This is a genomic window from Clostridium sp. CF012, assembly GCF_018861755.1.
Classification (GTDB): Bacteria; Bacillota; Clostridia; order Clostridiales; family Clostridiaceae; genus Clostridium_AD.
Genome location: NZ_JAHLEF010000031.1, coordinates 1 through 56,947 on the forward strand (window position 1 = coordinate 1; position 56,947 = coordinate 56,947).

47 protein-coding genes, 9 tRNA genes, 1 pseudogene and 1 other annotated feature are annotated in these 56,947 nt (G+C 32.3%); of the genes and pseudogenes, 7 read left to right on the forward strand and 50 right to left on the reverse strand.

Annotated features, from left to right (window positions below):
* Positions 1-582: 582 nt before the first annotated feature.
* The 44 genes from murD to purR all read right to left on the reverse strand — a co-directional run bounded on the left by murD (position 583) and on the right by purR (position 43,019).
* On the reverse strand, positions 583-1,959 hold the full coding sequence (gene murD, locus KPL50_RS20310) for a UDP-N-acetylmuramoyl-L-alanine--D-glutamate ligase (RefSeq protein WP_216300372.1): 1,377 nt from the start codon (positions 1,957-1,959) through the stop codon (positions 583-585).
* 253 nt (positions 1,960-2,212) lie between these two features.
* Positions 2,213-3,613, reverse strand: a complete 1,401-nt coding sequence (locus KPL50_RS20315) for a glycine--tRNA ligase (RefSeq protein ID WP_216300373.1) — start codon at positions 3,611-3,613, stop codon at positions 2,213-2,215.
* A gap of 83 nt (positions 3,614-3,696) precedes the next feature.
* Positions 3,697-3,862, reverse strand: a binding site (T-box leader).
* 132 nt (positions 3,863-3,994) lie between these two features.
* Positions 3,995-4,069 (reverse strand) — tRNA-Asn (locus KPL50_RS20320).
* 145 nt (positions 4,070-4,214) lie between these two features.
* Positions 4,215-5,732, reverse strand: coding sequence for a lysine--tRNA ligase (gene lysS, locus KPL50_RS20325; RefSeq protein WP_216300374.1), 1,518 nt, complete (start codon positions 5,730-5,732; stop codon positions 4,215-4,217).
* 151 nt (positions 5,733-5,883) lie between these two features.
* The gene (greA, locus tag KPL50_RS20330) at positions 5,884-6,366 is read right to left on the reverse strand and encodes a transcription elongation factor GreA (RefSeq protein WP_216300375.1); all 483 of its coding nucleotides are present in this window, start codon (positions 6,364-6,366) and stop codon (positions 5,884-5,886) included.
* Positions 6,367-6,619: 253 nt separating this feature from the next.
* Complete coding sequence (locus tag KPL50_RS20335; protein ID WP_216300376.1) at positions 6,620-7,438, reverse strand: hypothetical protein; 819 nt, start codon at positions 7,436-7,438, stop codon at positions 6,620-6,622.
* A 76-nt stretch (positions 7,439-7,514) separates the two neighbouring features.
* Complete coding sequence (gene dusB, locus KPL50_RS20340; RefSeq protein WP_216300377.1) at positions 7,515-8,492, reverse strand: tRNA dihydrouridine synthase DusB; 978 nt, start codon at positions 8,490-8,492, stop codon at positions 7,515-7,517.
* 8 nt (positions 8,493-8,500) lie between these two features.
* The gene (locus tag KPL50_RS20345) at positions 8,501-9,280 is read right to left on the reverse strand and encodes a type III pantothenate kinase (protein ID WP_216300378.1); all 780 of its coding nucleotides are present in this window, start codon (positions 9,278-9,280) and stop codon (positions 8,501-8,503) included.
* Positions 9,281-9,962: 682 nt separating this feature from the next.
* Positions 9,963-11,102: a sodium ion-translocating decarboxylase subunit beta gene (locus KPL50_RS20350; protein ID WP_216300379.1), complete on the reverse strand. Its 1,140-nt coding sequence runs from the start codon at positions 11,100-11,102 to the stop codon at positions 9,963-9,965.
* 21 nt (positions 11,103-11,123) lie between these two features.
* The gene (locus KPL50_RS20355) at positions 11,124-11,501 is read right to left on the reverse strand and encodes a biotin/lipoyl-containing protein (protein WP_216300380.1); all 378 of its coding nucleotides are present in this window, start codon (positions 11,499-11,501) and stop codon (positions 11,124-11,126) included.
* Between the two features lie 15 nt (positions 11,502-11,516).
* Complete coding sequence (locus tag KPL50_RS20360; RefSeq protein WP_216300381.1) at positions 11,517-11,870, reverse strand: OadG family protein; 354 nt, start codon at positions 11,868-11,870, stop codon at positions 11,517-11,519.
* Positions 11,871-11,883: 13 nt separating this feature from the next.
* Positions 11,884-13,374 (reverse strand): acyl-CoA carboxylase subunit beta, encoded by a 1,491-nt coding sequence (locus tag KPL50_RS20365; RefSeq protein ID WP_216300382.1) that lies wholly within the window; start codon positions 13,372-13,374, stop codon positions 11,884-11,886.
* 161 nt (positions 13,375-13,535) lie between these two features.
* Entirely contained in the window at positions 13,536-15,206 is a 1,671-nt protein-coding gene (locus tag KPL50_RS20370) for a formate--tetrahydrofolate ligase (protein ID WP_216300383.1), read from the reverse strand.
* A 181-nt stretch (positions 15,207-15,387) separates the two neighbouring features.
* Positions 15,388-17,223: an ATP-dependent zinc metalloprotease FtsH gene (gene ftsH, locus KPL50_RS20375; RefSeq protein ID WP_216300384.1), complete on the reverse strand. Its 1,836-nt coding sequence runs from the start codon at positions 17,221-17,223 to the stop codon at positions 15,388-15,390.
* A gap of 113 nt (positions 17,224-17,336) precedes the next feature.
* Complete coding sequence (hpt, locus tag KPL50_RS20380; RefSeq protein WP_216300385.1) at positions 17,337-17,873, reverse strand: hypoxanthine phosphoribosyltransferase; 537 nt, start codon at positions 17,871-17,873, stop codon at positions 17,337-17,339.
* A gap of 2 nt (positions 17,874-17,875) precedes the next feature.
* Complete coding sequence (gene tilS / locus KPL50_RS20385; RefSeq protein ID WP_253200735.1) at positions 17,876-19,252, reverse strand: tRNA lysidine(34) synthetase TilS; 1,377 nt, start codon at positions 19,250-19,252, stop codon at positions 17,876-17,878.
* A gap of 272 nt (positions 19,253-19,524) precedes the next feature.
* Positions 19,525-21,915, reverse strand: coding sequence for a stage II sporulation protein E (spoIIE, locus tag KPL50_RS20390; RefSeq protein ID WP_216300387.1), 2,391 nt, complete (start codon positions 21,913-21,915; stop codon positions 19,525-19,527).
* 355 nt (positions 21,916-22,270) lie between these two features.
* A tRNA-Met gene (locus KPL50_RS20395) sits at positions 22,271-22,347 on the reverse strand.
* 4 nt (positions 22,348-22,351) lie between these two features.
* Positions 22,352-22,427: transfer RNA gene (locus KPL50_RS20400), tRNA-Met, on the reverse strand.
* Positions 22,428-22,432: 5 nt separating this feature from the next.
* Positions 22,433-22,521, reverse strand: a tRNA-Leu gene (locus KPL50_RS20405).
* A 74-nt stretch (positions 22,522-22,595) separates the two neighbouring features.
* Positions 22,596-22,671: transfer RNA gene (locus KPL50_RS20410), tRNA-Met, on the reverse strand.
* 139 nt (positions 22,672-22,810) lie between these two features.
* Positions 22,811-22,886: transfer RNA gene (locus KPL50_RS20415), tRNA-Met, on the reverse strand.
* A 175-nt stretch (positions 22,887-23,061) separates the two neighbouring features.
* Positions 23,062-23,138: transfer RNA gene (locus KPL50_RS20420), tRNA-Met, on the reverse strand.
* A gap of 5 nt (positions 23,139-23,143) precedes the next feature.
* Positions 23,144-23,219: transfer RNA gene (locus KPL50_RS20425), tRNA-Met, on the reverse strand.
* A gap of 5 nt (positions 23,220-23,224) precedes the next feature.
* Positions 23,225-23,313: transfer RNA gene (locus tag KPL50_RS20430), tRNA-Leu, on the reverse strand.
* A 180-nt stretch (positions 23,314-23,493) separates the two neighbouring features.
* Complete coding sequence (locus KPL50_RS20435; protein ID WP_164945020.1) at positions 23,494-23,907, reverse strand: S1 domain-containing RNA-binding protein; 414 nt, start codon at positions 23,905-23,907, stop codon at positions 23,494-23,496.
* 80 nt (positions 23,908-23,987) lie between these two features.
* Positions 23,988-24,260 carry a septum formation initiator family protein gene (locus tag KPL50_RS20440; protein WP_216300388.1) on the reverse strand — a complete coding sequence of 91 codons (273 nt, stop codon included), beginning with the start codon at positions 24,258-24,260 and terminating at the stop codon, positions 23,988-23,990.
* Positions 24,261-24,360: 100 nt separating this feature from the next.
* Positions 24,361-24,759, reverse strand: coding sequence for a spore cortex biosynthesis protein YabQ (gene yabQ / locus KPL50_RS20445; protein WP_216300389.1), 399 nt, complete (start codon positions 24,757-24,759; stop codon positions 24,361-24,363).
* Between the two features lie 7 nt (positions 24,760-24,766).
* Entirely contained in the window at positions 24,767-25,060 is a 294-nt protein-coding gene (gene yabP / locus KPL50_RS20450) for a sporulation protein YabP (RefSeq protein ID WP_216300390.1), read from the reverse strand.
* Positions 25,061-25,203: 143 nt separating this feature from the next.
* A complete protein-coding gene (locus KPL50_RS20455) occupies positions 25,204-25,464 on the reverse strand; it encodes an RNA-binding S4 domain-containing protein (protein ID WP_216300391.1) in 261 nt (86 codons plus the stop codon).
* A 109-nt stretch (positions 25,465-25,573) separates the two neighbouring features.
* The gene (locus tag KPL50_RS20460) at positions 25,574-25,849 is read right to left on the reverse strand and encodes an HU family DNA-binding protein (protein WP_124998401.1); all 276 of its coding nucleotides are present in this window, start codon (positions 25,847-25,849) and stop codon (positions 25,574-25,576) included.
* Between the two features lie 101 nt (positions 25,850-25,950).
* Positions 25,951-27,396: a nucleoside triphosphate pyrophosphohydrolase gene (mazG, locus tag KPL50_RS20465; protein ID WP_216300392.1), complete on the reverse strand. Its 1,446-nt coding sequence runs from the start codon at positions 27,394-27,396 to the stop codon at positions 25,951-25,953.
* A gap of 47 nt (positions 27,397-27,443) precedes the next feature.
* Positions 27,444-28,979: a polysaccharide biosynthesis protein gene (locus KPL50_RS20470; protein ID WP_216300393.1), complete on the reverse strand. Its 1,536-nt coding sequence runs from the start codon at positions 28,977-28,979 to the stop codon at positions 27,444-27,446.
* Between the two features lie 167 nt (positions 28,980-29,146).
* On the reverse strand, positions 29,147-29,698 hold the full coding sequence (spoVT, locus tag KPL50_RS20475) for a stage V sporulation protein T (protein WP_216300394.1): 552 nt from the start codon (positions 29,696-29,698) through the stop codon (positions 29,147-29,149).
* A 177-nt stretch (positions 29,699-29,875) separates the two neighbouring features.
* Entirely contained in the window at positions 29,876-30,874 is a 999-nt protein-coding gene (locus KPL50_RS20480) for a peptidylprolyl isomerase (protein WP_216300395.1), read from the reverse strand.
* Between the two features lie 127 nt (positions 30,875-31,001).
* A complete protein-coding gene (gene mfd, locus KPL50_RS20485) occupies positions 31,002-34,514 on the reverse strand; it encodes a transcription-repair coupling factor (protein ID WP_216300396.1) in 3,513 nt (1,170 codons plus the stop codon).
* Between the two features lie 47 nt (positions 34,515-34,561).
* The gene (gene pth, locus KPL50_RS20490; RefSeq protein ID WP_216300397.1) at positions 34,562-35,125 is read right to left on the reverse strand and encodes an aminoacyl-tRNA hydrolase; all 564 of its coding nucleotides are present in this window, start codon (positions 35,123-35,125) and stop codon (positions 34,562-34,564) included.
* A 106-nt stretch (positions 35,126-35,231) separates the two neighbouring features.
* The gene (locus KPL50_RS20495; protein ID WP_216300398.1) at positions 35,232-36,428 is read right to left on the reverse strand and encodes a trypsin-like peptidase domain-containing protein; all 1,197 of its coding nucleotides are present in this window, start codon (positions 36,426-36,428) and stop codon (positions 35,232-35,234) included.
* A 61-nt stretch (positions 36,429-36,489) separates the two neighbouring features.
* Complete coding sequence (locus KPL50_RS20500) at positions 36,490-37,902, reverse strand: HAMP domain-containing sensor histidine kinase (protein WP_216300399.1); 1,413 nt, start codon at positions 37,900-37,902, stop codon at positions 36,490-36,492.
* Positions 37,903-38,589, reverse strand: coding sequence for a response regulator transcription factor (locus KPL50_RS20505; protein ID WP_124998419.1), 687 nt, complete (start codon positions 38,587-38,589; stop codon positions 37,903-37,905).
* 409 nt (positions 38,590-38,998) lie between these two features.
* Positions 38,999-39,967, reverse strand: coding sequence for a ribose-phosphate diphosphokinase (locus KPL50_RS20510; RefSeq protein ID WP_216300400.1), 969 nt, complete (start codon positions 39,965-39,967; stop codon positions 38,999-39,001).
* A gap of 247 nt (positions 39,968-40,214) precedes the next feature.
* On the reverse strand, positions 40,215-41,585 hold the full coding sequence (glmU, locus tag KPL50_RS20515) for a bifunctional UDP-N-acetylglucosamine diphosphorylase/glucosamine-1-phosphate N-acetyltransferase GlmU (RefSeq protein WP_216300401.1): 1,371 nt from the start codon (positions 41,583-41,585) through the stop codon (positions 40,215-40,217).
* A 167-nt stretch (positions 41,586-41,752) separates the two neighbouring features.
* Positions 41,753-42,091, reverse strand: coding sequence for a septation regulator SpoVG (gene spoVG / locus KPL50_RS20520; protein WP_216300402.1), 339 nt, complete (start codon positions 42,089-42,091; stop codon positions 41,753-41,755).
* Positions 42,092-42,197: 106 nt separating this feature from the next.
* Positions 42,198-43,019: a pur operon repressor gene (purR, locus tag KPL50_RS20525; RefSeq protein WP_216300403.1), complete on the reverse strand. Its 822-nt coding sequence runs from the start codon at positions 43,017-43,019 to the stop codon at positions 42,198-42,200.
* Positions 43,020-43,425: 406 nt separating this feature from the next.
* On the opposite strand from purR, the gene murC reads away from it, so the two are divergent.
* The 5 genes from murC to KPL50_RS20545 all read left to right on the forward strand — a co-directional run bounded on the left by murC (position 43,426) and on the right by KPL50_RS20545 (position 50,337).
* A complete protein-coding gene (gene murC / locus KPL50_RS20530; RefSeq protein WP_216300404.1) occupies positions 43,426-44,805 on the forward strand; it encodes a UDP-N-acetylmuramate--L-alanine ligase in 1,380 nt (459 codons plus the stop codon).
* Between the two features lie 118 nt (positions 44,806-44,923).
* On the forward strand, positions 44,924-45,046 hold the full coding sequence (locus tag KPL50_RS27580; protein WP_290443266.1) for a hypothetical protein: 123 nt from the start codon (positions 44,924-44,926) through the stop codon (positions 45,044-45,046).
* A 760-nt stretch (positions 45,047-45,806) separates the two neighbouring features.
* Positions 45,807-47,543 carry an ABC transporter ATP-binding protein gene (locus KPL50_RS20535; protein ID WP_216300405.1) on the forward strand — a complete coding sequence of 579 codons (1,737 nt, stop codon included), beginning with the start codon at positions 45,807-45,809 and terminating at the stop codon, positions 47,541-47,543.
* On the forward strand, positions 47,543-49,330 hold the full coding sequence (locus KPL50_RS20540) for an ABC transporter ATP-binding protein (RefSeq protein WP_216300406.1): 1,788 nt from the start codon (positions 47,543-47,545) through the stop codon (positions 49,328-49,330). The genes KPL50_RS20535 and KPL50_RS20540 overlap by 1 nt, the downstream gene beginning before the upstream one ends.
* An 89-nt stretch (positions 49,331-49,419) precedes the next feature.
* Positions 49,420-50,337, forward strand: a complete 918-nt coding sequence (locus tag KPL50_RS20545) for a PhzF family phenazine biosynthesis protein (protein ID WP_216300407.1) — start codon at positions 49,420-49,422, stop codon at positions 50,335-50,337.
* Between the two features lie 126 nt (positions 50,338-50,463).
* On the opposite strand, the gene KPL50_RS20550 is transcribed toward KPL50_RS20545, so the two are convergent.
* Both KPL50_RS20550 and KPL50_RS20555 read right to left on the reverse strand, forming a co-directional pair.
* Positions 50,464-50,895, reverse strand: a complete 432-nt coding sequence (locus tag KPL50_RS20550) for a hypothetical protein (RefSeq protein ID WP_216300408.1) — start codon at positions 50,893-50,895, stop codon at positions 50,464-50,466.
* Complete coding sequence (locus tag KPL50_RS20555; protein WP_253200737.1) at positions 50,882-51,247, reverse strand: hypothetical protein; 366 nt, start codon at positions 51,245-51,247, stop codon at positions 50,882-50,884. The genes KPL50_RS20550 and KPL50_RS20555 overlap by 14 nt, the downstream gene beginning before the upstream one ends.
* A 292-nt stretch (positions 51,248-51,539) precedes the next feature.
* Here KPL50_RS20555 and KPL50_RS20560 point away from each other — a divergent pair.
* Positions 51,540-52,085, forward strand: a pseudogene (locus tag KPL50_RS20560) (DsbA family protein); the annotation flags it as partial.
* Positions 52,086-52,127: 42 nt separating this feature from the next.
* Here KPL50_RS20560 and KPL50_RS20565 read toward each other — a convergent pair.
* From KPL50_RS20565 to KPL50_RS20580, 4 genes are all read right to left on the reverse strand, one after another.
* On the reverse strand, positions 52,128-53,504 hold the full coding sequence (locus tag KPL50_RS20565) for an aldehyde dehydrogenase (protein ID WP_216300410.1): 1,377 nt from the start codon (positions 53,502-53,504) through the stop codon (positions 52,128-52,130).
* Positions 53,505-53,690: 186 nt separating this feature from the next.
* A complete protein-coding gene (locus tag KPL50_RS20570; protein WP_216300411.1) occupies positions 53,691-54,494 on the reverse strand; it encodes an ABC transporter permease in 804 nt (267 codons plus the stop codon).
* A gap of 2 nt (positions 54,495-54,496) precedes the next feature.
* The gene (locus KPL50_RS20575; RefSeq protein ID WP_216300412.1) at positions 54,497-55,300 is read right to left on the reverse strand and encodes an ABC-2 family transporter protein; all 804 of its coding nucleotides are present in this window, start codon (positions 55,298-55,300) and stop codon (positions 54,497-54,499) included.
* Entirely contained in the window at positions 55,297-56,280 is a 984-nt protein-coding gene (locus tag KPL50_RS20580) for an ATP-binding cassette domain-containing protein (RefSeq protein WP_216300413.1), read from the reverse strand. The genes KPL50_RS20575 and KPL50_RS20580 overlap by 4 nt, the downstream gene beginning before the upstream one ends.
* A gap of 187 nt (positions 56,281-56,467) precedes the next feature.
* On the opposite strand from KPL50_RS20580, the gene KPL50_RS20585 reads away from it, so the two are divergent.
* Entirely contained in the window at positions 56,468-56,788 is a 321-nt protein-coding gene (locus tag KPL50_RS20585) for a hypothetical protein (RefSeq protein WP_216300414.1), read from the forward strand.
* The last annotated feature ends 159 nt before the right edge of the window (positions 56,789-56,947 follow it).

Genomic DNA, 56,947 nt, shown 5'->3' on the forward strand with positions numbered 1-56,947 from the left:
CAATTTAAAAGTTTACACTTTTTATTTGAAATGAATAATCTGCGACAACTGTTAAGTTGTTACGCAAGCTCATTACATACTTTTTAGTCTTACGACTAAAATTACTTTTTTTATCTAAAGTAATTAACTGGTCTAACGAAATATTATTTCGCTATTTTACCTATTTCTCTGTTTAATTTTCAAAGACCAATTTGTCTTGTCATCATGTGACGACTTTTACTATTATAATTCTTTTTTTTCTCATTGTCAACTGTTTTTAAAAAACTTTGATAATGAATTTATAACTCATCACTGTGAACATAAAGTAATCTACATCTGTTTGTTCTAGCGACAATTAATATAATATCATATGTACATCCATCCCTTTGTTTATAATCATTGATTATACCAATTTATTTTCATATTTATAGTTATTTCTCCCATATGTGACCTTTTGCTTATAATGATACGCTAGGAGCATTTGTTGCTCATTTAGCCTTAAGATACATAAAACTCTAGTAAAAATGTTCTTTTTTCACTAGAGTTACTATTAAATCATCTCCTGCGGAGCTGCATATTAACGACTTCAGAAGGAGATTTATACTATAAGGACATTATTATTTCCTTATATTTGTTACCTCTTGCTTCAAAATCTTTAAACATATCAAAACTTGCACATCCCGGCGCCAATGTAACTATATCGCCAGGGCTTGCAACTTTTTTAGCTGCATAAATTGCTCCATCAAAAGTTTCAGCTATTATAATTTCTAGTGAAATTTTCTTTTCTTTTAATAGATCTTCAAAAACTTCTTTTATTTTATATTTAGTGGCACCTACGAGTATTAGTGTTTTAATATATGAGTAGCCTTCCTGCGCTAGTGGTTCAAAGGGTATTTGTTTATCATAACCTCCTGCAATTAATATAACAGGCTTTTCAAAGGCTTTAATACTTGCTATGGTTCTTGTTGGACTAGATGCTATTGAATCATTATAATACATAACTCCATCTACTTCTCTCACGAATTCACCTCTATGAGCCACCCCCGTAAAAGTAGTAGCCACTTCCCTCATACTGGCAACTGATACTTCATCCTCCGTTGCACAAAATGCAGTTAACATATTTGCCACATTATGCATTCCTTTTATCTTTATTTCCCCGCGATTACATACTACCTTATTCATAATGAACAATTTATCATTTTGAAAATATGCACCATCTTCTAACTTCTCTTTTAAACTAAAACACTTAACTTTTCCCTTTGCTTCTTTTCTGAGTTCATAAGTCAATTCATTATCTTTATTAAGTATAAGTAAATCAGATTTACTTTGATATTTAAATATGTTCCTCTTTGCATCTATATATTCTTCCATACCCTTATGGATATCCAAATGATTTGGGCTTAGATTTGTTACTGCTGCTACATCTGTAGAAACATTCATAGTCATAAGTTGAAAGCTTGATAATTCTAATACTACCTTATCATCTTTACTTATTTCTTCAATATTTGCAAAAAGTGGAGTTCCTATATTTCCTCCAACCCAAGTTTTATACCCTTCTTGTTTTAATATATTATATATTATTGTAGTTGTAGTTGTTTTCCCATCACTACCAGTGACACCAAAAATTTTCGCCGGACAATATTTTATAAACTCCTCCATTTCTGATGTTATATAAGTCCCATATTCTTTTGCTTTTAAAAGCGCAGGATTATCTATTCTCATAGATGGTGTTTTAAAAATAACATCAAAGCCAGTTAAATCCTCCAAGTAATCTTCACCTAACACTAGCTTTACGCCAATTTCTTCAAAGTCTGTTGCAACTGACCCAAGTAAACTATAAGTTTTTTTATCAAAGGCTGTTACAACGGCCTCCAGCTTCCCTAAAAAATGTATTAAAGGAATATTGCTAACTCCTATACCTACAACGCCTACTTTTTTCCCTTTTATAAACTCTTTAAATTCACTAAAATTTTTCTTCATATAAACCTCCATGCACTCTTTATATATTTCTTATTATATTATTAATTTCACAAATTTGTTTGTACTAATTATAACACTTAAATCATCGCCTATGGTACTGCAATATTAAGGATTTTAAAAGGAAACTTATATTACCACTGTAGTTCTATCTTAAAGTTATTTTATAAAAAAAATAGCATGTATCATAAATATAGCCTCTGCAAGCTCATTTTATACTACATGCTATCCTTTAGTTCAACCTAACAATTACAATTTAAAATTGTATTTTTTCTTCTATAAACTTTTCTAACTCATCTATATTTATTCTTATTTGGTCCATTGTATCTCTATCTCTAACTGTTACAGTGTTGTCTTCCAAAGTATCAAAGTCCACAGTTATACAGTATGGAGTTCCTATTTCATCTTCTCTTCTGTATCTCTTTCCTATGCTGCCCGCCTCATCATAGTCTACATTGAATTTTTTACTTAGCATAGCAAAAACTTCATTAGCTTTTTCTGATAATTTTTTACTTAGTGGCAAAATAGCTGCCTTAAACGGTGCAAGTGCTGGATGTAAATGAAGCACGGTTCTCACATCTCCATCTTTACCGCCTTTAACTTCTTCTTCATCATATGCATTAACTAAGAATGCAAGTGCAACTCTATCTGCACCAAGTGATGGCTCTATACAATAAGGTACATATTTTTCATTAGTTATAGGGTCTAGATAGCTCAAATCATTACCTGAATGTTCCATATGCTTCTTTAAGTCATAATCAGTTCTATCTGCAATTCCCCATAGTTCTCCCCATCCAAAAGGAAACAGGAATTCTATATCACAAGTAGCATTACTATAGAATGATAATTCCTCAGCACCATGATCTCTAAGCCTTAAACTTTCCTTCTCCATGCCCAAATTATATAAGAAGTTAGAGCAAAACTCTTTCCAATATGCAAACCATTCTAAATCCGTACCTGGCTTACAGAAAAATTCTAATTCCATTTGTTCAAATTCTCTTATTCTAAAAATAAAGTTTCCTGGTGTTATCTCATTTCTAAAAGCCTTTCCTACTTGACCTATACCAAAGGGAACCTTTTTCCTTGTAGCTCTTTGAACATTTTTAAAGTTCACAAAAATACCCTGAGCTGTTTCTGGTCTTAAATATATTTCCGATTTACTTTCTTCAGTTGTTCCCTGAGAAGTCTTAAACATTAAATTAAATTTTCTAATATCCGTAAAATTTTTCTTCCCACATTTAGGACATACTATTCCCTGTTTTTCTATATATTCCTTTATTTCCTCGTTTGTCCATCCATCCGCAGTAGCTACTTCTGCTCCCTGCTCCGTCATATGGTCTTCCACTAACTTATCTGCTCTAAATCTAGCTTTACAATCTTTGCAATCCATTAGCGGGTCTGAAAAACCTCCAACGTGGCCTGTTGCAACCCAAACTTCTGGATTCATAAGTATAGCGCAATCTACACCTACATTATATGGACTTTCTTGAACAAATTTTTTCCACCAAGCCTTTTTAATGTTGTTTTTAAATTCAACGCCTAGAGGACCATAATCCCATGAGTTAGCCAAACCTCCATATATATCAGATCCGGGAAATACAAATCCTCTGTTTTTACATAAACCAACGACCTTATCCATGCTTTTTTCAAATGCCATGTTAATGCCTCCTAATTTTTTAATAATGTAATGATATTTTAAATCATTTACTTGTATTTTAAGTACAAAAAAAAGACTATACCTTAAGGGACGAAAATCAATTCCGCGGTTCCACCCTTATTGGCACAAGCCCTACTCTAAGTTCTATACACTCAAAAGTTCCTTTCACAATAACACTTTGATTGCTTACACCAGCCACAATCTCTCTTATAAAGTATTACTACTACTCTTCTTTATCATAGTGAAATATTTCATTATATTAATATTATACTAAACTTCATGTTATTGTCAACAATAGCGTGGAATGTTGAATCAAAATCGCGAAATCACAATAAAGAAGTTTGTAAATTTACTAATACTAAGTTCAAAAAATAAAAAAAATGGCTCCGCGAAAAGGATTTGAACCTTCAACCTATCGGTTAACAGCCGAGTGCTCCACCGTTGAGCTATCGCGGAATAATGCCTTTCTTAGTAACAATATTATTATACCATATACAATTAAAAATTCAATAGTTTTCATGTTTTTTTTAAAAAATTTTAAATAGTATAAAAAAAGGGTATTTTAGATTAACTAAAACACCCTTTTGATAAACTGTTTAAATTACTGAACTGGTTTCATTGTAGGGAATAGGATGACATCTCTTATTGAAGCGGAGTCAGTTAAGAACATTACCATTCTATCAATGCCTATACCTAGCCCTCCTGTTGGAGGCATTCCTGTTTCTAATGCACTCATAAATTCTTCATCTATTAAATAAGCTTCATCATCGCCTAGTTCTCTTTCATTTGCTTGTTGCATAAATCTCTCTCTTTGAACTACTGGATCGTTTAACTCTGAGTATGCATTACACACCTCACGTCCAAATACAAAACCTTCAAATCTCTCTGTATACTCTGAATTTCCTCTCTTCTTCTTAGTAAGAGGTGATATTTCTACAGGATAATCACATAAGAATGTAGGCTCTATTAAATGCTCTTCTGCATATTCTTCAAATAGTGCATTTAATATATCTGCTTTTGAACAATCCTTTATCTCTTTTTTAAATTCTAAATGCTTTTCTTTAGCTATTTTTCTAGCTTCATCATCAGTATTAATTAGCGCAAAATCCACACCTGAATATTCTTTTACTGCATCTACCATAGTAATTCTTCTCCATGGTGGAGTAAAGTCTATTTCAGTGCCTTGATAATTAACCTTTGTAGTTCCATGGATTTTCTCACAAACATAAGCGACCATATTTTCCGTAATTTCCATCATATCATTATAATCTGCATAAGCCTCATATAGTTCTATCATTGTAAACTCTGGATTATGTCTTACATCCATTCCTTCATTTCTGAAGTTTTTACCCATATCATATACCTTTTCAAAACCAGCAACAATAAGTCTTTTTAAATATAACTCTGTTGCAATTCTAAGATACATATCAATGTCTAGCGTATTATGATGAGTCATAAATGGTCTTGCTGCAGCGCCTCCTGCTATTGGAGCTAAAATCGGCGTCTCAACTTCTAAAAATCCTTTATTATCTAAGAATTCTCTAATATATCTAATTATTGCTATTCTCTTCATAAAGGTATCTTTTACTTCTGGATTCATTATTATGTCTACTTCTCTTTGTCTATATCTTAAATCAGGATCCTTTAAGCCATGCCATTTTTCTGGAAGTGGTTTTAAAGACTTAGCTATAAGCTGGAAATCCACTATGTGTAGTGATATTTCACCAGTTTTTGTAACAAAAGGTGTTCCAGTTATTCTTAAAAAATCTCCTATATCAAAAGTTTTATATTCTTTTAATTTTTCTTCGCCTACATCATCTATTTTTATGTAAAGTTGAATCTTACCATATCTATCATGAACATCAGAAAAACCAGCCTTACCATGAACTCTTTTAGACATAAGTCTACCTGCTACAATAACTTGTGTACCCATTAATTTCTCATAATTATCTTTAACCTCTTGTGATGTATGAGTTCTTTCAACTTTGTATACATCAAATGGATCCTTACCTTGTTCTTGCAAATCAGCTAACTTACGTCGTCTTATGGTTACCTGCTCATTGTATTTAGATTCAAGTTCATGTAAGTCTTTTTCTTCAATTTTTTCTTCGTTTGACATTAATATCCCTCCTGATTTCCTCTAGCGCAGAAATAAACATTAATACTTTAGTCTGCACTATTGCTTATGTATATATATTTCTTTAGGGTACCTAACAACAATAAATTGTTAGGTACCCTTGTATAGTATAAAAATTAAATAATTAAAAAAGCTAACCGCGTTTAACTTCTAATACCTCGTATTTCCCGATACCATCAGGAACTGTCACTTCTATAATCGCTCCTGCTTTCTTTCCTACCAGCGCACTTCCAACCGGTGATTCATCTGATATCTTATTTTCCATTGGATCTGCTTCTGCTGAACCCACAATATAAAATTGAACTTCCTCATCAAACACATAATCCTTAACTTTAACTATTGAACCTATACTTACTACGTCTTTTTCAATTTCATTTTCATCTATAACACTTGCATTTCTAAGCATATTTTCTAATTGTATTATTCTACCCTCTACAAATGCTTGGTCATTTTTAGCTTCCTCGTACTCTGCGTTCTCACTCAAGTCTCCGTATCCAAGTGCTACTTTTATTTTTTCTGTTATTTCTTTTCTCTTTACGGTTTTAAGAAATTCTAATTCATCTTCTAATTTTCTTATCCCCTCATAGGTCATTACATATTTTTTTGGTTCGCTCATTTCTTTCTCCCCTTTAAAATTTTTATTGAATTAATAACTGTCCATAAAACCGCAATAATGTTTTTCTTAAACCCTAGCATTTCCTATAACTTATAAAATATTCTTATTCTATATTTTTTCTGTAGGATTTTTATATTCAAATTAATGAATTATTGGGGCCAAAATTCATTATTAGAATAACAATCCATATAACCATATTAGCACATTATAAATCAGCCCATTAGTATTGTCAATATGTTAGAAGGAAAACATACTAACATATTACATTATTGTTGAATTTTATTTCTTTTAAATATATACCATTATGCTTAAGAGCTTTATCAATATCATTCTCTTGCATTTGGCATAATATCGCTGCTATGAGCTCCATAGAAGAACCAACTTCAAAAGTGTTCCAAGGTACATTATAGCTTACATCATTTACCGCAATATAATTATTTCCCTTGCCCATGCTATTATCTAGAAGCCATACTAATTTATCCTCACCAAATTCATAGTCTGCAGATGAAATAATAAAATCTGCTATTTTAATAGCATATAGCTGGTCGTTTGTTACAATAGGTGACACCCCAAAATTAGCAATTATAAAATCTGCCAATTTTCTGGCTTTTGCCAAGTCCCATGACAAAAATACAATATATTTGCTTTGCTTTGCCAGTTCCTCAATAATATTATAATTTATCGTGTCGCTGGCATCATATACCACAATGCAACAATTTTTGAGGCTTTTATTTCTCATCCTAAGCATAAGTTGTATACTTTTTATAACACTAAAAGCCAAAAAACGTTTTTGAAATGAATTGAAATATTTATAATCAAAGGGTCTTAGTGTTTTTAATGATAATTGAACCTCTTTGCTTTTGCATATTTTTTTAGCATAAGTCAAGTTATTTAAGTATGCACTTTTATTAAAATTAGGTGGAAGCCTTACATTTGTAACTTTAATATCTAGTTCTTTAATGTATTCGCTACTTATTAACTTTATCTTTCGTTTATCTTTAATTTTGCTAAAAAATCCGAATTCATTATAGGAATTATAAATATTTGAAGTTACACATAAAATTGGCTTCATAAATTTTCACCTTATAAATTAATGTACTATTATCTTATTCAGTACAATTATATAAATTCATAATTTAATTTAAAAATTATGGAGTTATCATTTTCAAGTATTCTCTATAATCTAAAAGAAGTTTCAATACGTCCTCATATTTAGTTTTGGTATTTATTTTTTCTTTTATTTCAGTGCAGTTGTTAAGACCTTTAACATACCAAGCTGTATGTTTTCTCATTTCTCTAACCGCTTTAATTTCTTCATAATATTTTGTAGCTAACCCTAAATGCCTTATGCACATATCTATTTTCTCTACCGCAGTAGGATATATTACCTCTTGTCCCTTTATTGCCTGCATAATCTCTCTAAAAATCCAAGGATTACCTCTTGCCCCTCTTGCAATCATTATACCATCGCAACTCGTGACTTCCTTTATTCTTATAGCATCCTCTACAGAAAACACATCACCATTTCCTATTACAGGAACTTTAACACTTTCTTTTACAGCCCTTATAATATCCCAATCAGCCTTTCCTTCGTACATTTGCTCGCGAGTTCTACCATGTACCGCAATAGCATCTATGCCAGCATCTTCCATGTATTTAGCAAATTCTACAGCATTAACACTATTTGAATCAAATCCCTTTCTAAACTTTACCGTAACAGGCTTTGTCGAAGTCTTTTTCATTTCCACTATTATTTCGGCAGCAAGTTTTGGATTTTGCATTAAAGCCGAGCCCTCACCATTTTTGACTATCTTAGGCACAGGGCAACCCATGTTTACATCAACCATACTTATATCATCCCTAGCATTGAAGATCTCACAGGCACTAGCCATAATCTTAGGATCATTCCCGAATATCTGAATCGCTACTGGTTTCTCCACATCTGAAATTTTCATAAGAGCTTCCGTATTGCTGCTGCCATAATATAACCCTTTAGCGCTTACCATTTCAGTATATAGGAGGCCACAACCCATTTCTTTGCATAACCCTCTAAAGGCAATATCTGTAATTCCTGCCATAGGAGCTAAAAAAACATCATTTTCAAATTTGATATTTGATATCTTCATTAAATCACCTATTCCCTATTTTTTTCATAAATCATTCTAAGGCCTTCTAATGTTAAATAGGGATGAAACTCATCAATAGTTGCGCAATCTCTGCTTATTAATTTTGAGAGTCCGCCTGTTGCCACTACAAATGGTTCTTCTTCTCCCATATTAATCATTTCGCTTTTCATTTTATTGACAATATAATCTATTTGACCAATATATCCATATATTATACCCGCCTGCATGCTTGAAACAGTATTTTTACATATAACCGTTTCTGGTTTTATAAGTTCCACCCGAGGTAGCTTGGCTGCTCTCTCAAAAAGCGCTTCAGAAGCTATTTTAATACCAGGGCATATAGTGCCCCCTAAATAGTTAGCCTCTTTACTTATGGCACAAAAGGTTGTAGCTGTTCCAAAATCTATTAAAATTAAGGCCCTTTTATAAATTTCATGGGCTGAAACAGCGTTAACAATTCTATCTGCACCTACTTCTTTAGGGTTGTCATATCTTACATTTATTCCTGTCTTAACTCCTGGCCCTACTACCATAGGTGTCAATTTAAAATATTTTCTTATCATATGTTCTAGTGAATACATAATATTAGGAACAACAGAGGAAATTATTACTCCTTTAATTTGTTCTATTTTTATGTTTCGCTGATAAAATAATTGCATTACTTGAATTCCATATTCATCAGCAGTTTTTTTTGCATCTGTAGATAATCTCCATTCCACAAGTAACTCTTTTCCCTTAAAAATCCCTAAAACAGTATTAGTATTTCCAACATCTAAAACTAAAATCACTTTATACACCACCTATATAATATAAAACAGCTTGCACGCTGCTTTATGCTTTTCCATTGCTAAAAACACAAGAATAGTACATGAAATATTATGAAATATTGTTTTAACTATTCCCAATTTAACAATTTAATTTTAACAACTTGAATATATTTGTCAAGTTAAATTTTTATAAGAAGTTTTTCATGATAATAAGGTTTGTGTATAATAGGATTTATTTATGTTAGTCTGTTGATATTCTATATTGGATTTCATCTAATATTTCTTTCTGGTCATTTAGCGATGTATATAAATTTAATTTCATTCTACCTTCTTTTTCAACCCTCAAAAAACTAGTGTATAGATTAACTAAGTTTTTCTCACAACTTAAGATTTCGCTCGCTCTGAGCTCTGCTTCCTTATTAATTGAATTGCTGGTTACTGGTTCACATTAACTTGCTGCTCCCTCATTGCCAATACCATTTTCAATTTCCCTATACTTATTTACAATTTCTTTCTCTGTTTGGACTAAACTCTCAATTGAGCTTTTTTTATTCATACCTTCTTTTCTATATTATTCACCAAAAGAAAAGGTATATTCAATTTTCAAATAATACATTGATTTTTTTAAAAAACAAAACCCCCTATCTATTTACTAGATAAAGAGTTTTGTTTTTTATAAGTTCACAAAATGTGAACCTACATATTATTTCCCAAAAATGGTTAGAAGAACACCAGCTGCAACAGCAGTTCCGATTACACCTGCTACATTAGGGCCCATAGCATGCATAAGCAAGAAATTACTTGGATCTGCCTTTTGTCCCTCTACTTGAGAAACCCTGGCTGCCATAGGTACTGCTGAAACTCCCGCTGAGCCTATTAGTGGATTAACCTTACCATTTGTAACCTTGCACATAATCTTTCCTATTATAACTCCTGCTGCAGTACTTATAGCAAAAGCAATGCAACCTATAACAACTATTTTAAAAGTATCCCATTTTAGAAACATCTCTGCTTTTGCTGTGGCTCCAACAGTTACTCCTAAAAATATAGTTACAACATTTATTAATCCATTTTGAGCTGTATCAGATAATCTACCAACCACACCCGACTCTCTAAACAAATTTCCCAGCATTAGCATTCCAATTAATGCCGCTACAGATGGGAGCATTAATCCTACTACTAGAGTAACTACTATCGGAAAAATAATTTTCTCAGTTTGCTTAACTTTTCTTAATTGACCCATTTTAACTGTTCTTTCTTTTTCTGTAGTTAATAATCTCATTATAGGTGGCTGTATAAGTGGTACTAAGGCCATATATGAATAGGCTGCCACCGCAATTGGTCCCAGAAGGTGTTTTGCCAACTTACTAGTTAAAAAGATGGCTGTAGGCCCATCTGCGCCCCCTATAATACCTATTGAAGCCGCTTCCTGTGGAGTAAACCCCATAAGTATCGCTGTAGTAAATGCAAAGAAAACTCCAAATTGTGCACCCGCTCCCATGAGCACACTAGACGGATTTGCTATTAGAGGACCAAAGTCCGTCATAGCCCCCACCCCTAAAAATATTAGCGGTGGATATATATCTAGTTCTACCCCTTTGTATAAGTAATAAAATAACCCTCCCGCTTCGTTTCCATGTGGCCCAGCCATAATATTAGTAATTGGTAAATTTACGAGTAGCATTCCAAAGGCTATTGGTAAAAGAAGTAGTGGCTCAAATTTTTTATGAATAGCTAAATATATAAGTAAACATGCTATCCCTATCATTGTAATATATTGCAAATTCAATTTTACAAAGCCAGAAGAAAGCCATAAGTCCTTTAACACTTGTAAGATATCCATTAATATTACCTCTCTCCCTTGTTACTGAATAACTGCCAATATGTCTCCTGTATTAACATTTGCCCCATTAGCTACATTTACCTCAATAATCTTTGCATCATGTGGCGCCATAATTTCATTCTGCATTTTCATAGCCTCAAGTATAAACATTACTTGACCTGTTTTAACATTATCACCGGGACTCACATTGACTTTAAGCACAGTTCCTGGCATTGGGCATTCTATTTTCTCACCGGCGTTTATTATTTTTTTCACTTCTACCTTCGGTGATGGTTGAGCTTTTGTAGGGGTCTCCTTCGTTACTGCTACAGGTGACGAGCTACTAGAAAATTCTCCTATAACCTCTTCAACTTCTACTTCATATGAAATCCCATTAACTTTTATATTATATTTATTCATTTTTATTCCCCCTAACTATGCCTTTAAATTACTTTCAAATGCAGATATTCCCCAGCCTAAGTTGTTGTTATTTATTCTTTTAATTGATTTTATTTTCAAATTTGATTGCGGTACATCTAGGTAAGCAGCTAAAACTGCAGCTATTACCGCCACTACTTCCAAATCATCTTCAAGTTCAGATTCAACTTCATCTATTTCTTCCTTTTCCTTATGGATTATATCTACCTTATGGTTCACAGTTTTTTTTGCCATAGTATTTATTATAAAACTTTGCAGTCTAATTATATATTGTAGAATAATCAACAAGACAAAAACTATTGTCATGGCTACAAACGTAGTACTTAATGCATCTAAAAATGAAAGTTTCATACATCTATTCCCCCTATATTAAAGTAGTTCCATGTTTTTTAGGGTACTTTATCTCTCTCTTACTATGGAGCATATCTAAACTTGCAAAAATTCTTTGTTTCGTCTCTGAAGGCATAATAATATCATCTATAATTCCTTTTTCCGCTGCACTGTATGGGCTAGTTACTTCCTCTAAATATTTAAGTATCATTTCTTGTTCCTTTAATCTAGGATGCTCTGCTTGTACAATTTCATCTTTATGTAAAATTTTTATTAATATTTCTGGCTGAGTTACTGATATTTTAGCAGTTGGCCATGCATATGACACATCAAAAGCTACTTCTTTGCTTGCAAGTGCTAAATATCCTGCCCCATAAGCTTTTCCTATAATTAGTGAAACCTTTGGTACTGTTGCTTCTATTAATGTATATATCATTTTTGAAACATGAGCGGATAATCCATTTTGTTCCTCAGCTAAACTAATTGCAAATCCATCAGTATCTACGATGCTCAATATAGGAATATTATAGCAATCACATATTTTAACAAACCTACTGATTTTTTCGGAAATTCTAATGTTTAAATTTACATCTTGATTTTCTGCATTAGTAATTATGCCAGTGGTGATACCATTTATTTTAGCTAAGCAAGTTATAATACTTGCCTCCCAGTTATTATTTAATTCTATAATACTATCTTCATCAGCCAAAGACCTCATTACTTCATATGAATTAACCATTTCATTATTAGCCATTTGGTTCAGGTTGTCATTTAAATCGTTTAAACTAGGGGTTTCCTTTCCCATTGGTGCCGCTTCCATATTGTTTGAAGGAATGTATTCAAGAATTTTTTTTACAATTACAAAAGCTGCTGCATCATTTGCTGCAACAATTTGAATGTTTCCATTTTCGCTACACTTGCTAGCACTTGAATACATTTTACTATTCACATATTTCTCTTCTTCGCAGGTAAGCTTTTTATCTGAGCTTATTCCTAGCTCGGAAGAATTATGGACCATTATAGTAAAATCACTCATCGTTGCACTTAGTGCCGCAATTCCCAGGCAAGGACCTGCAATTACTGCTATTTGTGGAACCACTCCGGAAAGCTTCGCATTTCTCTTCAATATACCTCCATAGGAAGTTAAAATATCTAATCCCTCTGATAATTTAGCCCCTACTGAGTCGAAAACTTGTATTAGAGGAGCTCCCATTTTAATTGCCATATCCATAACATTGCAAATCTTATTGCTGTTTGCAATATTTACAGCTCCTCCATCCACTGTATAATCTTGACTATATATATATACTAACTTCCCATGAACAGTTCCGTGCCCCGTTATTACTCCAGCCCCATTATTCCCTACCAAGGCACCTATTTCAATAAATGAGCCCTCTTCGAGAATAGATTTTATTCTCTCTCTTGCAGTCATTTTGTGTAAATTATGTTGCATTTCTACCTTAGAGTCTCCGCCACCTTGGTGAGATTTTTTTACAATTTCAATTAAGTTATCTACCTTCTCCATATCCATACCTCCATTTATAAATCATGAAAATTCCCGCCCATAATGATAGTATCACAAGAAATGAATTTTGTATATTTATTTCTGCAAGTTATAAATCATTTTTCTGTTTATTGAAAAAATAAGGTTGCTATAGATATATTCTATAACAACCTTATTCACATTTAAAATAAACCAGATATAGTACCATCTTCAGAAATATCCATTTTATCCGCTGCTGGTACCTTAGGAAGACCAGGCATTGTCATTATGCTTCCCGTTAAAGCTACAATAAATCCAGCACCATTGGAAATTTTAACTTCCTTAACATTTATTGTGAAATTTCTTGGTCTTCCTAGTAAACTTGGATTATCTGATAGTGAATTTTGAGTTTTAGCTACACATATAGGAATTCTATCTAATTCAAGTTTTTCTATTTCGGCAATTTGCTTATTTGCAGAAGAACTATATTCTACTCCATCTGCCCCATATATTTCTGTGGCAATAATGTTTATTTTTTCTTTTATAGTTAACTTGTGATCATATAGTACTTTAAAGTTGCTTTTTTCATTTTCAATAGTGTCTAATACCTTATTAGCTAACTCTAGGCCCCCATCTGCGCCCTTTTCCCACACTTCAGTTAGTGCTACTTTAACGTTCATTTTACCACAAAATGCACTTATATACTGGATTTCTTCCTCAGTATCAGCCATGAACTTATTTATTGCGACTACTACAGGAACACCGTATTTCTTAATGTTTTCAATTTGCTTTTCTAGATTTTCGATTCCTCTTGATAGAGCTTCTACATTAGGCTCGTTTAGTTTATCTTTTTTTACTCCACCATGATGTTTAAGTGCTCTTATTGTAGCTACAAGAACTACGCAATCCGGTTCCAAATTGCCATATCTGCATTTTATATCAAAGAATTTCTCAGCCCCTAAATCTGCTCCAAATCCCGCTTCTGTTACAACATAATCCCCGAGTTTCAAAGCCATTTTAGTAGCGAGTAAGCTATTACAACCATGAGCAATATTCGCAAAAGGTCCGCCATGTATTATAGCGGGTGTGTTATCAAGAGTCTGAACTAGATTCGGTTTTATTGCATCCTTCATAAGTAGTGCCATTGCACCATTTATTTTTAAGTCACTGCAATAAATAGGATTACTTTGCAGGTCATAGGCTACTAATATTTTGCCCATTCTCTGTTTTAGGTCCATAAGGTCTTCAGATAAACATAAAATAGCCATTATTTCTGACGCTACGGTTATCATAAATCCATCTTCCCGCACAAAACCATTAGGCTTACCACCCAGTCCAACAACAATACTACGAATGGCCCTATCATTCATATCCATAACTCTTCTAAATGTGATTCTTCTGCTATCAATTCCTAACACATTACCTTGATGAATATGATTATCTATAGCAGCTGATAGTAAATTGTTAGCTGCTGTTATTGCATGCATATCTCCTGTAAAATGTAAATTTATATCCTCCATTGGTACCACTTGAGCATATCCGCCACCAGCAGCTCCACCTTTAACGCCGAATACCGGTCCCAAGGAAGGTTCTCGAAGTGCTATCACTGCATTATTGCCTTGCTTACATAGCGCTTGTCCAAGACCTATCGTAACCGTGGATTTCCCTTCCCCTGCAGGAGTTGGATTTATGGCTGTAACTAATATTAGCTTACCATTTTTTTTATTTTCATTTCTTTTAAGTACATCTAAAGAAATCTTTGATTTATATTTTCCGTATAAATCAATATCATCCTCAGTTAATCCCATCTTTTCTGCCACCTTAATTATTGGTAGCATCTTAGCACTTTGTGCAATTTCTATATCACTTTTCATATACTTCACTCCTTAATATTTATTAAACAAAAAATTTGCCTTTAAAGGAATTATTTCTAGAATAGTACCATTTCTTTTTATTATATCAGATGTTGAAGTAAAAATGCAGTAAAGATTTCAGAAAATTGGAGCAATAAAAAAAAAAAGACATACAGTAAATTTACTGTATGTCTTTTTATCGCTAAATCTTTGATAAATCAATGTTATCTGAATCTGGTCTAGCCATTATCTCCTCAAAGTCCACGCCTTCGAGTTTTTCTTTTATAAGTAGTTCTTGAGCTACTGCATGAAGTTTATTTATATTTTCAGAAAGGATTTTTTCAGCCTTTGCATAGGCTTCATCAATAAGAGCCTTGACTTCTGAATCTATTTTATAAGCTATCTGCTCACTAAAGTTTCTACTTTTCCCTAAATCTCTTCCAAGGAATACTTCATTATGATCATTACCAAAAGATATTGGTCCAAGTTCATCGCTCATACCATATTCCATAATCATTTTTCTTGCAATAGCTGATGCTCTATCAATATCATTTTTTGCACCTGTGCTAATATCTTCAAGTATTAATTTTTCTGCAACCCTACCACCGAGAAGTCCAACCATTTCATCTTTAAGTTTTAACTTAGACGTATACGCGGTATCTTCTTCCGGTAGATGCATTGTGTATCCACCTGCCATACCTCTTGGGATAATACTTATTTGATGAATTGGATCTGAAAGTGGAGAGTATTTCATTACTACAGCATGCCCAGCCTCATGATATGCTGTTAATTTTCTATCTTTTTCACTGATAACCTTGCTCTTCTTTTCAGGACCTGCAATAACCCTAGTTACTGCTTCATCGAGTTCCTTCATCCCTATCTCTTTTTTATCACTTCTTACTGAAAGTAATGCAGCTTCGTTCATTAAATTCTCAAGGTCTGCACCAGTGAACCCCGGTGTCCTTTTTGCTAACACTTGAAGATTTACTTCTTCTGCTAAATGTTTACCTTTAGAATGTACAATTAAAATTTCTTCTCTTCCTTTAACATCAGGTGCACCTACTAATATATGTCTATCAAATCTACCTGGTCTTAAAAGAGCAGGATCCAGTATGTCTGGTCTATTGGTAGCAGCTATCATTATTATTCCTTCATTTACACCAAAACCATCCATTTCAACTAATAGCTGATTTAGAGTTTGCTCTCTTTCATCATGACCTCCGCCAAGGCCTGCGCCTCTTTGTCTACCTACTGCGTCAATTTCATCAATAAATATTATACAAGGTGCGCTTTTTTTCGCTTGTTCAAATAAATCTCTTACTCTTGAAGCTCCAACACCTACAAACATCTCTACAAATTCAGAACCCGATATACTATAGAAAGGCACTCCTGCTTCTCCTGATACGGCTCTCGCAAGTAAAGTCTTACCTGTACCTGGTGGTCCTACAAGAAGAATACCTTTAGGAATTCTTGCACCGGCTTCTAAATATCTTTTAGGTTGTTTTAAGAAATCCACAACTTCTGCCAGTTCTTCCTTCTCCTCATCTTCTCCTGCTACATCATCAAATGTAACTTTCTTCTTATCCGGCGTGGCTATTTTGGCTCTACTTTTTCCAAAGTTCATTACACCTCTATTACCACCGCCGCCACCACCTTGTGATTGCTGCATATACATAAACCAAAATGCTACTAACATTAAAATTATAAGCAATGTTGGTACTACTTGTAACCACATTGGCATGGTAGCTGGCTTTATATATGTTTCTTGGACATCTGTATTTGGGTATTTATCCATAACTTGCAATAATCTTTGTAATGGAACTGTGGTTTCGTATTTTGTTCCATCCTTTAATTCTCCCGCAACAGTTTTATCTTCTCTTACTTGAACACTTTTAATTTCTTTTTTAACCCAATATTCTTGAAATTTATCAACTCTAATTGTGCTAGCATCTTTACCTGTTTCTCTTAAGGCTAATGATGCTAAAATCACAAGTACAAATACTACTAGCCATATTGATGCACTAGAAATTTTTTTCATTAAAAACCCCCCTCTCGCGTTTTAGTTACTTTAAAATTTTATCACATTAAAAATCACATGACAATAAAATATATATTAATTATTAATTAATATAATATATGTCCTGTACATATTTACTTATAAATTTCATCTTTAAGTATTCCTATGTATGGCAAATTTCTATACTTCTCTGCAAAGTCTAATCCGTATCCTACAAGAAAATAATCTGGCACATTATAGCCCAAATATTTAACATCTATATCTACGGCTCTTCTCTCTGGTTTATTCAGTAGGCATATAATTTCTAAACTACAGGGATTTCTTGCAGATAAATACTTCATTAGATATTTAAGTGTAACCCCAGAGTCTATAATATCTTCTACTATTAGAACGTCCTTTCCTTCAATCTCAAAGTCTAAATCCTTTAAAATTTTTACAACTCCAGAGGTTTTAGTGGAATTACCATAACTGGATACTGCCATAAAATCCATTTTACAAGGAATTGTAATTTCTTTTACTAAATCTGACATAAATATAACTGATCCCTTTAAAATACCAATAAGTATAAGCTCTCTTCCAGAATAGTCCTTACTTATCTTCGCACCCATTTGCCTAACTTTATCCCTTAATTCATCTTCATTGTACAATACCTCTTTAATATCGTTGTTCATTCTTATTCCTCGCTTCCAATTCTAATCTGCAATATATTTTTAGTATTTTTTGTTACCTTGAATTTTTCACTAATTCTATATCCAACTACCCATGCTATATCATTGCCAAAACATATTAAAGGAATTTCATTTCTCTTATCTTTAGGTATTTTCAAATCCATAAATAAATCCTTTAATTTCTTGTTGCCCTTCATACCAAGTGGCATGAACTTATCTCCCTGTTTCCTATATCTGAATGTTATTGGCTCCAAAGCTTTATCATAGTCAAAACACACAATATAATCATTTCCTTTGACTTCCTCAAATTGCAAATAGGATTTAACATCAATTTCTATTACTTTATTCAAAGGTAATGATTGAATGATATTTTTCTCATTAACCTTTAGAGCATACTCCTTATTATTAACCTCAGTAACTTTTTTATGTATATGTATATGTATATTTCCATAACAGTTTTCAACTATTATATCCTGCGGTAGCATTGTGGTTTTACCGGTGTCGTGTCTTTGAAGTTCTACAATGTTTGTTATATGAATTTTCTCAAAGTTATATAAATTATGATTAACCGCAAGAAGCGCGCGTCGTATAATCCTACTTACAATTGCTTCATGTTGTAGAAAGGCACCCTTATTTATTATAACCATTTGCTCACCTATCACACAATGTTTTTTATACTCTTTTTCAGAAACATTCTCTAGATAATCATTATCCTTTTTAAGGATATCCGATAATCGGTTTATTGTATTAATTATGTCACTATTAAAATTTTCTTCAATATACGGAATTAAATCCAACCTAACTTTATTTCTAGCATAAATTGTTTCTAAATTCGATTTATCTATTCTTGGGTGAATATCATTTTTTTCACAATACTTTTCTATTTCACTCCTACTAAGATGAAGTATGGGTCTCACGTATATTCTATCTCTGACAGGCTTGATACCTACCATACCTTCAATACCCGTTCCCCTCATTATCCTCATTAAAATAGTTTCAGCTTGATCATTAGAATTATGTGCTAATGCAATTTTGCTTGCATTTAATTTAATCATAAGTTCTTCAAAAAAGTCATATCTTTCTTCTCGTCCCGCCATTTCACAAGATACATTCTTTACTTCCGATATTCTGTGTATATCCACTCTTTTGCTGTAAAAGTCTATATTCAAACTCTCACAAGTTTTTTTTGCATACTCCTCATCCTTGTCAGATTCAAGGCCTCTAAGACAATGATTTAGATGCGCACCAAAAAGTGTAATCCCCCATTCTTCCTTCAATTCATTTAAAATATAGAGCAAACATGTAGAGTCAGGGCCGCCAGAAAATGCAACTATGACCTTATCACCCTTATCAAACATAGAATTTTCTTTTATAAAATTCATAACCTTATGCCACAAAACTTTCACTTCCCAAAATTATTTTTCAAAAAAAATATATCTAAATACTATGTTTATATGTTTTCATTCTTTATTACTATATCATATTACTATATAATTTAATAATATATATTTGAGTTTTTAACAATATTGCAAAAAATAAAAAATGAAGAATATAAATAAGGCTTTTTTTCTACAACTACTTTTCTTCATTTTTTACTTTTCTTTATATAGATACTAATATTATATGAAATTCATTTTTTTTATTTTTACAGCCACTAATATAAACTATATATCTTTGAAACAAGAACTGTCATATCGTCTTTTACTCTATTGCCACTTAATTTTTTCGCTTCACTTAACAATCCATCTGCTAGTTCCTTTGGATTGCTGCAATTATTTTTGCCCAAATAATCAACTATCCAATCCACTCTACCTACATTTTCATCATTATAATCTAATACCCCATCACTAAGCATAACAATAATATCTCCATTTTTTAATTTCGTTTGTTGTATGTCTATATCCGCCTTATCTAAAACCCCAATAGGAAGAGATTTTGATTTTATAATTTGTAATCTTTCACCAGATTTTAAGAAAGTTGCAACGGCTCCTACCTTCATGAAATCAATTTCCCCAGTATATAAGTCTATGCTACTTAAATCTATAGTTGAAAATTTTTCTTCCTCAGAAAATCTCAATGTCATTATTGAGTTTACAGTATTAATAGCTGTAATTTTGCTAAACCCTGCGGATGTAAACTTTTCTATTAATTCAACGGCAGCTTCACTCTCTCTTCCCGCCTCCGGCCCCGACCCCATGCCATCACTGATTATTGACATATAACTACCATCCAAAAGCTTTCCAAAGCTATAGCTATCTCCATTAAACTTTTCACCATCTTTACACTGCCTAGCCACATTAGATACCACATGGAACTTAGGTGTTTCTTCAATAGTTACCTTGCATATATTAGTCTTTGGATTAATACTGCAGCCCTCGTCACTAATGCACATACACTTCCCAGTGACACCATTTATAATAGGTAATAATTCTTTGACACACATTTGCCTTCCGCTACAAGCATCCAGTGAGAATTTAATGCTCATCCTTCCCATCTTGTCATTTAAACACATAAGATCATTGTACTTAATCCTATTTCTATCTAAGGCTCTACAAATAAGTTTTTCCATAGAAGTATCTATTTGAATCTCAGAATTAAAATCTTCAACGATTTCTGAAACAGAATCTGCCATATTACTAATCTGATTTGCTAAAAGCTCTCTACCTTCACTAAGTCTTGTTCTCCACATTTCATTAATAATGTGCTTATTAACAATATCCTCTGTGTTTTTAAGTAGAGCAGTTCTCTTTATACATTTTCTCTCAATTTCTTCTGGTACGAGATCACTCTTCCTTTCAAAATTTTGAATCAATTCTTCAAATGCTGCATAGGTATAATGTAATTCTCGTTTCCAACACATAGACTTCATATTACAATTACTACACACCCGATCAGCAAGATTTTCAACTAAAGCACTGCTTTTCCCTTTCATTGCTAATTTTTCATTATCCACTAAATTATTTAATATATCAGACATATTAGAAAGTACGTCCGAAAAATTATTTAACCTTCCTACAAAGGTATCTTTAATTTTATTTATATATCCTTGCTCAATATATTCCCTTTTTTTATCTGGGTTAAATTCTGTAGATAATTCCGCGTATAATTTTAATGGTATTAGCAAAAATATCACCGCTGCCAACATTGCTTCGATTATTATAAACTCTGATCCTGTAATACAATATATTTTTATTATTGAAAAAGCCACCAGATAAGCTGCTACACTTAGCCACTTTCCTGTTTCCTTAAAAATACCTGTTATTAAGCCACAGATACCATACATTCCTATAAATATAATCATATTCTCAGAGGACATTCCTACAATAATACCCATAGCTACTCCAGATGCTGCGCCCGCTCCACTTCCGTTAATATAAGCTATTATTATAACAAAAGCCAGACCTAAAACATTTGTAATTGATATATTAAAAATACTAAATCCCCAAGTCCCTGCTATAATTAGTGAACTTATAATGGACATACTTATTATTTCTTCATTTGAAAAAATATGCTTTGTTTTAATTTCCTTAAAGCATAAAAGACTATAATCTAGAATAAAATATAAAGGAAAGATACATAAAACTAGGAATAATGAATTTAATGATGCCATTAGCCCGCTTACCCTAAGGATAAAAAAATTATAGATAAACAATTCAAATATAATAATGGCAAACATGCCAATTAAAGCTCTAGTCTTCACTTGAATCTTATTGAAAATATTACTCATAACGGCAATGGTAACTACTAATACCAAATATGATGGTAAACTCTTTATACTCTGGTATAAAGTGATATAGCCTAAAAAAGTACCGCTAGCTGTAATCATTGAAATTTTATTATTTTTAATAAATATTGTAGCTATCAAAAAAGCTATACCAAATGGTGCAGTATTATTAATAAGCAGGACCCTACTTATTAATAAACTTACTGTAAAATAAACAATTGCCCTAATAATTAGATTAATATTTAATGCATTTTTCTTTTGTACTCCCTCTTTTAGCTTTCTAAGTCTTTGGTATGGAAATATATCAATACCGTATTGCATTTTACAAATCACCCACCTTTGTTAATTGGATTTCATTATAACAAAGGCTTTTGGAAATAATTGTCATAAGGTGAGATGCTTGTATATTTTTTATGAGACATTAATTTGTATATTTTTTACAATTGCATTTTACAATATCCTATAATATAAAAAAACCTACCATATTTATATAGCAGGTTTTAAAATATTAAATGAAGCTTGTCACTTCATGCAATTATATATTTGAGGAAATTATACTTATATGTTTTTAACTGCCGATATATTAATCATATGTCCTTATCTAACATGTATTAAAATTTCCTTTTTTAGTTTTTCCATGGAATAAAAAATAACTCAAAAGTTTCCTTTTGAGTTATGGTAGCGGAAATAGGACTTGAACCTACGACCCTTCGGGTATGAACCGAATGCTCTAGCCAGCTGAGCTATTCCGCCATGTTGGTTGCGGGAGCAGGACTTGAACCTGCGACCTTCGGGTTATGAGCCCGACGAGCTACCAACTGCTCCATCCCGCGATATTTGGTGCTGAAGACCGGAATCGAACCGGTACGGTGTTTAACCACCGCAGGATTTTAAGTCCTGTGCGTCTGCCAGTTCCGCCACTCCAGCTTACTTAATTCTGGCATAATTATACTTACTATGAAATTTTATTTAACCGACGTATTCAGCGATTTAAATTTCATTGGTTGCGGGGACAGGACTTGAACCTGTGACCTTCGGGTTATGAGCCCGACGAGCTACCAACTGCTCCACCCCGCGATATTAGTGCTTAAGATCAAAAAGGAATTAGTGTGATGTTTAAATATCTGAGAATTTAAGTCTTTGCATTCCTAATTTTTACTTTGCAACTTACTATGAAATTGTATTTAACCGATATATTCAGTAATTTAAAATTTATTGGTTGCGGGGACAGGACTTGAACCTGTGACCTTCGGGTTATGAGCCCGACGAGCTACCAACTGCTCCACCCCGCGATATTAAAACTGAAACTTTAAATCTAACAAATATGGTATTTAAGTCTTGCAGGATAATAAGTCCTGTATTTTGTTAGTTTTAATTTAATATAAATTTTTATAAAATCAATTTAAATTTTACACTGACATACTCAATATGTCAATAGATTTTAATAAACCAAAATTAAATTTATAATGGTAGCGGAAATAGGACTTGAACCTACGACCCTTCGGGTATGAACCGAATGCTCTAGCCAGCTGAGCTATTCCGCCATGTTTGGTTGCGGGAGCAGGACTTGAACCTGCGACCTTCGGGTTATGAGCCCGACGAGCTACCAACTGCTCCATCCCGCGATATTTGGTGCTGAAGACCGGAATCGAACCGGTACGGTGTTTAACCACCGCAGGATTTTAAGTCCTGTGCGTCTGCCAGTTCCGCCACTCCAGCTTATTGATTAGCAGTTACTTGTTAGCCTCTACCTGTTAGCTAGCTTACTAGCATAAAAAGTGTTACTTTGCAGCAACATTTTTTATTATATATGATGTCCAAACTATTGTCAATAACTTTTTTTTTTTTAAATAGGAACTAAGTAATTAGTTCCTAAAATTCCATTAATAATTTGCTTTACTAATAACTTGAAGTTTTTTTACTGTACCCTCTACCTTTTCCTTCTTGATGTTTTTTAACATCTTGAAATCTTTCTTCGCTATCTTTTAAAAATTTAGTCATTATATCTTCAAACCCACTTGCATTTGCTTTGCTTTTTTCCTTTTCCCAGTCTATCTCCATTGGTTTAATAGATTTTTTAGGTACTCCAGCTTGTTTTATGGATAAACTTATCTTACCATTATCATCCACAGAAATTACTTTAACTTTTACAATATCATTTTCTTTAAGATGATCATTAACATTTTTAACAAATGTATCTGAAACCTCAGATATATGCACTAGTCCTGTTTTACCCTCTACTTCTACGAACGCACCAAAATTGGTGATATTTACTACTTTACCTTCTACAATACTTCCAGCCATTAAGGTCATATTAAAAAGTTCCTCCTCAAAAATAATGTTTTTTATTTTATATATTAATTTAAAAATAAGCATAACAATAATTATAGCATTTAGTTTTTATTATCTATTACAGGAGTTTCACCTTCTTTAACAAGACCTAAAATTTCTCTTGCCAATTTCTCAATATATTTGTCAGTTTTAGATAACTCTACTTCATCCTGCAATATTTCTTTTTCGTCCTTTTTCTTTTGTAATTCAACATTATACTTTTGTAGCTCTTTCTTTTGTCTTACCATCGTTGCCTGTTGGTGAATTAAAATATAACATACATATACCACAGCAAAAACTAAAACCACATTCTTAACACGAAATTTTTTTTTCATATCCCATACCCTTTTCCTTTCAATGGAATGAGTATTTTTCAAGTTACATAAATCTATTTTAATTTGTATTTCACATTTCTTCAAGCTATTTCTTCATAATTTATTTATTTTTTTTTATTCTAAGCTTATAAAGTAATAAATTTGCTGGATATAAAACGTGATTCCATACAACTCTAAATGATTTCCCATTGAATTTTAACAATTTGTATTGCACTCTTATAAAAACTCTACTTAAGAGTTTTAAATATAAGTATGCTCCTATTATTAAACAAACATACACATAGAAGTTTATGTAACCCTCATTAGTATACATCAAAAATATAAAAACAACTATAGAAGTTAATGTCCAAAATAGCAAATCCTGTATTATTGTTAAAATCTTGTTAGGGTTTTCAAATCCTCTTATTAATCTATATACATCAAAAAGCATTCCTGTTATTACTCCTGACAATAATCCGAAAATTATAAGTTTAACTTGGTTTATTAATGAAATTATCATAACTACTCTACCTAAACAATCTTGATATTATGCTATCTTTTTTAACTTTACTAATGCCACTAGTATATACGAAGGCATCCACTTTACCTGATATTACTACATCTCCATTTTGCACATCCAACTTATTCATCTTTAATTGTTGTCCTTTTACTATCATCATTCCAGCATCTGTATTCAATAATATTTGATTTTCATTAAAATTTATAACCTCAATAACTCCGTTAATAGTTAGTTTTTTTCTGTTTTCAAGCAATAAGTTGCTTCTCTTATCTTCTATTTTTATTTCTTTTTTTACTTCCATAATATCCTCCTTATTAATTTTAATAATAAAATTGGGAATTGTGAAACTAATACTAATATCAATCCGCAACTTGCACATACCTTTATATTCCTATAAAATATATATGCTTATTAAACTTAATTAAGAATTATATTTAGCAAGATTTATTCTTTGTCTTCTCTTCCTGAAACTAGTTCATACATTTCCTTTGCAGTATCTTTTGTTACATGCTCTGCAATATTTATAATTTTAGCTTTTAAAACTTGATTTGCAAATTGAATTTCTATTGTATCGCCTTCCGCTACCACAGTACCTGCTTTTGCAACTTTATTATTTATAGATACTCTACCAGTTTCACAAGCTTCCTTTGCTATGGTTCTTCTCTTAATAATTCTAGAAACCTTTAAATATTTATCGAGTCTCATATATTTTTCTCCTTTTTTTAATATTATTAGCATTATAAGCATTTATAAAATAAAATTGTTAAAATAAAAAACCTAGATATACATCCAGGTTTTTTACATTATAGCAAAATTATTTATTTACTATGTCTTTAAATTCTTTACCGGCTTTAAATACTGGAACTGTTGATGCTGAAATTTGAATTTCTTCTTTTGTTCTTGGGTTTCTACCCATTCTAGCAGCTCTTGCTCTTGTTTCGAAAGTTCCGAATCCAACCAATTGAACCTTTTCACCTTTTTCTAATGTTTCTTCAATACTTTCTATAATTCCTTTTAGTGCTGCTTCTGCATCTTTTTTTGTTAACTTAGATTTTTCTGCAATACTTGTTATTAATTCTGATTTATTCACTTTTGTTACCTCCTTATTATTGAGTACACTATTAAATAGCATATTCTTCACCAATTTAGAAAATCCTTCTTTTTGTTCTATATTTTATTTTTCAGATAAATTTATTGGGTTTTAGATTCGTTCCATAAAGCGTCCATTTCTGCAAGCGACATATCCTTTAAATCTAAGTTTCTATTACTTGCATTTTCTTCTATGTACTGAAAGCGATTAATAAATTTATCTATAGTATAATTTACTGCAAATTCAGGGTCTATGTCAAGCATTCTAGCAACATTCACAGTACTAAATACCAAATCTCCCACTTCTTCTAGTATTTTTGCCCTATTTTTGCCTTTATATACATCTTTTACTTCCTTTAGCTCTTCTAATACTTTTTCCATAGCAGGTTCAACTGAGTCAAAGTCAAAACCTAATTTTGATGCTTTTTCTTGAACCTTACACGCTCTCATCAAACCTGGTAAATTTTTCGGAACATGCTTTAACGTATCAGTATAATTATTAAAGCCTTTTTCGTAAGTTTTAATCTTTTCCCAACTTTCTAAAACTTGCTGAGGATTTTTACTTTCGATATTTTTAAAAATATGCGGATGCCTATTTATCATTTTTCTGGTAACACCTTTAATAACATCATTTATATTAAAATATCCCTCTTCTTTTCCTATTTGAGCATGAAAAATCACCTGTAGTAGTACATCCCCTAGTTCCTCAATAATCTTATCTTCGTCCTTCTCGTCGATGGCTTCCAAAACTTCATAACATTCTTCAATAAGAAATTTTTTCATAGATTCATGAGTTTGCTGCCTATCCCATGCACATCCATTTTCATCTCTTAAGGTATTCATAATTTCGATTAAATCTTGAAAATCCAATGTAGCTTCTAATTCTTTCGGGATATATATAGACGTTAAGTAGTCAATGTCTTCTTGCCTATCTAGTTCATATAATTTAATTTTTCTGGTACACTCTAGCCCCTTTATACCTGCGGCCCTAACAAAATAAATTTCCATTTCATCTTTGTAATACTCGAGTAAGGCAAGTTTAGTGTCCGTTGCTATAGCTTTATTATAAACTTGTGTTAATAAAAGTCCTACCCTTTTGTCTAACACTTGGTTTTTTATGTCAAAGGCATCTATAATTTTTAGTCCCTCAATAGGATCTAATTTTAAGCTTCCAATAACTGCATCTATAAAACTAACTGCGGGAAGAATTTCTATATCTATTTTATTTATTTCGCATTTTTCTATTAAAAGTTTAACAGTAGTTTCTGCCACTAGAGGGTGCCCTGGAACCCCGTAAATAATATCTTCATATATTTCATGTTTTCGGATTAGGTCCTCTGCAATAGACCTATATACATCATCAAAATTATTATATTCTTCGTATCTATCATCATAAGTTTCAAATTGAATTGATAGGGATTTTAGGTAGTCCACCGTAGGGTGTTTTTCTGTTCTCAAATATATTTTTTTACCATTTTTAAGTATTTCCAATGTTTCTATAGTTAGTGATCCTATAGCACCAGGTCCGAGTCCCACTACTCTAATCATTAGTTTTCACTCCTTTTATTTTTTTATTTTCGTCTTGGATGTTCACTTTAATTTCTTTTTAATTTATTTTTAATTTCATCATATTCAAATACTCTAAGGATAAAAATGAATAACAAATAAACAATAATTCCAATTAATATGGACATCACACAAGATAATTCTGCGCTCATTGTATAATTATAGACACTAGCGTTGCTAAATACAACTGCGATTATCATTATACCGGCAGCAATAGCTGGTTTTATAAAAGCATCTGTCCAGTTTATTTTTATATTTAAGGCTTTCTTTAAATCCTTCATATTTAATAAGCAACTTACGGCATATCCCAAAACAGTTCCTATAACTGCACCATAGATATTCACAACTGAAAATGATACCAATACATAAGTTATAATAACCTTTACTATGCACCCTAGTGCTAAATTGTATACGGGTTTCATGTAATTGCCTATACCTTGGAGTATTGCAGTACTGGTTTGTGTTAGGATTAAAAAAGGTATAGATATAGATATATATTTCAAAATTTCATATCCCGCTGCGTCTTTCATAAAGATTAAATGCATTATAGGATAAGCCATAAAAAACATACCTAGAGATGATGGTAATGAAATAACATTCGACAATTTCACAGCCATATCTACCCTTTTAACCAGTTCGCGTCGTTTGCCTAAATAAAAGGCTTCCGCGATTATCGGCATCAGAGACGCGCATAGCGCCACAGAAAGAGCTAAAGGTACATTCATCAGGGTAAACACCTTTCCAGTCAGCTGACCATACATTACGGCTGATTGTAACTGCGAGAATCCCGCTTTTAGAAGCTGCTGCGGTACTAAAACAGAATCTATTAATGACATAACAGTCCCTACTGCAGCCCCTAAAGATATTGGAAAGGCTGCCTTACCTAAATCCGCTAAAATGTGCTTATGCTTTGATACTTTTCTTACTGGTAGCTCTTTTTTCACCTTAAGATAAGTTAAAATTAAATATATACTTCCCATAATTGCGCCAACTAGGGTTCCAAGAGCTGCTCCTCCAGCAGCATATTCAATTCCCTTTGGAAACAATAAATATGCAAATAAAACTCCCGCCACAACTCTTCCAACCTGTTCTACTATTTGAGAAATTGCAGTGGGTCTAACGTTCTGTAGCCCTTGGAAAAAGCCTCTAAAGGTACACATAACAGAAACAAAAATTGGTGCTATAGCAATTACCGAAAAAGAGTAATATGATTTAGGGTCCCATTTTAATATAGAAATAATAGGCCTTGCAAAGGCTAACATTAGTATTGTAACTACTGAGCCTAATGTAATCATAAAAAAAAGTGTTTGTCTTAATACTTGCACTACTCCCTCTCTATCATTTTTAGCATTCATCTCCGCAATAAGTTTAGACATAGCTAGTGGTACACCTGAAGCTAATGCTACAAAAGTCAGAAAAAGTGGATAGGACATCTGGTAGTATCCCATGCCCTCATCTTTTATTAGTGCTTGTATTGGAATTCTAAAAAATAAACCTAAAAACCTCGCAAATATTCCTGCAAGTCCAAGTATAATCGTCCCTTTTATCAATGAATGTTTCTTCATAACAGCCTCCTTGTATTCCTGTGATGTAGCTAGCAATTACATTCTATGATTATAATTATTTAATTTAAGGACTTATTATTACTAATACTCCAAAAAAAATAAAAGTATATATTACTGCAAATATGTTTCACTTCGCTGAGTAATATATACTTTTTAGGTTTTTCTCTTTATTGTTCCATTTGTTTTCCTAAAAAAGATGCTGCTGTTTCTGCTAGTTTTAATTCTAAATTCCCAAATTTAATCCCTGGCTCTGTAGAAATTATTAGTACTGCTCCAATTGCATCGCCTTCTGTTATTATAGGAGCAATTACTTGAGCATTATATTTGTTTTCCATTTCATCATCATACAATGCAATAACATTTTCTGAACCTTCGCCAAGCACTATAGCTTTTCTTTCTTCCATTGCTTTTTCTAATTCATTACTGACCTTTTTATCAACATACTCTTTTTTAGGGCCCCCGCTTACAGATATTATATTATCTTTATCGCAAATAACTATTATATTACCTATAGTTTGTTGTAATGATTCAGCATATTCTCTAGAAAATTCACTTAATTCACCTATGGGTGAGTATTTCTTTAAAATAACTCCACCCTCTCTATCAGTAAATATTTCTAGTGGGTCTCCTTCTCGTATTCTTAGTGTTCTTCTTATTTCTTTTGGAATAACAACTCTTCCTAAATCATCTATACGTCTTACTATGCCCGTTGCTTTCATTTAAATAATTCCTCCTCATATAAAATCTCATATAAAATACTTGCACTATTATTATCTTTCTAAACTTGAAATTTTATGCACATTTGTATATGTTTAATTTTAATATAAGAAATAAAAATTGAAAAAATAAAGAATACCCCCTATTAGAGGTATTCTTTATAATAAAAATATAAAATCTTAAAGATTTTTTTCATTTTTAGTTATTTTAGCTTCTGTAGTCCATTTTTTCATGGCTGCAGTCCATACTGTTTCTTTTTCCTTTGCTATAAGCGTTTTTTCTACTTCTGCCTTAACAGCTTCAAATTTCTTTACAGGAAATTCTTCTTTTGCAATGGTTTTTATTATATGCCATCCAAATTGAGTGTTTACTGGTGCCGAAATCTTACCTACGCCTAAAGTAGAGGCCGCTGTCATAAAGGTTTTATCCATTTGTGGATCATTATATTCTACAAATCCTAAATCTCCACCATTCTCTGCAGCAGTTTGGTCTGTACTTTTTTCTTTTGCTACCTTTGCAAAATCTTCTCCAGCATCTAATCGTTTTTTAACAGCTACTGCATCAGCTTCTGTTTTAAGTAAAATATGAGCTGCGTGAACTCTGTTTGGTTTTTCTGTATATAGTGTTAAATTACTATTGTAATATGCTTTTTCTTTTGCATCATCAGTTTTAACGTTTTTTGTAATTTCAGTGTATAATGCATCTTGAATAATACTTGGTTTTATTCTTGCTTTTAGTTGATCTTCTGTAAGACTCGCTTGAGCTAGTGCTTCTTTATACTTAGCATCCGTTTCTAAACTTTTCTTGATTTCAGCTAATTGTTTGTTAACTTCTTCAGTTAATTTAGCTTCCGTAGGCATTACTTTTAACTCTTTAGCTTTATAACTTACTATTTTTTCATTAATAAGGCCTTCTAACACCTGCTGTTTTTGAGTTGTTATTTCAGTCATAGCTTCAGCATTGCCTTTATAATTTGCTCCATACTTTGTTTCAATTTGTTTAATAACTGCGGATAGTTGTGCGTCCACCTCGCCTCTAGTTACTTTAACATTAAAAACCTTCGCTACAGTACCTTTAGCAATACCTGCTGGTGTTTTTTCAATCATATTACAACCAACTAATGATGTAGCAAGTATAGTTATCAAAGCAGCACTAATTAATTTTTTTACGTTTTTCATTTTATTTCCCCGCTTTCGTATGTAATATTGCCATTTAAAGTTTTGTTACATTACATATCAATTTTAATACATAGAAATTTTAACACATACTAATCTTATCACAAATTCACTTTATTTCAACTTTAATTTATAGGATGCTTTTTATATACTTCAGAATTTCTATGAGATTTGCAAGCATTTCTTCTTTATTTAAATTTTTGAATTTATATGCAAAGGCTGGTTTAGTACCTAATTTAAACACAATACTTCTATTATATTTACTAACCAATGCTTTCACTAATGCTCCATTTATTCTTTCGCTACTATCAAATTGTAGCACTATCTCCTCCTTTTCCTCTTTAATTTCTATTATTCCCACCTGTTTAGATATAGATCTGAGATAGGCAATATCCATAAGACTTGCAACTGACGATGGTATATCTGAGAACCTATCCTCTATTTCCTCTTGTATATCCATCATATCCTCATGGCTATCAATGGCAGCGATTTTTTTATAAATTTCAATTTTTTGCGTCTCATCCTCAATGTAGGTACTAGGAATATATGCATCTATTTTGATTTCAACGGAAGTTTCAATAGGTTCCACTTCCACATCACCTCTTATTTTTTTAACTGTATCTTCTAGCATCCTACAATACAAATCATACCCTACCGCAGCCATATGACCATGTTGAGCCGCCCCCATCATATTTCCAGCGCCCCGAATTTCAAGATCTCTCATTGCAATTTTAAAACCTGACCCTAGTTCTGTAAAATCCTTAATTGCTTTAAGTCTTTTTTCAGCCACCTCTGTTAATACCTTGTCTTTTCTATAAGTAAAATATGCGTAGGCTATTCTATTTGAACGCCCAACTCTACCCCTTAATTGATAAAGCTGAGAAAGCCCCATCTTATCTGCTTCGTATATTATTATGGTATTTGTGTTTTGGATATCTATCCCAGTCTCGATAATGGTAGTACACATTAATATATCATACTTATTCTCCATAAAATCAACCATGACAGACTCTAATTCTCTTTCTGTCATTTGTCCATGACCAATGCATATCCTCGCCTCTGGAACTAATTTCCCTATATAGGCTGCCATGTCCTTGATTGTTTCTACTCTATTGTACACAAAGAAAACTTGACCATTTCTATTTATTTCTCTGAGTATTGCATCCCTTATTAGTTGGTCATTAAACTCCACTACATAGGTTTGTATTGGATACCTTTCCTCTGGCGGGGTTTCAATTACACTTATATCGCGAACTCCAGTAAGAGACATATGTAGCGTTCTTGGAATTGGAGTGGCAGTTAGAGTAATTACATCTATATTCTTTCTTATACTCTTTATTTTTTCCTTGTGCGTAACTCCAAATCGTTGCTCTTCGTCTATAATTAATACCCCTAAATCTTTAAATTTTACATCTTGTTGAATTATTCTGTGGGTTCCTATTAATATATCTACATTTCCTTCTTTTGTAGCCTTAAGCACAACCTTCTGCTGGGCTGGTGTTCTAAATCTACTTACCATTTCAACCTTTACTGGAAAATCGGAAAATCTTTTGGTGAGATTTTTATAATGTTGCTCAGCTAGTATAGTAGTTGGCACTAAGAATGCTACTTGTTTTCCATCCATAACGGCTTTAAACGCAGCCCTAACAGCAACTTCTGTTTTACCATATCCAACGTCACCACATATCAATCTATCCATAGGTTTATCGGATTCCATATCTTTCTTTATCTCTTCAATTGCAATTAATTGGTCTGGTGTTTCTTCAAATGGGAATTCTTCTTCAAATTGTTTTTGCCATACAGTATCTTTACTATATATATAGCCCTTAAGTGTAGCCCTTGATGCATAGAGCTTTACTAAATCCTCAGCAATTTCAGCTATTGAGTTTTTAACCTTATTTTTAGCCTTACTCCATTCAACCCCACCGAGTTTCGTAACCTTTGGTGCTTTGCCTTCACTTCCAATATATTTTTGAACTAAATCTAATTGCTCTACTGGAACATAAAGGGTATCTCCAGAGTTATATCCAAGTTCTAAATAGTCTCTTTTATGACCATGAACTTCTAATTGCTTTATTCCTTTATATACACCTATACCATGGTTTACATGAACAACATAATCTCCCAATTTAAGTTCTGTAAAACTTTTAATCTTACTTACTCCCTTTTTACTGGAACGACTAGTAGTTTTTCTTTTTGATTGTCCAAAAACCTCTTTATCTGATATAACACATAATCTTAATTCCGGGTAATCAAAGCCTTTTAGTTGGTTACCAAAGGTTACAACCACCTGCCCAAACTGGATTTCAGAAATACTGTCTTTATAGACACTTTCAATTCCTCTATCCCTGAGGATATCTATTAGCCTTTCCCCTCTAGTTCTTGTACCAGAAAGAATTACAGTCTTGTATCCCTTTAACTTTTTATCCTTTATATCTTCAATAAGTATATCTAATTGGCCATGATAATCATTAATCGTAATTTGAGAAAAAGATATTATAGACCTAGGCTTCAGAACTTTTGTGCTTTTAGCAATAGCATTTATTGTTATAACTTCTCTAGTATCTAAATCTTCATATATACTTTCCTTACTAATTAAAAGCCCTGCTTGCCTGGGCAGTATACTTCCTCTTTTCAGGAAATTTTCATAATTTTCCTGAAACTCAAAATATACGCTATCTAGTTTACCAAAGCACCTTTGTGCATCATCAACTATTATAAATGAATCCTTCATATAATCTAAAAAAGTAGAAGTAGCATCATAAAAATAAGGCATATAGCTATCAATGGCTTCGAATCTCCAAGTTTCTTTAAGTGATTCTAAGTTAGCATTAACTAGTGAAGTTATTCTTTCTATGGCTTCCTTGTCTTTTTTTCTATTAAAACTACCAAGCACATCTCCCAAGTCTTCCTTTATTTTGTTGTACCCAACATTCATACTTTCCTGAGTTAGTATTATTTCCTTTGCTGGAAATATATCTATTTCATTAACCTTATCAATACTTCTTTGAGTTTCGCTATTAAATGTTCTTATAGAATCTATCTCATCATCAAAGAGCTCTATTCTAAAAGGCAACGCCGATATAGGCGGATATAAATCTATTATCCCCCCTCTTATAGAAAATTGGCCTTTAGTATCAACTCTATCTACTCTCTCGTATCCACACTGAATTAATTTCTCTGTGAACTCCTTTAAATCCAATATACTTCCTACAGATAATTCAAAAATATATTTTTGCAATAGATCTATAGGAATATAAGTAGCTGCCAAAGCTTCAACGCAAGTAATTATAATTTTTTTCCCCTTTTGCGTAATCTTTTTCATTACTTTAAGTCTTTCCCATCGAAGATCCCCAGATATAGCATCCGCATTATAAAAGCCCACTTCTCTAGTTGGGAAATAATACACATCATTTACATAAAAAGATAAGTCATCGTAAATATTTTTAGCCTCTACGTCACTATGTGTCAAAATTAATAGGGACTTATCTAATTGCTCGTACACACCATTCACTAAATAGTTCTTAGCTGATTCCGAAAGCCCATATAGTCCAATTGGGTAATTTTCATCTTCTATATTCTTTAGTATATTTTTAAATTGAACACTATCTTTTAAAGGCTTCATAAGCCCATTCAGTCTCATCTTAACACCTCTCACTCACTACATAAATATAAAAATAATAATTTCATTTAAGCATTAAACCCATTAAATTCATTCATAGCATCAGTGATTCCTTTTACTATTATAGTTTCAACCGCTTTTATACTAGCCTCAAAGGTCTTTTCTACAAGTATTCGGTCTCCACTATCGAATCTCCCTAAAACATAAGGTATTAGTGCCCTTTCAGGTTGTCCTACACCTATTTTTATTCTTGGAAATATATCTGACGCCATATTCGCAATAACGCTTTTTATCCCATTATGGCCTCCCGCACTACCTTTGCTTCTTATCCTTAATTTACCCACATCCAAACTAATATCATCATATATTATGATGATATTTTCGCTCGGAATCTTATAAAAAGAAGCTGCTTGCTGCACACTCTCTCCACTTAAATTCATATACGTATTCGGTTTCAAAAGGATAACCTTTTGGGATGATATATTAATCTCTCCATATACACCTTTAAATTTTACCCTATTAGCTGAAACATTATACTTACTTGCCATTAAATCAATTACATCAAAGCCTACATTATGTCTTGTATGTTTATATTCGTCTCCTGGATTACCCAGTCCAATTACCAAGTACATTATTGCCTCCAAATATTATTATGTTTAAGCCAAATATCTACCACATAATTATTTTTTTATTTTAATTATATTATACTAAAAAAATGTTTGATCCACAAAGAAAATTTTATTGTGTTTTTAATTCAGAGAGAATTATACTAATCTCTTTAACTTTCCCGCCTCTCCAAATCTTACAGGATAATTTCCCTCCAACTTTGTATTTCCCCAAAACATTACTTAATTCCTCCATGTTTTTAACATTCTTCCCGCCTACCTCCGTTATAATATCAGTAGGAAGAATCCCAGCTGCAGCCGCACCGCTTCCCCTAATGACGTCTTGTACATACACTCCCTCTACGCCATCATTACCCACTGAAATTGCAGTTCCTCCATAAATACCTATCGCAGGTCTAATAACTTTACCATAAGTCATCAAATCATTAATAATATCTTTAGCTTCATTTGTACTAATAGCAAAACCCGTTCCTTCACTTCCAACTACCGAATTAATATTAAAACTATTTATACCAATAACTTCTCCATAGATGTTGCATAATGCTCCACCACTATGCCCTGGATTTATAGCAGCATCAGTTTGTATTACTTTATATATAGTTTGCTCTCCTGTTGTTTTATTAACTATATTAATTCTTCTATTTAGTGCGCTTATAATACCTGCAGTAACGATTCCTGAAAACTGCTCGCCAATTGGATTACCAATGGCAATAGCCAAATCTCCCACCCGAAGCTTTGAGGAATCACCAAATTTTGCGATAGGTAGGTTGCTCGCTTGAACTTTTATAACTGCTAAACCTGATATCGCATCACTACCTACAACTGTAGCTTTCAAAACGTTATCATTACTCAGTTTTACTTTTATTTCTGCTAACCCTTCAATTACATGATAATTAGTAATAATAAATCCATCGCTTTTATATATAATTCCTGACCCACTTCCTTCAGGGGTATTCCACAATTCTTCTTCTTTACTACTTATTCCAACTACTGCCGGCGATACCTTTTGTGCAACCTCCGAAATGGAATTTTCAAATGTCCCCTGGATGTTGCCTCCTAAAATACTTGGGTTTAAATCACCACTAACATCTCTCGGCGCTTTATCTTTATTAATTGAGTACTGAGCTGTAATTCCCCCAGCCAGGGATGCTATTAGTATAAAACTAAATACTTTTAAAAATGATTTAAAATAATTTTTCTTATTATTTTTTCTAAATTTAATTTCTCCAAACATATTTCCAGACTCTGCATTCTTCCATATAGCATCTTTTATTTCTTCTCGAGTTTCATAGTTATTTTTTTTACGCATAGCATCACCTCCCTAATGGTTATAACTAGATTATAGAAAAATATTTTAGGTTTCTCATAATTTATTTTACTTTCATTAAGGTAAAAGTAAAATAAACACCATTTTCCTTATTTTCAACCCATATATCTTCCTGTAATTGAGTTATTATATTTCTCACTATTGACAATCCAAGCCCAGTACTCTCTTTCGCCGTTCTTGCTTTATCTGCTTTATAAAATCTATCCCAAATATGCAATAAATCTTCTTCTGCTATTTTGGGACCATCATTGAACACCGATATGAAGACCTTTTTACCTTTAACCTTTGAACTAATCTTTATTTTGCCGCCGGGGTTTACATATTTTATTGAATTGTCCAATAAATTTGTAATCACTTGAACTAACCTATCCTTGTCTCCCGCAACAAATAAATTATCCTCATCAAAGCATACATCTACAGATGCCCTTTTTTCTTTAATTTTTGTTTCATAATTTATAACTGTAAGTCTAATTATTTCGTTGATGTCCACTTCCATAATTCTTAAGCTAAACTCCCCTGCTTCAATTGCAGACATATCTAGTAAGTCATTCACAAGTCTAGTTAGTCTTTGAATTTCTTCATAGGCAATAGACAAGTAGTATTTTTCCTTTTCTTGTGGAATTACACCATCTAGTATTCCACTAATAAACCCTTTAATTGAGGTTATAGGAGATCTAATCTCATGGGATACATTTGATATAAATTCACGTCTATTTTTCTCATTTTTTTCTATAGAATCAGCCATAAAATTAAAAGATTGAGCGAGTTCCCCTATTTCATCATCAGATTTCAAATATACTCTCTTGTCTACATCCCCATTAGATATTTTTCTAGCTACAGAATTAATCTCCGCTAAGGGCTTTATGATTATCTTTTGTGAAAAATAATATATAACTATACATGAGAATATTATTGCAAAAATTGAGGATATCCAAATTATTTCATAAACTCGTTTTAAGGATTGACTTAATTCTTCAATGGAATTGTACAATATTATAGTGCCCTTAAATGTACCTGACTCCATTATAGGTGTACCGTAAACTCTAACAGCTTTATCAAATATTCCAGCATAGGGCCCTGTAACCTCAAAAGTGTTACCAAGTCTAAGCTGCTCTAGTTCCTTGACGAAGACCTGTTTATTCATGAATTCTTTATGGTCTTTATTAGATACAGCATAAACAAATCCAGAGCTATCTGCAAGCCAGATATCCGACTTTATATAATCACCAATTATTGTAATTATGTCATTCACTTGCTCCGAAGTAACATCCCCCGCCATATATTTCTTAGCATATCCTTGTATCATATTTGATTTATCGAGAAATTGTTCTTTCCGCTCATCAAAAAAATAATTTTGAAACCAATAAGACAGAAAAGAAGCAATAATTATAAGGCTCATAGATATTATAATAGTATAGGTGGCCAGCATCTTAGAAAACAGCCCTTTTTTAACCATTTATTTCACCTCGAATTTATATCCTACTCCCCAAACAGTCTCAATTTGCCAATTCGGGCCTCCTTGAAGCTTTTCTCTTACCCTTTTAACATGCACATCCACGGTTCTAGAGTCTCCTGGATAATCATATCCCCAAACCTCGCATAGTAGTTGTTGCCTTGTAAAAACCCTATTTTTATTAAGCGCTAAATAATGTACTAATTCAAATTCTTTAGGCGGCATCTTTACCTCTTCACCCTTATAAGTAACATTATAGGAATTAATATCAATTTCTAAATCCTCAAAATTTAAAACTTCTTTACCACCATTATCTAAGTTGTAACGTCTAAGCACAGCTTTTACTCTTGCAATTATTTCTTTTGGCTCAAAAGGCTTTACTACATAGTCATCCGCTCCTAGTTCTAACCCTAGCACCTTATCAAAGGTTTCTCCCTTGGCAGTAAGCATAATAACCGGCGTTTCGTGTTCTTTTCTTATCCATTTTAAAACATCTATGCCATCAATATAAGGTAACATTATATCCAGTAGCACCAAATCTGGTTTATAGCTTAAAAAAGCTTCCTGTGCAGCCCTGCCATCATGTACTACTTTTGTAGCATAGCCTGAACTTTCAAGATACATTTTGATTACCTCAGCAATATTTTTATCATCATCAACTACTAGTATTTTCCCTATAGTTCCTTCCATATCTATACCTCCAAATTATTTTTTCTATATTATTTTCTCTGTTATTTTTCTATTATCATTTTGTAATAACATCTAGCAAATTAATCTTGTTTTTTTGAAAATTGTAATAACTAATTTATCTTATCACTAATTTATCATACTTTAATGTCAACTGATTAGTTTTTTTGAAAATGTTACAAATTATTCACTGTTGTTCTTATCTAATTACAGGTTTTACATGTTTTCTGCTTATATATAGTATAATCATTGTCTAGCTAGTATATAAATAGTATCAAAAAATTTATTTCATAAAAATATTAATTGGCATCAAGGCCATCCATAAAAATATATGGATATTATAGATTATAAAAAAATAGTGATGCTCAATTATAAAAATAATTCAGCATCACTATTTTAAAATATGTATTTATTAATTAGAGTCATCCTCGAATAGTTTGCTTACAGAAACATCCTCGTATATTCTCTTTATAGCCTCAGCCAAAATCGGTGCTACGGATAATGTAATTAATTTATCACAATGTTTATCCTCTGGCAAGTCAATGGTATTTAGTATTATTAATTGTTTTATTACTGAATCATTTATTCTTTGAATCGCAGGTCCAGATAAAACCCCATGACTGCAACAAGCGTAAACATCTTTTGCTCCCAGTTTAACTAGTGCATTAGCTCCGTTAGTTATAGTTCCAGCAGTATCTATCATGTCATCCATCATAATGCATGTTTTCCCTTTAATATCACCTATAACATTCATAATCTCTGAAACATTTGCCTTTGGTCTTCTCTTATCAATTATAGCTATTGATGCATGCAATTTGTCTGCAAATTTTCTTGATCTAGCAACACTTCCAAGATCTGGTGCAACTACAACTACATCATCTCTATCCTTAAATCCATTTTGGATATAATACTTTGCAAGTATTGGTGTTCCCATTAAGTTATCAACAGGAATATTAAAATATCCTTGTATTTGAGCTGCATGTAAGTCCATAGTAAGTACTCTATCAGCTCCTGCAGTTGTTATAATATCTGCCACAAGTTTCGCTGTGATTGGATCTCTAGCTTTTGCTTTTCTATCCTGCCTTGCATATCCATAATATGGTATAACTGCAGTTATCCTTCCTGCTGAAGCCCTCTTAAAGGCATCGATCATAATAAGTAATTCCATTAAGTTGTCATTTACTGGTTCATTGGTTGATTGAACAACAAATACATCTGCACCCCTAACAGTTTCGTGAATATTAACAGATATTTCACCATCACTAAAAGTTCCTACTTCTGAATCTCCAACTTTTAGTCCTAGTATTTCAGCTATATCTGCAGCTAATTTAGGATTTGAATTACCTGTAAAAATCTTAATGTTTTTGCCATGGTTTATCATATGTAATCCTGATTTCCAAAATTTTATAAATTATATTTGAATGTAATTTATATAAACTTTCATTCCATCCACTAAATAGAAAGGTAGTATCATAAAATTTAACTACTAAATTTAACTTTTTGCATACTCAGTAGCCTTTATAAATCCATTTTACTACAAAAATCAGTTTAGCACCTCCCTTTATTATTTACTTATTAAATCATCACCTGCGGTGTTGAAATATCGTTAGCTATTATGCCTTGTTACCTTATTTGATATGTCCTTTTCTCACTACCCAATTTTCAATATTCACCTGTCTTGCTCTAGCTATGGCTAGTGCATTTTTAGGCACCTCACTTGTAATTGTAGAACCAGCAGCGATGTATGCATTATCATTAACTTTTACAGGTGATACAAGGTTAGTATTACATCCTATAAAAGTATTATTGCCTATTATTGTCTTGAATTTTGACTTACCATCATAATTTACAACCACGGTTCCACAGCCAAAATTACAGCCAGTTCCAACCTCAGCGTCACCTATATAAGTAAGATGCGATACCTTTGTATTATCTCCAATAGTTGATTTTTTAATTTCAACAAAATCTCCTATTTTTGCATGTTTACCTATATTACTTCCTGGTCTAATGTACGCATACGGCCCCACACTTGTTCCTTCTCCTACTTGGCTTTCAATTATTACAGAACTTTGAACTGAAACTCCATTTTGAATAATGCTATCAGCAATTCTATTGTTCTGATAAAGAATACAGTTTTCTTTAATAATTGTGGTGCCTTGTAGTATATTGCCTGGATATATAATAGTATCTTTCCCTATTATAACTTCTGAATCAATATAAGCGCTACTTGGATCCATTATTGTAACTCCATTTTCCATATGCATTCTATTTATTCTTGTTCTCATAATTAATTCTGCATCTGCAAGCTCCACTTTAGAGTTAACAGCAGTAATTTCCTCAATTGGTACATCAAAAGCTCCAATTTTAAACCCTTGACTTTTTAATATACCAATAACATCTGTTAAATAGTATTCTCTTTGAGCGTTATTATTATTTAATTTATCTAAACTATTAAGTAATTCTTCTATATTAAAGCAATACATTCCTGAATTTATTTCTTGAACTGATAATTCGCCCTGAGTACAGTCTTTAAATTCAACAATTTTTTCAACATCACCAAATTCGTTCCTAATTATTCTACCATACTTTCCTGGATCCTTCATACTTGAAGTTAATATAGTAGCTTTAAAATCTCCCTTTTCATGATAATTCAAGAGTTCTCTTACGGTTTTTTCAGTAATTAGTGGACCATCTCCAACAAATATCGCCACTGTTCCTTCATGCCCAATTAGAAATTCTTTAGCACACATTACTGCGTGTCCTGTTCCTAACTGTTCTTCTTGAAGGGAGTAATTAATTTTTCTGTTTTCTGTTGCTTTTTCAACTTTCTCTGCTCTGCTTCCAATTACCACATCAACCATTTCAATATCTGCACTTCTAATAGTGTCAATAACATGATTTATCATTTCTTTACCACAAACCTTATGCAGTACCTTAGGAGTATTAGAGTTCATTCTTTTTCCTTCACCTGCAGCTAATATTATAGCGCATTTATACAAATTAAACACCTCTTTATACAATAATTCGACACATTAAACCATTTTAATTGCATTATGTTCAATTAAAATACTCTTATATTATATTTTATATTATATTATATTGCAACCGACCTTATGGCTTTTTAAATATTTTCTTTCAAAAAAATAAAAAGGGGTTTTCACCCTTTTTATACTTCTGTAATTTCTTCTACTTTTTCTTCTAAGTTTTCCTCTAAATTTTCTACTTCTTTTACTACTTTTACAGGCTCTTCACTCTTCACTTTTTCATACTCTTCCAAAATAGCCGTTTGAATCTTTTCCCTTGTTTGAGTATTTATTGGGTGAGCTATATCCTTGAATTCTCCATCTGGAGTTTTCCTACTTGGCATAGCAATAAAAAGTCCACTTTGTCCTTCTATAACTTTAATATCATGAACAACAAATTCATTATCAAAAGTTATTGATACAATGGCTTTCATTTTCCCCTCTGTAGCTATTTTTCTAATTCTAACGTCTGTAATTTCCATATACTCCACCTCCAAGTTGCATTATATTGCGATATATTTATACTATTTCTCTATAACTTGGTTTATTCCTTCTTAAATTGTAAAAAAATATTAAATCTTTTGAATATTATGCTTTTTTAGAGGTTTTTGATGGAATTAGTTGTGATTCGCCTTGTGGGCTTATTCCTTTGAACTGAATAATAGATATATACTCTTCTATTAATTTATGCCCACTTTCAATATTCTCAATGAAAACTCCAATACCTAAAAGTTCACTTTCAAACTCTTTTAGCAAATTAATTATGCCTCTTGCAGTGCCTCCAGCCTTCATAAAGTCATCTATAAAAATACATTTGCTCCCCTTTTTTATAGAGTTTCTTGTAAGAGACATAGTTTGAATTCTATTAGTAGAACCTGATGCATAATTGATACTAACGGTACTTCCTTCAGTAACCTTAGGGTCCCGTCTAACTATAACTAATTGAACCCCTAGCATTTTTGCCACCTCAAAAGCCAGTGGTATCCCTTTAGTCTCTACAGTTACTACATAGTCTATATGTAGCTCATTAAAAGCAGATGCAAGAATCACTCCTGCTTTATGTACTATTTCTGGATTATACATAATATCAGTCATATATATAAAGTTTCCTGGTATTACTCTATCCGTATGACTTAAAACCTCACATAACTCCTCTGCAAAGATTCTACTTTCCTCCTGAGATACTCCACAGATATATTTTACTCCGCCAGCTGCACCTGCAACTGTTTCTACTCTTCCCATGGATAGCGCGCTTAACGTTTCGCGAACAATAACAAGGTCTTCGCTAATTGTGGATTTAGCTGCATTAAATAACTCTGTAAACTTTTTTAAATTAATTGTCTTATTAGGATTTTCTGTTAATATTTTAGTTATTCCTGTAACTCTTTGATTTCTACTATATTTATTCATTAATTATCACCTATATCTTTATTTTACGAATTTTATCTAGTAAAATTTTAACTATCATTCGTAATTTTATTGTAAATCTTTTTAATCATTATTACAATGCTTATCTAACTAATTTCAAAAGATTGTGTTTATTGTTTGCTGCTCATCACCTACGGCTCTGCAATATTAATGACTTCAGGCTTCATATTTTCCTATAAGCCTCCTAAAAAAAAATTGTTCTATACCTGTGTTGTTTTCGCGTGATCTTGTATATAATTAAGAAGAAGCCTTAAGCACATGAAAATACACTAGCGCTATGATTTGTTATTTATTTAAATGTGCCTTATGTTTATTAATTTGTTATAATCAATATTAATGTGACTTACATATACTAAATAAGTGTAATAATTTTTAAGGAGTTGATATAATGTCTTTTGATTTTATAAGAGATAAAAACAAGAAAGTTCATTTTATAGGAATTGGCGGTATAAGCATGAGTGGCCTTGCTGAAATACTTATAAAAAACGACTATAAGGTTTCTGGTTCTGACATGCAGTCATCACATATAACAAATAAACTTATTGATAATGGTGCTGAAATTTCTATAGGTCACAATGGCGATAACATAAAGGATGCAGATTTAGTTGTTTTCACTGCTGCTATTTCCCCTGAAAATCCCGAATACCTTAAAGCTGTGGAGTTAAATCTGCCTTTAATGGATAGGGCTGAATTTTTAGGTCACATTATGAAGGGTCATAAATATAATGTAGCTGTATCAGGCACACATGGTAAAACTACTACCACATCTATGATAGCCCACATTATTTTGAAAGAAAATGTGGACCCTACTATCCTTGTGGGTGGAGAACTGGATGTTATTTCTGGTAATGTTTTAGCTGGAAATGGTGACTATTTTATTACGGAAGCTTGTGAATATAAAGCATCATTTTTAAAGTTCTTTCCCTATATAGGAGCAATAACAAATATAGATGCGGATCACCTAGATTACTATAGAGATATAAATCACATTAAAGAGACTTTTGTAAAATTTATTAATCTTATACCTAAGGAAGGTTATTTAATTGCAAATATAGATGATGATAATGTTAAAGAAATTCTCAATAATAATTCTTATAACTGTAATGTACTTACTTATGGGATAAATGAAGGAATGCTTAAGGCCAAAAATATTAGCTATAATAATCTCGGCTGTGCAACTTTTGACGTGTATAAAAATGATCATTTACTATTTAAAATAGATCTTAATGTACCAGGACAGCATAATGTTCTAAATGCGCTTGCAAGTATAGGAACTGCCCTATGCCTTGATTTTACTGAGGACTCAATTACTTCCGGTCTTTCTAATTTTAGGGGTACTCATAGAAGATTTGAGCTAAAGGGAACAAAAGATGGCGTAACTGTTATTGACGATTATGCTCATCATCCCACAGAAATTAAAGCATTTTTAAGTGCAGTAAAAAATTATCCTCACAATAAAATTTATTGTGTATTTCAACCTCATACTTATTCAAGAACTATAAGCTTATTTGAAGATTTTTCAAATTCTTTTTATGATATGGATAACTTAATACTAGCAGATATTTATCCTGCCAGAGAAAAAGATACAGGTGCAATTAGCTCAAACATGCTTGGTGATAGAATAAGAGAAAAAAACATAAATTGCATAAATTTTCATAGTTTTGATGAAATTTTCAATTATCTTAAAGATAATTTAAAAGATGGTGATGTGCTTCTTACAATGGGTGCAGGAGATGTAGTTAAAATAGGGGAAATGTATTTAAAGTAATTAATTTAATATTTTCCAAATTAAGTATTGACATTCATTAACAAATGAAGTATTCTTAAAAAGGAATCATTTGAAAAAACTGTTAATAATTTTAAAATATGAAAAGGAGGTAGTCATCATGATTAATAAAGAAATATATGCTAATGCTAAGGTTTCATTTAGTTTAGTTATAGTCAACAGTATTTTTATGCCTAAAACTTTATATGGTAGTCCTACCTTAATGGAAATAATCTTTTCATAATGTTTATCTTTTATTGAAGCATTTTTGTGAAATTATAAACATTGGTCATGGGCTACTAGCCCATGACCTTTTTATATGAGTTAATTTATTATGCGCGCATATTGATGTAGCATAAGATTAATAAATTTTTAAGCCATGGATATTTCCATGGCTTTTTTCTGTTAACTAATCACATAAGTGATTAATTATAGATTCAAAATAAATTCTAGGAGGAATCATAATGTATAGTTCTACACGTTTAACAAAGCCAAAATCTAGTTTAGGAGGGATATTTATGAAATACAGTTTTTTTAAAAAGAGAAAAACTCAATATACTTATTGGGCAAAACCTTTATTCTCAAATACATTTAAATGTATTAGCGACCTTGATTATTTTATTATTACAAGCAAACACATATAAGCCATCCATTAATACCTAATAAAAATATGAAAGCGAGGCAATTAAAATGTACAACGCGAAAGATTTAACAAAATCAAAATTTAGTTTAGGAGGAATCACTATGGGGTATGCTTACTTTAAAAACAGAGATCTACTCAGTCGTTATCGGCGAAAGCCATTATATTTGTGTAATACCTGTATTAGCAATGACTTGTATTATTTTGTAATACTAAGTAAACACCTCTAATCGTATCCTTGCGATACTGCTAATTATGATTTAATATTATATAAACACTTTAAATATCTTAAGAAATAGATTAATTTCTATTTCTTAAGATATACTAACAAAACTACATGGACCCTGAAGGAGGCGACATTTTAATGAAACGAATCTTAAAATATGTTACAAAATACAAACTCTTTATTATTATAGCTACTATTGCAATGTTAATTAGCATCGCACTAGACATGTTTAATCCCTATTTAGTAAAAATTATGATTGATAAAGTACTAAGAAATAGTGAATATAATCTTCTAACTTTTGTGTTAATGTCTCTTGCTGGCATTACTCTTATAAGGTCAATACTTGGCTATATTAGAGAATATAGCTTGGACTATTTATCTTCCAGAGTAAGCATAGATTTAAAAACAGATCTATTTGATCATATTCAAAGTTTACCTTTTAAATATTTTGATAGTATGAACACTGGTGAACTTATGTCCAGGATGGGTTCTGACGTTGATAATGTATGGAGGTCCATCGCTTTTGGTATAGGCCTTGCTATTGAACAATTAATTTATTTCCTAGTTGCCTCTACTCTTATATTCCGCATGAATTGGCGACTTGCACTAGTAACTCTTATAACTATGCCGCTTATTGGCTATATAGCATTGAAGCTTGAAAGCGAAGTCGGAGAGGCATATGGTGCCATAAGTGATCATAATGCAGTTTTAAACACTACAGCTCAAGAAAATATTGCTGGTGTAAGGCTTGTAAAAGCTTTTGCTAGAGAACGACATGAAACCTTAAAGTTTTTAAACCATAACAGAACAAATTATGATCTTAATATGAGACAAACTAAGATATGGAGTAAGCATTTCCCTATGATAGAATTTTTATGTAATATTTCTGTCCTAGCCGTAGTTTGTGTTGGAGGAATGCTGGTAATTGGGAATAGCCTATCTATTGGTGAATTGGTAGCCTTTAGCCAATATGTTTGGATGTTAATTTGGCCAATGAGAATGATAGGTTGGCTTACAAATATCATAACTCAAGCGAATACTTCTGCTAAAAAAATCTTTGATATAATGGACGTAGAACCTGAAATTAAAGATAAAGATGACGCCATCGCTATGCCTGTAATTAAAGGTGCAATAAAATTCGAAAATGTGTCGTTTAAATATAATGAAAATTATATTTTGGAAAATATAAATTTAGATATAGCTGCTGGAAGCACTGTTGCAATAATGGGCACAACAGGATCTGGTAAAAGCTCTCTTGTAAATCTTATTGGCAGATATTATGATATCTCCAAAGGCTGCATTACTGTAGATGGTAATGATGTACGTGATATATGTATCCATGATTTGAGAAGTAAGATGGCTGTAGTTGCACAAGATACTTTCTTATTTTCAGAGAGCATTTATGAAAATATCCGTTTTGGAAAACTTGAGGCCTCTCTTGCGGAAATAAAAAAAGCTTGCAGCGACGCCTGCGTAGATGAATTTCTTGAAACTCTTCCCGACGGCTATGACACAATTATAGGAGAGCGAGGACTAGGTCTTTCCGGTGGTCAAAAGCAAAGACTCTCTATTGCAAGGGCACTAGTTAAGGATTCTAGTATTTTAATACTAGATGATGCCACTTCAGCTCTAGATATGGATACTGAATATAATCTTTTAAAAAATCTTCACCATAGAAATAACAAACAAACTACCTTTATAATTGCACATAGAATTTCAGCAGTTAAAAATGCTGATATGATACTATTCCTTGAGAATGGTCATGTGGTGGAAATGGGTAATCACCAAACTCTCCTTGAAAAGAGAGGACAATATTATGATGTGTACACTCAACAATTTACAGACTTTATGGATCTCGAAGGGGTGGTAGTATAATGGCTAGAAATTCAACAAGGCAAGATGAACAATTTGAATCAACTTCCAAGGGAAAACTAATAATACGGATATTTAGTTATTTAAAACCTTTTAAACTCAAAGTGGTTTTAGTTATACTCCTTATGATAATAGTAATGGTATGTTCTCTACTAAACCCATATATTTTAAAGCTGGCAATAGACAAATATATAGGAACCTCTAATATACGGGGCCTTGCACAAATTGCTGGTTTTATGTTAGTTTTCAATGTGATATCCCTCATTGCCTCTAGAATAAGAATTAATATTATGGCCTCAGTTACTAACTCTGCGCTACTCAATATAAGGCAAGAATTGTATAATCACATTCAAAAACTATCCTTTACCTTTTTCGATAATAGACCCGTTGGCAAAATACTTGCAAGAGTAATAGGAGACGTAAGTTCTCTGCAAGACCTCTTTGATAATAGCGTAACTAGCTTTATACCTGAAATCTTAACTCTTGTGTTTGTAACAATTATTATGTTTTCTATGAATATTAAATTAGCTCTAATTTCGATTTCCTTCTTACCAGTGCTAGTTATCTGCCTTTTTTCTATAGAAATATTTTCTAGAAAACGCTGGCAAATATATAGAGCTAAACGTTCTAATCTTAATGCCTTTACCCATGAAGATTTTTCTGGCATAAGAATAGTTCAATCTTTTGCCACTGAAGACAAAACCTCAAAAACCTTTGTAACCTATGTTAGTGATATGATGAGTTCCTTTCTAAAGGCTGTTAGATTAAATGATTTGTTTTGGCCCATGGTGGAGTTATCTTGGGGGCTTGGAAGCCTTCTCGTATACTGGTATAGTGTTCCTCTTATAAAGGCAAAAACCTTAACTATTGGAGAACTCGTTGCCTTTACAGCTTATATTTCAATGTTCTGGAGACCTATTATGAACATCAGTAATTTTTACAATACATTAATAACAAATTTCTCTTCTGCTGAAAGAATATTTGAGATACTAGATATAAAACCTGATATTATAACTATTGATAAGGCTATAAAAATGCCTAAAATAAAGGGCGATGTAGAATTCAAAAATGTAGTTTTTAGCTATGATAGTGATGTTCCTGTATTGAATAATGTGAGCTTTAAAATAAAATCAGGTGAAACTGTTGCTTTAGTAGGTCCTACGGGGGCTGGTAAAACTACAATTATCAACTTAATTAGTAGATTTTACGATGCTGATAGCGGAGAGGTTTTAGTAGACGGCAAAAATGTATCTCATGTCGATATTGAGTCCCTTCGAAGTCAAATGGGCATAATGCTACAAGATACCTTTCTCTTTTCTACTACCATTATGGAAAATATTCGTTATGGAAAATTAGATGCCACTGATGATGAAGTAATAGCTTCCGCTATTGCAGTTAACGCGGATTCTTTTATCATGAAGCTAGATAATGGTTATGCCACAGAGGTAAATGAAAGAGGCTCTAGACTTTCTGTTGGTCAAAGGCAGCTTATATCCTTTGCCCGTGCACTGCTTGCTAATCCAAGAATATTAATATTAGATGAAGCTACTTCTAATATTGACACTACTACAGAAAAGCTTGTACAAAAGGGAATTAAAAAGCTCCTATTTAATAGAACCTCCTTTGTCATAGCACACAGGCTATCAACTATAAGAGATTGCGATAAAATAATGGTTATAGATGATGGAAGAATTGTAGAGGGTGGAACCCATGATGAGCTTATTGCTCTAAAGGGACTATATTTCGATCTTTATATGTCTCAGTATAAGTTCTTAAATGAAGGGGCTTAAGACACTTGAGAGTGGAGTGAGCAACTATATTAGATAATATAATCTAAAAATATATCTAAAATCTCGCATTAGAGAGGAATGAATTCTTAATGAAAAAAGTTATTTATCAAGTAGACGCCTTCTCAGCTGTGCCCTTTGGAGGTAATCCAGCTGGTGTAGTACTAAATGCTATGGGATTAAATCATACCCAAATGCTTAGGATTGCCAGGGAAATGAATTTATCTGAAACTGCCTTTATTTTTCCACTAAAAAATGAAGACGCAGATTATGAAGTAAGATTTTTTACCCCTACCCAAGAGGTAGACTTATGTGGTCATGCCACAATTGCCTCTTTTTTCGCCTTAGCTTCAAAAGGCATTATTACCGGAAGGGATAATGTTAAAATTGTAAAACAAAAAACTAAGGCTGGTATCCTTCCAGTTGAACTTTATTTTAAAGATAATGAAATCCATAGTGTAATGATGACTCAAGCTAAACCTAAATTTCTTTTTAATGTTGAAGACGTCTGTGAACTTGCTGAAATCCTGGGGATCAATACAGGTGATATAGGGGTTGAAGACTTTAATCTTATTCCTCAAGCTGTGTCTACCGGACTTACTGATATTATACTTCCAGTTAAAAGCCTAGCTGCATTAAAAGCCATAAATCCAGACTATAAAAGATTAGCCCAATATAGTAATATGTTAAATATTATTGGAGTTCATGCCTTTACTTTTGAAACTGAGGAAGAATCCTCTACTATAGCTTGTAGAAACTTTGGTCCTGCTGCTGGCATAGATGAAGAAGCTGCCACAGGAACTTCTAATGGAGCACTTGGAGCATATCTAGTGAAAAATAATGTGCTTAAATTTAAAAATAATATAACTATAATCTGTGAACAGGGCTACTATATGAATAGACCGAGTAAAATAATCGTAAGACTGGAAGGGAGCAAGGATGACTTAACAGTAAAGGTTGGTGGTAAGGCGATTATTGTTAGAGAAAGTGAAATACTTTACATGGAATAAATATAGTAGTTATTATTTAAGCCGCTAGAATGCTTCTTCTAGCGGCTTTTACAGTTTAAATAAACAAGTCCAATAAAGTATGTAGAATGATTTTTTATTTTCGTTTTACCTCCCCTACAAAATTTGTTATTTCCTATTATATTTCATGAAAATCTGTTCTACTGCTTTTCTACTTTCAAGCTCTATATGTTGCAAAAGGATATTATACAGTTTTTTATCTACTTTTATAGCTATATATTTCTTTGTTATTTCAACCTTACTTATATCATTAAACATAATAACCTTACCCTTTGATGCAAAGTTACTATTAAGTTCAAATCTATCCTTTTCAAAGGTCAAATAATTTAAACTTTCCAGTCTTCTAAGTTTTATTATAAAAGATATTGAAAATCCTATAGAAACGACTGTGACCATGAAGAAAATTGCTACAATTCCAGTTTTTCCACGAACAAATGATGCTACAACTCCTATTAATAGTGCGAAACTCATTAAAATACTAAATGCACCTTGCTTCATAGCTATTTTTTTTGTTACTTTACTAAATTTAATTTCTTTCATATTTTTCCTCCTCACACAATCTCATATCAACTGAAAATTCACTATCTCTTATTTCTATATGTGTTTCATTATAATCCATTTCGAAATTCGCCATAGTAGAATGAACTCCACTGTCGCTTAAAAAGTGTATCGTACATATATTATTATCTTCTATTATGCAAAATCTAATAAGTATGCTTTTAACTGATGGGAATTGCACTCTAGACTTTATGTACTTAGGAGCATTATATAAATTCAGATTCACACATCTATTACCTATTGGAATTATTAAATCCAGGTTATATTCATCCTTTTGTATTTCCCTTACTTCGAAATCGCTGTCTATTTTCAGATTGCTTTTTTCAAAAATCATAAGTGCCTCCATTAAAAAATTTAATATAACTAATTTATTTACAACATATTATATCATATTTATTTGATTATGCCTTGCTTCCAATCTTTTTATATTACTTTACAAAATTATTTAATTTTAGAATATTAATTAAATAATTATTATTACTTGAAAATAATTATCATTATGTTTATAATATAAATAAACAATACAAATTAATGACAAGATAGATTAATCTTATAAAAAATTTGGAGGTATTATTATGAGTATACAAATTAAAATTTTCTCCGACTATATTTGACCCTTCTGTTATGTCGGCAAAGGTATTGTCGAAAAGCTAGAAAAAGAATACGACCTAGATGTTCAATGGTTAGGACTAGAGATACACCCTGAAACTCCTGCCACCGGCGTAAATCTTAGCGAAAAATTCAGTAGATCTAATTTAGATAATATGTTAAATGGCCTTAATCATTCCGGCTCACTTTATGGAATTAACTTTGGAAAATTAGAAAGAATGCCTAATTCTCATAATGCATTAGAAGCTGCTGAATTTGCTAAAGCCCACGGGAAGTCAAAAGAGTATCATTCCTCACTAATGGATGAATACTTTCGAGATTTAAAGGACATTGGGAATTTAGAGGTACTTGGTGACTTAGGTAAAAACCTTGGTCTAAATAAAGAGGAACTTATTAATGCTGTTAAAAATAGAGCTTATGAAACTACTTTAAATAATAGCAATAAGGATGCTCATAGCATGGGAATTAATAGCACTCCTACTTTTGTTATAAATGACAAATACTCTATAGTCGGTGCCCAACCTATAGAAGCATTCAGAACAATATTAGATAAAATCAAATAAAACAATAAGCCTTGCATTTCGCAAGGCTTATTTAGCATTATATTATTTCATAAGTTTCTTCAACAATTTAATCTTATCATTATATGGTGCATATCTTATTTTGACATCTATAAGATTGCTCTTTTTTGTCACACTTTTTTTGTGAGAAAAAACATCATAGCTTCCTTTTCCATGATAAGCAGTCATACCACTAGCCCCCACTCCGCCAAATGGTAAATACGGCGATGCTACATGCATAATTGTATCATTTATGCATCCTCCACCATAAGGAATCATTTCAATTATCCGATCTTGGCTTTTCTTATTAGTAGAGAAAAAATATAATGCTAGAGGTTTAGGTCTTGAATTAACCATTTTTATGACCTGGCCTAAATCCTCAAATTCCAGAATTGGAAGAATAGGTCCAAATATCTCATCTAACATAACAGGGTCATTCCAGGTTATATTATCAATAATAGTTGGTGCAATATATTTTTCTGTCTTATTATATTCCCCACCTATTACAATGTTCCCACTACCTAATAATCCAACAAGCCTATCAAATTGCCTTTCGTTTATTATCCGTGGAAAATCATTACTCTTTGCTGGATTTTCCCCGAAGAATTCCTTGATGTATCCTGCTATTTGGGTTAAAAGTTTTTCTTTAATACTTTGGTGTACTAATATATAATCCGGCGCAACGCAAGTTTGTCCTGCATTTAAGAATTTGCCCCAAGCTATTCTTTTGGCCGCTAGCTTTAAATCAGCATCTTTGTCCACTATGCAAGGACTTTTCCCCCCCAATTCTAAGGTTACAGGAGTGAGATGTTTTGAAGCTGCCTCCATTACTATTTTGCCAACAGGTACACTACCTGTAAAAAATATATAATCGAACTTCTCTTTTAAAAGTGCCTCAGAAGATTCTTTACCACCGTAAGCTTCAACAACCGTAACAAACTCCTCTGAGAAGCTCTCTTCTATTATTTTTATGAGAACTTCAGTGGTCTTTGGAGCATTTTCGGAGGGTTTTAGCATAGCACAATTGCCTGCGGCTATAGCTCCAATTAAAGGCGCCATTAATAATTGAAATGGATAATTCCAAGGTGAAATAATTAAACTAACCCCATAAGGCTCAGAATATATATAACTTGAAGCTAAAAAATTTGTTAAGGGTGTTCTTACTTTTTTAGTTTTTGACCAGGACTTTAAATGCTTTACGGAAAAATTTATCTCATCTAAAATTATTCCTATTTCAGTAGCATAGGCTTCAAATTCAGATTTATGCAAATCAGCCCATAGAGCCGCTAATATTTGTTTCTCGTTATTTTTAATAGACCTTTTTAGAGTACACAATTTCTCTATACGAAAATCTAAATCTCTTGTTACTCCAGTATTGAAATAATCCCTTTGCTTTTCTAAAACCATCTGTATATTATTCATTACTCACTGCTCTCCCCCTAATAATATTTTTCTTGACTGGTTTAAGTTTTCCTCATGAGGTGGTTTTTCACTGCTCATAATTAAACTCTATTCTTTTGTTTAAACTATTAAACATAGTCTAGTCTTTTTTATTTCATTTGACAATAATTATTAGCATAGTCACATGAAATAAATCTATTGGAGTTTTTAGCTTCCAGTAGATTTATAATGCCTAACTCCAAATTTAAACACCTGCAATGCAATAATGAAAAAAACTATTCCTACAATGGGTGATAACCAAGGCAACCAACCTGGTGAATTTAAGGGATCAGTTTTATTTAAAATTCCCATGGCAGGGAAATAATTAACGCAGGCTAGCGGTACAACAAAGATAAAAAACTTTCTAAACCAAGAATCATATATAGTTACAGGAAATTGAGCTATCTCAACGCCCCCATAAGTAACCATATTAACAACTTCCAGGCTCTGAACAGACCAAAAGGATAAAGTGGCTTGTAGCACAAATAACCCCGAGAACAAAAATGCTCCTCCAAATATTGAAATAATTATAAGCATAACCTTAATAAAGCTTAAGTTATTATTTAGGGACCACATAGCCCAAGAGAGTACTATGAACCCCTGTGTAAATCTACCTATTCTCATTAATTGAAATTCCTGTCCAATAATTTGAAGTACAAGGCTTCTAGGCCTCAAAAGTATTCTGTCAAACTCCCCAGTTCTAACCTTACTATCAAATGTATCAAACCCTCTAGCAGCTGTTTCTGCTATAGCAAAAGCCATGTGTATCATTCCATAGAAAAGTGCAATCTCAGGTAAATTCCACCCTTTTATAGCACCAAACCTATCAAATAAAACCCAAACACCTATAAAGTCTATAAAGGTTATTGCAAAGTGAGCTATGGCCATCATAATAAAGGATGCTTTGTATTGCATTTGACTTTGAATTGAAACGCTTATATATCTTAAATAAAGTTTAATAGCATTTATCATATCTAACCCCCTTGTACCTCGACACGTTTTAATCCTCGTGAAACTAACCATTTCCCGTATAAAATCAGTATCCATGTCCAAATGAGCTGATGGAAAAGGAATGGCACTATACTACTTGGCTTTATATGCCCTAAATAAAATCTCATAGGTGTATCTACCAACCCACTAAAAGGAAGTATTCTAAGTATTGGTTGCATCCAGGTCGGGAATAGTGGTAATGGTACTATCATACCAGAAAAAACCATAACTACCGCAGGCAATAGTCTTTTAATCCCATCTCCTGATATAGTCCAGAGCATAGAGATGTTAAATAAATTGGTTATAGCACAAGAAAGTAACAACGCACCTATGGTAACTAAAATCCATGCTCCAAAGGAAGATAATGAATTTGGTGGCTGCATACTGTACTTTTCTGGCAAGAAAAATAGTGTGACTATAAACAAGGGTATTGCGCGAAGTAAGGTAGGTGCGGTTCTTTGTGCAAATGCCCTACAAAACCAATGATTATATAAATCTATTGGTCTGCAAAGTTCATAAGCCACATTGCCGGAACTAATTATTTCTTGAATTTCAGCGTCTCCATTCCAAGGTAGCATCCCTAAAAAAGCTTGACTAATCCATATGTATGTAACTGTTTGTGCATAAGACATAGGTTGAGTGGTCGAAGTAGAGGCATAAAATGCGGCAATAACCATAACTCTAACAAACCCAAATAAAAATTGTGTGCACATCCCAGCTATAGCTGCAACCCTATACTGTATTAATAACATAAACCTTAATTTTACGATGGACATATAGGCTCTCATATCTTAAATTCTCCGTAGAATTTTGCAATTACTTCATCTATAGGTGGATTTTCAATAAACAAATCTTTTATCTTATATTTAGCTGATATATTCCCTATTAATTGAGCTGGAGTTATTTTGTCTGGATTGAAATCTAAATAAGCTCTACTTCCTTCCACTTTTACTAAAGTGGCCCCTTCTATAGATATTCCCAGAATTTGTTCTTCTAAATCTATTATAAGTCTACGTTCTTTAGACACTGTATTTCTAATCTCATTAACTGTTCCATCTAAAAGAATTTGACCTTTTCCAATCACCATAACTCTAGAACATAGTGCCTCAATATCATCCATATCATGAGTTGTTAAAATAACAGTTGTCCCATGTTTTTTGTTAAGGTCTTTTATAAATTCTCGTGCAGCAAGTTTTGATACCGCGTCTAAGCCAATGGTTGGTTCATCAAGAAAGAGAATTGGCGGTGTATGAAGTAATGATGCTGATATTTCACATCGCATCCTTTGACCTAAGCTTAATTGACGTACAGGCACTTCTAAGATTTGCTGGAGCTTTAATCTTTCAACTAATTCATCTTTAGTTGTCTTATACTGTTTTTCAGGAATATTATATATATCCTTTAAAAGTTCAAAGGAATCAATTACAGGCAAATCCCACCAGAGCTGCGAACGTTGTCCGAATACAACCCCTATTTTTTTAACGTGAGAAATTCTATTCTTCCAAGGTACATTACCTAAAACCTCACAGTGTCCTGAATTCGGCACAAGAATTCCGCTTAATACTTTAACTGTAGTGGATTTTCCCGCTCCATTAGGGCCAATATATCCTACTAATTCTCCTTCGTCCAGTTTAAATGAAATTCCTTCTAAGGCCTTTACAGTAGTATATTCCCTATGAATAAGTCCTTTTGTGGCATTCCATAAACCTGTTTTACGTTTAGCTATTTGAAAGGTCTTTACTAAGTTCTCAACAATGATTTGCGGCATAATACCCCCCTCATGTTTTTCATTATTTTTACATTTTAAAATAATAGAATTATATATTACCAAAATAATCTACTAATGTAAATACTTATATTTTTATAGTTTAGTTTCAATTTTTATAAATATTTTGCGTAAAAGCAATAATCATTGGTTACACTAAATATGAAAAATTCTTTTGGAGGTATATTTTATGAAAAATTTTCTTATTTCAGCTATAGTAGATGTAATAATAATTTTCTCTTCTTATTTTCTATTTAGAAGTGTTATAAGTGGACCAACTCGTCATAGATTATATGAAAAATTTATGAGTTCTTTCGCAAAATTTGTAATTATTATTTTTGTAGCTAGTGCACTAGTTACGGCTCTTACTGCGCTAGTTTTATACAAAACCCGATATATAGTATATATCAACATAGTAGCTCCTGCCCTTGTATCTATACTGGTAGGTTTCGTTATGTCTACAGTACCCACTAGAGGTGTTGGTGATAAAGAAAAGGATGCTAAAAAATAAATATAGAGCAGTTTTTCGCAGGAAATTAAGAAAATATCCTCCGAAAAACGAGGCCACTGAAAAACTATAAGAAACGTCATCAATTTTGAGATGACGTTTTTTTTGAGCAATTTTTTAATTCAAAAAGGATTTTTGATGTTTATGTCGAATATGTATAGT

What these genes read in the sequence shown, in the direction of transcription:
- murD (WP_216300372.1), bottom strand. Translation starts at nt 1,959, where the DNA reads ATGAAGAAAAATTTTAGTGAATTTAAAGAGTTTATAAAAGGGAAAAAA.
- KPL50_RS20315 (WP_216300373.1), bottom strand. Translation starts at nt 3,613, where the DNA reads ATGGCATTTGAAAAAAGCATGGATAAGGTCGTTGGTTTATGTAAAAAC.
- lysS (WP_216300374.1), bottom strand. Translation starts at nt 5,732, where the DNA reads ATGTCAAACGAAGAAAAAATTGAAGAAAAAGACTTACATGAACTTGAA.
- greA (WP_216300375.1), bottom strand. Translation starts at nt 6,366, where the DNA reads ATGAGCGAACCAAAAAAATATGTAATGACCTATGAGGGGATAAGAAAA.
- KPL50_RS20335 (WP_216300376.1), bottom strand. Translation starts at nt 7,438, where the DNA reads ATGAAGCCAATTTTATGTGTAACTTCAAATATTTATAATTCCTATAAT.
- dusB (WP_216300377.1), bottom strand. Translation starts at nt 8,492, where the DNA reads ATGAAGATATCAAATATCAAATTTGAAAATGATGTTTTTTTAGCTCCT.
- KPL50_RS20350 (WP_216300379.1), bottom strand. Translation starts at nt 11,102, where the DNA reads ATGGATATCTTACAAGTGTTAAAGGACTTATGGCTTTCTTCTGGCTTT.
- KPL50_RS20355 (WP_216300380.1), bottom strand. Translation starts at nt 11,501, where the DNA reads ATGAATAAATATAATATAAAAGTTAATGGGATTTCATATGAAGTAGAA.
- KPL50_RS20360 (WP_216300381.1), bottom strand. Translation starts at nt 11,870, where the DNA reads ATGAAACTTTCATTTTTAGATGCATTAAGTACTACGTTTGTAGCCATG.
- KPL50_RS20365 (WP_216300382.1), bottom strand. Translation starts at nt 13,374, where the DNA reads ATGGAGAAGGTAGATAACTTAATTGAAATTGTAAAAAAATCTCACCAA.
- KPL50_RS20370 (WP_216300383.1), bottom strand. Translation starts at nt 15,206, where the DNA reads ATGAAAAGTGATATAGAAATTGCACAAAGTGCTAAGATGCTACCAATA.
- ftsH (WP_216300384.1), bottom strand. Translation starts at nt 17,223, where the DNA reads ATGAAAAAAATTTCTAGTGCATCAATATGGCTAGTAGTATTTGTACTT.
- hpt (WP_216300385.1), bottom strand. Translation starts at nt 17,873, where the DNA reads ATGAACAACGATATTAAAGAGGTATTGTACAATGAAGATGAATTAAGG.
- tilS (WP_253200735.1), bottom strand. Translation starts at nt 19,252, where the DNA reads ATGAATTTTATAAAAGAAAATTCTATGTTTGATAAGGGTGATAAGGTC.
- spoIIE (WP_216300387.1), bottom strand. Translation starts at nt 21,915, where the DNA reads ATGCAATACGGTATTGATATATTTCCATACCAAAGACTTAGAAAGCTA.
- KPL50_RS20435 (WP_164945020.1), bottom strand. Translation starts at nt 23,907, where the DNA reads ATGACCTTAATGGCTGGAAGTATTGTAGAAGGTAAAGTAGTAAATATC.
- KPL50_RS20440 (WP_216300388.1), bottom strand. Translation starts at nt 24,260, where the DNA reads ATGAAAAAAAAATTTCGTGTTAAGAATGTGGTTTTAGTTTTTGCTGTG.
- yabQ (WP_216300389.1), bottom strand. Translation starts at nt 24,759, where the DNA reads ATGATAATTTCATTAATAAACCAAGTTAAACTTATAATTTTCGGATTA.
- yabP (WP_216300390.1), bottom strand. Translation starts at nt 25,060, where the DNA reads ATGGAAGTAAAAAAAGAAATAAAAATAGAAGATAAGAGAAGCAACTTA.
- KPL50_RS20455 (WP_216300391.1), bottom strand. Translation starts at nt 25,464, where the DNA reads ATGAGACTCGATAAATATTTAAAGGTTTCTAGAATTATTAAGAGAAGA.
- mazG (WP_216300392.1), bottom strand. Translation starts at nt 27,396, where the DNA reads ATGATTAGAGTAGTGGGACTCGGACCTGGTGCTATAGGATCACTAACT.
- KPL50_RS20470 (WP_216300393.1), bottom strand. Translation starts at nt 28,979, where the DNA reads ATGAAGAAACATTCATTGATAAAAGGGACGATTATACTTGGACTTGCA.
- spoVT (WP_216300394.1), bottom strand. Translation starts at nt 29,698, where the DNA reads ATGAAAGCAACGGGCATAGTAAGACGTATAGATGATTTAGGAAGAGTT.
- KPL50_RS20480 (WP_216300395.1), bottom strand. Translation starts at nt 30,874, where the DNA reads ATGAAAAACGTAAAAAAATTAATTAGTGCTGCTTTGATAACTATACTT.
- mfd (WP_216300396.1), bottom strand. Translation starts at nt 34,514, where the DNA reads ATGAGACTGAATGGGCTTATGAAGCCTTTAAAAGATAGTGTTCAATTT.
- pth (WP_216300397.1), bottom strand. Translation starts at nt 35,125, where the DNA reads ATGTACTTGGTAATTGGACTGGGTAATCCAGGAGACGAATATAAACAT.
- KPL50_RS20495 (WP_216300398.1), bottom strand. Translation starts at nt 36,428, where the DNA reads ATGCGTAAAAAAAATAACTATGAAACTCGAGAAGAAATAAAAGATGCT.
- KPL50_RS20500 (WP_216300399.1), bottom strand. Translation starts at nt 37,902, where the DNA reads ATGGTTAAAAAAGGGCTGTTTTCTAAGATGCTGGCCACCTATACTATT.
- KPL50_RS20505 (WP_124998419.1), bottom strand. Translation starts at nt 38,589, where the DNA reads ATGGAAGGAACTATAGGGAAAATACTAGTAGTTGATGATGATAAAAAT.
- KPL50_RS20510 (WP_216300400.1), bottom strand. Translation starts at nt 39,967, where the DNA reads ATGATAAACCATGGCAAAAACATTAAGATTTTTACAGGTAATTCAAAT.
- spoVG (WP_216300402.1), bottom strand. Translation starts at nt 42,091, where the DNA reads ATGGAAATTACAGACGTTAGAATTAGAAAAATAGCTACAGAGGGGAAA.
- purR (WP_216300403.1), bottom strand. Translation starts at nt 43,019, where the DNA reads ATGAATAAATATAGTAGAAATCAAAGAGTTACAGGAATAACTAAAATA.
- murC (WP_216300404.1), top strand. Translation starts at nt 43,426, where the DNA reads ATGTCTTTTGATTTTATAAGAGATAAAAACAAGAAAGTTCATTTTATA.
- KPL50_RS27580 (WP_290443266.1), top strand. Translation starts at nt 44,924, where the DNA reads ATGATTAATAAAGAAATATATGCTAATGCTAAGGTTTCATTTAGTTTA.
- KPL50_RS20535 (WP_216300405.1), top strand. Translation starts at nt 45,807, where the DNA reads ATGAAACGAATCTTAAAATATGTTACAAAATACAAACTCTTTATTATT.
- KPL50_RS20540 (WP_216300406.1), top strand. Translation starts at nt 47,543, where the DNA reads ATGGCTAGAAATTCAACAAGGCAAGATGAACAATTTGAATCAACTTCC.
- KPL50_RS20545 (WP_216300407.1), top strand. Translation starts at nt 49,420, where the DNA reads ATGAAAAAAGTTATTTATCAAGTAGACGCCTTCTCAGCTGTGCCCTTT.
- KPL50_RS20550 (WP_216300408.1), bottom strand. Translation starts at nt 50,895, where the DNA reads ATGAAAGAAATTAAATTTAGTAAAGTAACAAAAAAAATAGCTATGAAG.
- KPL50_RS20555 (WP_253200737.1), bottom strand. Translation starts at nt 51,247, where the DNA reads ATGATTTTTGAAAAAAGCAATCTGAAAATAGACAGCGATTTCGAAGTA.
- KPL50_RS20565 (WP_216300410.1), bottom strand. Translation starts at nt 53,504, where the DNA reads ATGAATAATATACAGATGGTTTTAGAAAAGCAAAGGGATTATTTCAAT.
- KPL50_RS20570 (WP_216300411.1), bottom strand. Translation starts at nt 54,494, where the DNA reads ATGATAAATGCTATTAAACTTTATTTAAGATATATAAGCGTTTCAATT.
- KPL50_RS20575 (WP_216300412.1), bottom strand. Translation starts at nt 55,300, where the DNA reads ATGAGAGCCTATATGTCCATCGTAAAATTAAGGTTTATGTTATTAATA.
- KPL50_RS20580 (WP_216300413.1), bottom strand. Translation starts at nt 56,280, where the DNA reads ATGCCGCAAATCATTGTTGAGAACTTAGTAAAGACCTTTCAAATAGCT.
- KPL50_RS20585 (WP_216300414.1), top strand. Translation starts at nt 56,468, where the DNA reads ATGAAAAATTTTCTTATTTCAGCTATAGTAGATGTAATAATAATTTTC.